Consider the following 57,671-nt stretch of genomic DNA (forward strand, 5'->3'; position numbering starts at 1 on the left):
TTTCTTCATGAAGCGCTCAACCAGATCGCAGGCGATATCGTCAACGCGCGGATCGTTGTTACCGAACTGCGGGTATTCACCTTCGATTTCGAAGTCAACGGCCAGGCCGTCTTCGTCACGAATTGGCTTAACTTTAGCGTACTTGATGGCAGACAGGGAGTCAGCCGCAACGGACAGACCGGCGATGCCGCAGGCCATGGTGCGGACAACGTCGCGATCGTGCAGCGCCATCAGAGAGGCTTCGTAGCTGTACTTATCGTGCATGTAGTGGATGATGTTCAGGGCGGTGACGTACTGCTTAGCCAGCCAGTCCATGAAGTGATCCATGCGGTCCATGACCTTGTTGAATTCCAGAACGGAATCGGTCATTGGCGACTCTTTCGGGCCAACCTGGATCTTCATCTTCTCGTCCATACCGCCGTTGATCGCGTACAGCATAGTTTTTGCCAGGTTAGCGCGAGCACCGAAGAACTGCATTTGCTTACCGACAATCATTGGGCTTACGCAGCAGGCAATGGCGTAGTCGTCATTGTTAAAGTCAGGACGCATCAGGTCATCGTTCTCATACTGAACGGATGAGGTGTCGATAGAGACCTTAGCAGCATACTTTTTAAATGCCAGAGGCAGCTTTTCAGACCACAGGATGGTCATGTTTGGCTCTGGAGACGGGCCCATGGTGTACAGGGTGTTCAGGAAACGGAAGCTGGATTTAGTGACCATGGTGCGACCGTCAAGGCCCATACCGGCCAGAGATTCGGTTGCCCAGATTGGGTCGCCAGAGAACAGCTCATCGTACTCAGGGGTACGTAGGAAGCGAACCATACGCAGCTTCATAACCAGATGGTCGATCAGTTCCTGTGCCTGAGATTCAGTCAGCAGGCCTTTCTTCATGTCGCGTTCGATGTAGATATCCAGGAAGGAGGATACGCGACCGAATGACATAGCAGCGCCGTTTTGAGACTTAACGGCAGCCAGATAGGCGAAGTAGGTCCACTGAACGGCTTCACGAGCGTTAGTCGCTGGGTGAGAGATATCGCAGCCGTATTTGGCAGCCATTTCTTTCATTTGACCCAGAGCGCGGTGCTGTTCAGCAATTTCTTCGCGCAGTTGAATGGTCATTTCCAGATCTTCGCCGTTTTCCAGCTTCTCTTGCAGAGAGTTGAACTGGGCATACTTGTCGGCCATCAGGAAGTCGATACCGTATACGGCAACGCGGCGATAGTCACCGATGATGCGACCGCGACCATAGGCATCAGGCAGACCGGTCAGTACACCAGACTTACGGCAGTTCAGGATGTCTTTGGTATAAACGTCAAACACGCCCTGGTTGTGAGTTTTGCGGTATTCGGTGAAGATTTTCTTTAGCTGAGGATCCAGCTCGCGACCGTAGACCTTACAAGAACCTTCAACCATCTTGATTCCGCCAAACGGAATGATGGCGCGCTTTAAAGGCGCATCAGTTTGCAGACCAACGATAGTTTCCAGATCTTTCTCGATGTAGCCTGCGTCGTGAGAGGTAATGGTAGAAGCAACATCGGTATCAAAGTCCAGAGGCGCGTGAGTGCGGTTCTCGATTTTGATGCCTTCCATCACTTTGGCCCAAAGCTTGTCTGTCGCTTCGGTAGCACCGGCCAGGAATGATTCGTCGCCTTCATACGGAGTGTAGTTCTTCTGGATGAAGTCGCGGAGGTCGACATTGTGCTGCCAGTCACCACCAGTAAAACCTTCCCAGGCACTGACAAACTCTTTTTTAAGCTCGGTCATTTTTCACCTACCTTTATATACTTAAGGAAATGGAGATATTTCATTCTGCAAAAAGCGTCTGTCAATGCTTCTCGCCGCGTAAATGCATAGCCCAGAAGGGCAAACCGACCATAAGCCCGCCGATGATGTTGCCTATCGTTACGGGGATCAGGTTACTTTCAATAAAATTACCAACTGTCAGGCTTGAAAACTGTTCCGGCGTGCTGCCGATGGCCTGCCAGAATTCCGGCGAGGCAGTTTCTTTAATCACAATCCCCATCGGGATCATGAACATGTTAGCGATGCTGTGCTCAAAGCCGCTGGCGACAAACATCGCAACCGGTAAAATCATGACAAACATTTTGTCCATCAGGCTGCGCCCGGCATAGCTCATCCATACGGCCAGACACACCATCAGGTTAGCCAAGGTACCAAGAGCAACGGCTTCAAGGAAGCTGTGGTGCAGCTTGTGATCTGCCGTCTGCAGCACGTTCAGGCCCCAAAGCCCTTTAGCCGCCATTATCTGGCCTGACATAAAAATAATAGCAACAAACAGCAGTGCGCCGACTAGGTTACCGAAGTAAACGTTAACCCAGTTACGAAACATTTGACCCCACGTAATGTGGTTGGTTGCTTTGGCAACGCTGATCATAATCGTGGAGGTGAAGAGGTCGGTGCCACAGGCGACGACTAGCATCAGGCCTAAAGAGAAACAGACACCGCCGAGAAATTTCGCCATGCCAAAGGGCACGTCAGCAGTACCAGTAGTGACTGTAATATAGAAAACAAATGCGATAGAGATAAATACGCCCGCCAAAATCGCCGAGCAAAAGGTAATTGCGGGGTGTTTGTTGGCTTTATATACGCCAGCATTTTCGGCAACCTGCGCCATAGCAGCAGGTGATAGCGCTGCAATAGGATTGTCTGTTTTCACTGAATAAATCTCGTGCGCCTAAATAAAGACTAAAATTGCCCGGTGATACTAACAAAGCAGTATACCGTAAAAATTGATACCGATCATTGTGGGACAAATGAATACAATGCAGAAAAGGACGATAATAGGAGTTTTTTGGGTTATCTATTTGATTATTAATAATAAAAAAATTTTTAAATTTTATTGCATAATTTTAATGTGGCGGAGAGAGAAATCAAGAAATGTTAATAATTAATATTAAATGTATTTTATTGCGGATTTTTTTAATTAATAAATAACTTTTTATTAACTAATGGCGAGTAATTTATCATCTCTACGTGCGCTATATGCCGCTTTTAAAATATACGCGATTGTAGATTATATTTAAAGCAGCGCGATAAGAGGAAAAAAGCGCGACGGCGGCGCTGAGGCCGCCGTCTGAGTCTGTGAAATTAGTGCATCGGTTCGTCGCCGTTGTCTATTGGTGACCAGTCCGCCTTTCCCTGCTCGCGAATTTGTTTCCAGGCCAGGAAAATAAACAGCAGCGTGCTGACGGCATAGCCGAACGTCACCGTAGGGGAGGCGTTTAGCGCCATTTGGTGCCCGTGAATAAAGCCGAAGAATGACAGCATCGTGGCTGCGGCAGAGTAGAGCGCCGCCCAGTTAAAGCGTCGGTCGATGACGAATGCGGCGATCGCGCCCAGCATCAGTCCGGCCAGCACGGCGCCGCCGCCGGTTGCCGCCATACCGTGATACAGCACGCCGTTGTTTGCCATGTTGTTAACAACGTCGGCAGGCAGTTGGACGGTATTTACGCCCGCCGCCGCCAGTGCGCCGTCAACCTGCGTTTTGGCCCATTCAGCGATGTTAGGCACCAGTGCCAGTACGATTGCAGGCGCATGGCGTTTCGGCGAAACCTGAAACGCCTGCGCGCCGATGACGAGGCCGATAAACAGCAGAATAGGGACAATGGCGACCAGCGGAATAATTGACAGCAGCAGCGCGGTCAGGCCCAGAAAGCAGACTAACGCCATGCAAACGCCAGTGCCCAGTGAATAGCCGATGCGTCCGCCCATGGCCTTCCAGCCGGGATGTCCGATATAGACGGCGGGCGGGAAGGGCGACCCGAGTAGTGCACCGACGATGGCGCCGATGCCGTCGGCCGCCAGCACCGCGCGCAGATTATAGCTGTCCCCGCCGACCGAGGCGGACTCCACGTTGTTGAGAATTTCGGTAAAGTTAAAAATTCCCAGCGGGATCGCGGTTACCAGCAGCGGCCAGACAAGCTCTGTCGGCACGGAGAACACATCGCCGGACAGTGACGGCAGGTGTAGGGAGAACATTTTCGCCGCGTCGGCGACGGCGGCTGGGTTCATCACGTCACTCATGCCCAGCAGCGTTGCGCCCCATCCCAGACCGCAGCCGACCAGCACCACCGCGAGTCCACCGGGAAGGCCGAACGGCAGCCGGATATTGCCGACCCAGTTAATCAGAATGATGGCGAAGCAGATCAGGCCTATCCAGGCGGAATCAAACATCTGATAGGCCGGGCGCATGGCGATAAACGCAATGGCAATACCGGCTAGCGTGCCGAGCATCGCTGCGCGGGGCGTATACTTGCGGATAGCGGGGCCGACCAGCACGCCGGCCAGCACGATAAGGCCGACGATCATCGCCCAGATGAGTCCTAGCTTCCAGGCCAGCATCCAGTCTTTATGGATAAGCAGCGTTGGCAACATGACCACGAACACCACAATAAACATGTGCGGCACGCTGGGGCCGTAAGGCAGGGCGGTGACGTCACTGCGGCCTTCGCGCTTTGCCAGACGCCAGGCCAAGTAAGCGTAAAACAGGTTTCCTAACGGCAGCGCGATGCCCAGCGCGGGCAGGATGCGGCCGTAGACGGTATCGGGCGGAATTTGGGCGACGTACAGGGCCAGACCTGAGAGCACCAGCACGTTAAGCAGCACGTTGGTGAACAGGCCGAAAAAGGCGTTCAGGTCGCCAGCGACCCAGAGTTTAGGACGAAAGGAAGGGGGCAGAGCGCTCATGGTTTCCTCCTTAAATTAAGCGATTATTCGCTGTAGTAGTGGCCGGTATAGGAGCGCCAGCCGCCAAGCTCGGTGATCTCTTTCTGGTTTTCTACCAGCCAGGGTTCAGCCAGTACGCCCAGCACTTCACGGCCGTCAGCGAGTTCAATTTTGCCGATGCACAGCCCGGCGGGTTCTTTTTGCAGGATATCGCCCAGACCGGCGGGCGGAACGGCCCATACCTCTAGCGCGATGCTTTTACCCTGACCCGGCGTGCGGATCATGCCGGGGTGACGATCGTTGATAGTCCAGCAGCGATAGCAGGCGGCGGTCGTCTCCTCGGAGACAAACTCGGCGCCAGCGGCCAGCATGTTTGGGTTAAGCTCTAGGCCACGCATCAGGGTACCGTTTACCGCCAGGAGGATTTTGTTGTCTGACATGTCGAATGTTCTCATCTGTTTGGAGTGGTTATATTCAAACGGCTCCGCTTTACGTCGTAAAACGGAGCCGACATGGCGTTATCGAACAAAGCGCGTGCCGCCAGAACCTGTCACCGCTCTCCCCATCGCTTCGGGGCTGGTAATCAGGCCGACGCCGTTAGGCTGTCCGTTCAGGTAGGTCATCATGGCTTCCACCTTGGGCGACATGCTGCCTGCGCCGAACTGCCCGCTGTTCAGCAGCGCCTTGGCCTCGTCGACGGTGAGTTCGTCAAGCCAGCGTTGTTGCGGCGTGCCAAAATGGATGGCAACCTGTTCCACGCCGGTTGGGATCAGCAGCATGTCGGCTTTGAGTTCGATAGCCAGCAGGGCCGATGCGCGGTCTTTATCGATAACCGCCTGGGCTGCCGTCAGGGTTCCGTCCTCTTGACGTACGACGGGAATACCGCCGCCGCCGCAGGCGATCACCAGCGTGTCATTAGCGAGCAGGCTTTGAATGACCGGCGTTTCGATAATTTCTATCGGCTTCGGTGAGGCGACAACGCGGCGCCAGCCGCGGCCTGAGTCTTCGGCGATAGTCCAGCCCTGCTCGCGAGCGAGCCGCTCGGCGACGTCTTGATCCATGTGGGCGCCGATAGGCTTGTCCGGCGAGGAGAACGCGGCGTCGTCAGGGGCGATCAGCGTCTGCGTCACCAGAGCGACGACGCGCGTGTTACCGATACGACGACGTTCCAGCTCGTTGCTTAGCGCGTTTTGAAACATAAAGCCGATGGCGCCCTGCGTATCGCCGACAGCGTATTCCAGCGGCACGGTGGGAACGTTGGCGCTGGCGATTTCGCTGCGCCGTAGGATAAAGCCAACCTGCGGGCCATTGCCGTGGGTCAGCACGACGCGCCAGCCTGCTTCAATCAGGTCGACGACGTGGCGAGCCGTTTCCTTGACCGCCTGATACTGCGCGTCGAGCGTCACCTCTTTAGGGCTACGGATGAGGGCGTTGCCGCCAACGGCGACGACGGCGATTTTTCCTGTACTCATTGATGTGACTCCAGCGTGTGAGCCAGCGCGCTGAGCGCGTTGACAAAGCAGGGCAGCGGCGCGGTAGTTATGCCCGCGCCGATCTGACCGACGCCAGCGCGCTTATGGGCTATGCCGGTGTTGATCACTGGTAGGATGTTGCGATCGACTACGCGTCTGGCGTCAATCCCCGCGCCGGAACCGGCAAAGTTAAGCGCCGGTAGGGTAAACGCCGGGTGCTGCGTCAGCGTAATTTCCTGCATGGTCATGCTGTGCGCAGTGGCGTCGTCCGGCGTGCCGCCGACAAACTTGACGATTGCCGGCGATGCTGACATGGCGAAACCGCCGATGCCCGCCGTTTCGGTAATTGCGGAATCGCCCAGGTCCGCCGCAGCGTCCTCAACGCCATAACCGGGGAAAAACAGACCGTCGACCGGGTTGGCGGGGGCCTGGAACCAGCGGTCGCCGGTGCCGGAAAGGCGAACGCCGAAGTTGACGCCGTTGCGGGCCATGACAGTGACCATTGTGCTGCAGGGTACGTTGGCGGCGGCGTCCAGCATCGATTTACAGGCCGCCATCGACAGATTGAGGAAAAAGTGGTCGTTAGCCGCCATAAACTCTAGCGCTTCAGGCCCTTTTTCCAGTCGGGCCAGGTGCGGCGCCAGACGCTTAAAAAACAGGCCGCTGGCCGCCGCGTTTCGGTTGTGGCATTCGTCGCCCATGTGCAGTGCCTGTGCGATCATTGGCTTGAGTTCAATGGAGCCAGTCGATTCGAGCGCTTTGGCGAGCGTCGGGGCCAGCACCTCTTTCATCCAGCGCAGGCGCGTCAGCACTTCTTCGCCGTTAGCGCCAAAGCGCAGCACTTTTCCCAGACCTTCGTTGAAGTTGCTAAAGGCTCGGTTGCCGTGGGCCGTATTTTCAACCACCCAGACCGGCATTGACGGGCTGATAATGCCGGACATTGGGCCAACGGCGTGGTAGTGGTGACACGGCTCCAGCGCAATGTCGCCGCGCTCGGCCATTTCCATCGCTGCGTCAACGTCTGGCGCCCAGCCTTCATACACGATAGCGCCGGCAATGGCGCCCTGCATCGGGCCGCACATGTTTTTCCAGTCAATAGGCGGGCCTGCGTGTAGGATCCGGCGTTCGCGGCTGAGCGCATCGATTTCCTGACAGGCGGTGCTGATGCCCACCAGCGTCGGCTGTGCCTCCAGATAGCGCTGGAGGGCGACGTCGTTGGCCGCCTCAATGCGCGGATCGTTAAGCAGCGTCGCCAGCGTCCAGTTTGCCTGCGCGTCGCCTTCCGAGGTCGGTTGCCACTCCAGATGAAGCGCTGTGCCGCCCGCTTGGTGAAGGTTGTCGGAAAAACCGTTTAGCCCGAGGCTAATGACCTGAAGAGGTTGTTTAAAAAGGGTTGTCATCGTTTATTTCCTTTGCTGGGCGACAAAGGCGGCAAGCCGGGCCGCCTGTACATTGCTTTGGGCGACCAGAACGCCGGCCTGGCGCAGCGCGTCGATTTGCTGCTGGCGGGGCTGTGGGTCGTTCTCAGTGCCGCAGACGTGGGCAATCAGCAGCAGCCGACGGCCTTGCCGCTGGGCCTGCTGTCTGGCTTCCGCCAGAATCGGCAGTAGCTCTTCCGTCGGGTTGAGGCTGGCGCCGTAGCCAAGCACGATGTCGAACAGTAAGCCCGCTGTGCTGGGGGCGGCGGCTTCCTGCAACAGACGAGCGTTGCGCAGCGTAGGGTCGATCATAGGGTGAGGGCGGCTCTGGGTGAACTGGTCGTCGCCCATGTCGACAAGGCTGTGGCCGTGGCCGCGCGCCGGGTCTTTCAGTTCACTTGCGCCTTTCACCGGCGCGTTTGACTCGCAGGCGAGTCCGCTTTCAATCAGCGCCAGCTGTGCTTCGTAGCAGAAAGTGCCACCCGCGAACACGCCGCGAATGTCGGTCTGCCCGACGGCCATATGGGCGATGTCCGCCATCGCCTGGTCGCAGAGCGCCTGAGGCGCTTGCTCGACGGTCGGAAGGCTGGCGCCGCGCAGCACTGCAACGGCGGTATCGGCGGCGTTCTGAAGATCCTGCGCCGGGATCACGCCATAGCGTTCGAGGCTGGCTGGCTCTGCGCCGAGAAAGTGGACCACGACGGGCTTGCCGCAGCGCCCGGCAAGGCTGAGTACGTTTTCGGTTACTGCCTGAGACGGCGGTTTGGAAATAAGGACAATCAGTTTCGTTTCTGGATCTTCCGCCAGCATTTTGATCGCCTGAAGCATGCTTTGACCGCCGATCTCTTCGTGTAGATCGCGTCCGCCCGTGCCCAGCGCCTGAGAGACGCCTTCGCCCAGATGGTGGATGCGGCAGCTGACCTCCTGTAAACCCGTGCCGGATGCGGCGACCAGACCGATAGCTCCGCGGCGCACGGCGTTAGCGAAGCCCAGCGGTAAGCCGTTGACGATAGCGGTGCCGCAGTCCGGCCCCATAACCAGCAGGTCGTGCGCCGTAGCGTAGCGCTTGATGTCGACTTCTTCGCATTCAGGTACGTTGTCGCTAAACAGCATGACGTGCAGGCCGAGCTTGAGTGCCTTAAGCGCTTCGGCGGCGGCGTAGCGGCCCGGCACAGAGATCAGCGCCAGATTTGATTCAGGCTGGCGTTCGACGCCCATCGCAATACTGCTCGGGCTGCGGCGAACGATGCCCTGCCGATCGCCTGCGCTGTTGGCGGACAGCAGCAGCTCGTCTGCCAGCGCTAGCGCCCTGTGGCCCGCCTCTTGATCGGCTATTAGCGCAATCAGCAGGTCGTTGGGCTTGGCGCTGACCTCAACCGCCATGCCGGCATCGCGCATGCGCTCTATGTTGGCGTCGGTCGCCATCGCCACTGACGCCTGTTTCACGCCCTCGAGCGCGTTGAGTTTGGCGGAAACCTGCATCAGGGAAACGGAGTCCTTGTACAGGTTTGGGTAGCTTTTACAGTGTAATATCATGGTGTGTGTTCCTTGGGGAAAACCAGACCAACGCCCCTGAACGAAGCGGTGCATTGGTTAATGAACGGGCTTTAGCGATGCAGTGCGGTGACGATCGCGTCCGAGCTGCTTACCCAGCCAACAATGGCGCCCTGCGCTTTGATCATCTCAAGCGCAACCCGGTGAAACTCCGGGAAGTAGGAGGCGCAGCAGTCTTCGGGTATCAGCACTTCGTAGCCGCGATCGTTGGCTTCGCGGGCGGTGCTTTGTACGCAGACTTCGGTAGTGACTCCGCAAATAATCAGCGAAGAGATGGCGCGGGTTTGCAGGATCAGATGCAGGTCGGTTGAGAAAAACGCGCCTTTGCCGGGTTTGTCGATAATCGGCTCTCCGGCGATGGGATATAGCTCGGGAATGATATCGTGCCCCGGTTCACCCTGAACCAGAATTCTTCCCATTGCGCCCGGTTCGCCGATAAAGGTTTTTCCGCCGCGCGTCAGTTTAGCGGGCAGGCAGTCAGACAGATCTGGGCGATGGCCTTCGCGAGTGTGAATGACTAACATCTCCGCACGGCGGGCGGCTTCAAGCAGGCGGCCGCATGGCTCGATAGCGCGACGCAACAGGGATACGTCGTTGCCCAATGCGGCACCAAATCCATTGGGTTCGACAAAGTCTCGCTGCATGTCGATAACGATGAGCGCCGTGTGGGCAGGATCAAATGAAAAGGCAAACGGCTGAGCGTTGATAGTGGTCATCGGCATCTTATGTCCCTCATTAAGAAACGGTGTTGTCAACCCAGTGTATGAAGCTCTTTTAGGGATTGCGCAAAAAGGTTTTTTGCCTATGCCTCAAAAAAACTGAGGGATGGCAGAGTGGCGTTCATGGCACAATGCGCAGTGCCCGTCAGTATGGGACTTTGCGGCCGCTTGCGGTTTGACCGCTCGTTTTTCCTCTTCGGCGAGCAGGCGTTGGCGGGTGTTGTTATTTGTGATCTCAGTCAGATTATAGGGGACGTCATGGTTTTTTATCGCTCTTCTCCTCACCGGATAGACGCGCTGAGTCGGTGCGATATGCTCTGTATGCTGTGGGTGCATGAGCGCCGGCTGACGGTGCATTCGGTGTTTCAGCACGCCTGTAATCTGGCAACGCCGGACGGCCCGTTAACGGCTTTTTTAACCCGAAGCGCGCCTTTGGCGCCCGCCAGCATGAGGCTGGATTGCGACGATTTGCGTCTTTGGCTAAAGGCGGGGCAAGCCGTGGCGGTGACGGGGGAGGGGCGCTGCATAGCGCCACAGTTGGACATTCGTTTTGCTGAGGCTCGCGTCTGTTCAACGCGCTTGGTAAGAGGGAACGACGAGGTTGACGGCGGCGCGCTGCTGTCAGCGCTGCGGCGCTTTTTACCCGCGTCTGCGCCGGAACACGGCCTGTGGCGTCAAATGACTGATTCAACGTTACGTATCGACTCGATACGCCGGGCGGTAGCCCAGCTGAAGGGGTGGCTGGAGCGCTCGGAGGGCGAACCGGCGAGCTTTCTGCCGCAGCTGGTGGGATTTGGCTCAGGCCTGACGCCGTCGGCGGATGATTTTCTGTTGGGCTGCCTTTGGGTCATGGATGGTTGGAGGATGACCCAAAGGCCTCAATTCGTAGAGGCGCTGCTGCCGCTGTTGACTCGGACCACCGACGTCAGTCGGGCGATGCTGACGTTCGGCTGTGAAGGGCATTACGGCGAAGCGCTGCTGGCGCTGTTCAAGGCCGCGCCGTTAGCACTGGATGCGGCGCTGAGCCGCGCGGTGAACTACGGCCACTCGTCAGGGCACGATATGCTCTACGGCGCAGCGTTTGCGCTCGGCTGCCTGCCCTTGCCGGCCCGGCGAGACGCCGTCTAATAGAACGGCTGCATGAATTCCCGTTGAATCTCTGGCTGCTGAAGCTGCCTAAGCCACCAGGAGAAGCAGGGGCGAGGCGGCGCGCTGTGCCAGGCCAGATAGAGCGGTGTGGGCTGCTTGCTCTCTTCTATCGTCATGAGGGTTAAGCGTCCGTCGTCAACGTAGTTCTGGCAGATGTGGCGGGGCAGAAAGCCGACGCCCAGGCCGTCGAGGTGCATGCGTATTTTACTGGCGTAGTCCGGCGCTATCAGCGCTTTTTGCCCCCGCAGCTGCCAGGCGATTTTAGGCTCCAGCCGCAGCGACGTGTCGCGAATGCTGATGGCGGGATAGCGGCGCACGTCGTCCGCTTTCAGCGGGCGGTGAAACGCGCAGAGCGGATGGTCTGGGCTGATGGCGAACACCCACTCAACAGTGCCGATTTTTTCGCTGCATACCTCTTCGTTTTGCATGATTTGATTGGGCGCTCCGATAGCGATATCGGCGCGTTTGTCGAACAGCGCATCCCACACACCGTCGTGGACGTCGATCTCTAAATGAATTTCTGTGTGCGGAAAGTGCTGTTCACTTTCTTTGAGCAATGAATAAATTGGCTTTAGGCTGACGATGTTGTTGAGCGACAGGCTAAGGCGAGTTTCCGCACCGGAAGAGATCCTCTGCGTTGCCTGATGCAGCTCTTCCAGCTCGGCGAGAATGAGCTGCCCCTTATTGATGAAGTAGTGCCCCGCCTCGGTTAACTTAAGCTGTTTACCGCAGCGTTCAAACAGGCGCAGGCCCAAGTCGCTTTCCAGCTTGTGCACCGTATAGCTTAACGCCGTCGGAACTTTGTGCAGTTCCTGCGCCGCCGCCGCAAAGCTGCCGCAGCGGGCGGTGGTGACGATAACGTTTAATGCCTGAGACGTAATAAGCATAGCTATACTCCCGAAATATTATGCGGGTTAACGGCGATCTCGCTTTCAATTAACCTGATAGTGCGCCCGCTTGGCGGCCTGTAGCTTTTCATAGGCGCTCAGCAACGCACCATGCGCTGATAAAGAGGAAAGTTCGGCATCGATATCGAACAGTCCGTAAAAGCGCGTTTCGCCTCGGATGGCTCGCCAGGCCGCATCCACCGTTTCCTCTCCATACATACGGATAAATGCGGGATTGTATAGCTCAGGCTCCCTCTCTTCCTCATCAACCAGCATTAAAAGAAGGGTAGTTAGGCAGCGATAGTAGTTGCTTTGCTCTGGCGTAAACAGTGAAGCGTTGAAGTCCTGTGTCCACTCTACCCAGCTCAGCGCCTGTTCCAGATCGCCGCCGGCCAGTGCCAACATGGCCTTGAGTTCGCCAATGCGGAGGCTGCTCCAGCCGTTGCCGGAACCCGTTGCCATGCCTAAAAGCTCGCGAATACGAATGGCGTCATCCAGCCCCTCATCGTCCAGCAGAGCGATAAGCGCCAGATACTCTTCCTGAGACCACTGACTGGAAGGCAGTGACAGGAGAGTCTGCCGAAGATGAATCGCCATATTGTTGTTGGCAAGAACAAGGTCTTCGGCAGGGTAGATGTCTGACATTCCGGGAGCGAGGATCCGGCAGGCGTCAACGCCGAGGTGGGCGTAGTCGGCAATGTAAACCTCTACGTCTTCGCGGCGGAAAATATCCATCATTGCCGCAAACTCTTCTTCCGTGGTGCCGCTGAAGTCCCAGTCCACAAAGTCATAGTCAGACTGCGCTTTGAACAGATCCCAAGAGATAAGTCCGCTGGAGTCAATAAAATGAGTTTCCAGATTGGCGTGGTCGGCCACTTCTTCGTTATCAAAAGTCGGGGCGTTGAAAACGTCTAGGTCTTTCAGGCTCCTTCCCTGTAGCAGTTCGGTGACCGTACGCTCAAGGGCAACGCCAAAGTCAGGGTGAGCGCCAAAAGAGGCGAAGCAGCTGCCGTTGTGTGGGTTAAACAGCACTACGCAAATAACCGGATACTGGCCGCCAAGAGAGGCATCGTAGGCAAAAATCGGGAATCCTTCCGCTTCAAGGGCACTGATGGCCTCTTTTACCGGCGGATAGCGATCGATGACTGCATCGGGGATGTTCGGCAGGCTTATCGCTTCGGCAATGATGCGGTTTTTGACATAGCGCTCGAAGATTTCTGACAGTGCCTGTACTCGGGCTTCATTGCGGTTGTTCCCCGCAGACATGCCGTTAGAGACGTAAAGATTGCCGATGATATTGACCGGAATATAGACCGTAGCGTCATCTGACTGGCGTGCAAAGGGAAGGGCGCAGATACCCCGTTCAGCGTTGCTGGACTGAAGGTCAACCAGCCCGCTGGCCGTCAGGCTTTGTTCTGGATCGTAGAAAGCAAGCAGGCGATCGTCGAGCAGGCCTTCTGGCAGTGATTCATCTTCAGGAATAGAGAACCACTTTTCGTTGGGATAGTGAATGAAATCCCCTTCAGCAACGGTCTGCCCCAGATAAAAGTCGGCAAAAAAGTAGTTAGTCGACAGGCGCTCGAAGTATTCACCCAGTGCGGAAGCCAGTGCGGCCTTGCGAGAAGCTCCTTTTCCGTTAGTAAAGCATAGGGGGCAGTCCTTATCCCGAATATGGACTGACCACACGTTAGGAATAGGGTTTAGCCAAGAAGCTTCTTCAATGTGAAAGCCCAGTTGAGTCAGCTTTTGCTGAAAGCGCTCAATGGAGGTTTCCAGCGCGGCGTCTTTGCCGGGGATAAAGGTTTGTGGAGTGCTCTGCATGGTCATCGTCTCGATAGTAGGCGGTAGCCGAGTTGGCCGTTTTGCTCGCGGCATAATACGGGGTTTTCGTTTAAAGCTCTACTGCATGAGAACACAGGGCATTTTGCGGGCGGTATCTCACAGAATAATCGAGGAATTATCGATAGGATGCGTTGTAGTTTTAATGTTCTTTCTTATTGGAGATGTGAATATGTCCGTATTTAAGAAATTGACTCTTGGCCTTGCGCTTTGCTGTGTGAGTTCCCTGACGGTAGCTAAACTGCCGACTATTACTGTCTTCGCCACGGGAGGAACTATTGCTGGCGGCGGCGCGTCTGAAACCCAGACTAACTACGTTTCTGCCCAAGTTGGGGTGGAGGGGTTGGTGAATGCTGTTCCGGCGTTAAAAGACATTGCCACTATAAAAGGAGAGCAGATTGTCAGTATCGGCTCTCAGGATATGAATGATGAAGTGTGGTTAAAGCTGGCGAAGTCCATTAATGAACAGTGCTCAAACAGCGATGGTTTTGTCATTACGCACGGTACTGACACAATGGAAGAAACGGCGTATTTTCTAAACTTGACGGTTAGCTGCAGTAAGCCAGTTGTTCTGGTCGGCGCCATGCGCCCGTCAACAGCGATGAGCGCAGACGGCCCATTCAACCTTTATAACGCCGTAGTTGTTGCATCCTCACCGGATTCTAAAGGGCGGGGTGTTCTGGTTGCCATGAACGATACGATTTTGGACGCCCGAGATGTGGCTAAGACGAATACTACCGGCGTACAAACCTTTATGGGGCCAAACTATGGTGCGTTAGGCTATATCCACAACGGTAAAGTTGACTATCAGCGTATGCCTACAAGACAGCATGCCCCTAAAGCGCGGTTCAATGTAGATAAGCTGACTGAGCTACCTAAAGTTGACATTGTCTACAGCTATGCGAATGCTTCTCCTGCGCCGGTAAAGGCGTTGGTTAACGAAGGTGCAAAAGGTATCGTTAGTGCAGGGGTAGGAAATGGCAATATGTATAAAGGCATTTTTGATGCTGTTGTGCAGGCTAAAGAGCAGGGCGTTGTGATTGTTCGCTCGTCCCGCGTTCCCAGCGGAGCGACAACCCGCGATGCTGAGGTAGATGACAACAAATATGGCTTTGTGGCTTCCGGCACGTTGAATCCACAAAAGGCAAGAGTGCTTTTACAGCTGGCGCTGACGAAGACCTCCGATCCCGCTGAAATTCAAGAGATGTTCAACAAGTATTAATGAAAGAGTGACACACGCGGCAGAGTTGGGATATCCGACTCTGCCGCTTTTCATTCTCGCTGCTGACCTTAAGTAAGGTGCAGGCTTCGAATCATCTCTCCCGCTTGAAATAGCAATGTGGGTAAATTCCACATTTACTCACTTCTTCTCACTTCTTCATTTAAAAAAGAAAACCGCCAAACAAAAAGAAAAGGCCAATATTTCCTGCATGAGAGAAGAGATAAGCATTGCAGCAAAACTAAGTGAATGATAAAACCGATAGTCTCGTTTTAATTTCTGCTTCTTTGAATACGCTTATCAGGACGGTGAACACAAATGGCACAAGTTTTCAATTTCAGTGCGGGGCCGGCGATGCTACCGGTTGAGGTATTACGTCAGGCGCAGCAGGAGCTGTGCGATTGGCAAGGGCTCGGCACTTCGGTTATGGAAATTAGTCACCGCAGCAAAGAATTTATGCAGGTTGCTGAAACTGCGGAACAGGATCTGCGCGATCTGATGAAAATTCCTGACGGCTATAAGGTTCTTTTCTGTCACGGCGGCGCTCGCGCTCAGTTTGCGGCAGTACCGCTTAACCTGCTGGGCAGCAGCGCACAGGCGGACTATATCGACGGCGGCTACTGGGCACATAGCGCTATACAGGAAGCGGAAAAATACTGTACGCCGAAGGTTATTGATGTAAAAACGCAGGCCAATGGGCTTACTGCTATTCGTCCGATGCGTGAATGGGCCCTGAGCGACTCATCGGCTTTTGTGCACTTTTGCCCCAATGAAACGATTGACGGTATCGCCATTGATGAGCAGCCCGATTTCGGCGACAGGATTGTGGTTGCCGATATGTCATCCAATATTCTGTCCCATCAGGTTGACGTTAGCCGCTATGGCTTAATCTATGCGGGCGCACAGAAAAATATTGGCCCAGCGGGGATCACCGTGGTCATCGTGCGGGAAGACCTGCTGGGGAAAGCTCGTAAAGAAACGCCGTCTATTTTGGACTACGCGGTTCTGGACAAAAACGACTCGATGTTTAATACGCCGCCTACCTTTGCCTGGTATCTGTCTGGTTTGGTGTTCAAATGGCTCAAGGCTCAGGGCGGCCTGACTGAGATGGCGCGTCGCAATGAAGAAAAGGCGCAGCATCTTTATCATGCCATCGACAGCAGTGATTTTTATCGTAACGGTGTGGCGCCTGCCAACCGCTCCAAGATGAACGTTCCCTTCCAACTGGCTGATGGCGAGCTGGATAAACTGTTCCTGGAAGAGTCTAAAGCGGCCGGTTTACACGCTCTGAAAGGGCACCGTGTACTTGGCGGCATGCGCGCGTCGCTGTATAACGCTATGCCTTTGGCTGGCGTGCAGGCGTTGACTGAGTTTATGAGCGATTTTGAACGTCGTCATGGCTAATTGCCCTATCAGAAAATCACGACAGACCACTTTCGGCACCGTCTCCTGCCGAGAGTGGGATTCATCATTTCTCACGTAATATGACGATAGTGCGTCAGGGAGCGACATCATGAAAACCATCGGCCTGATTGGCGGTATGAGCTGGGAATCGACTATCCCTTACTACCGTCATATTAATGAAACAGTAAAGCACCGTCTGGGCGGGCTTCATTCCGCAAAGGTCGTTCTTTACAGCGTAGACTTTGACGAAATTGAACGCCTCCAGCATCAGGGGGACTGGATAGCAGCAGGCGAGGTGCTGGCTGGCGCAGCTCGCCGCCTGAACAGTGCCGGAGCCGACTTCTTAGTGATCTGTACCAATACTATGCACAAAGTGTATGAACAGGTTGCTGACGCGGTGCCAATCCCGGTATTTCACATTGCTGACGCGACTGCGCGAGCCATTCAACAGGATGGCCGAAAAAAGGTTGGGCTGCTGGGGACGCGATTTACCATGGAACAGGCGTTTTACAAAGGGCGGCTGGCGGAAAAATACGGCGTTGACGCTATCGTTCCTGACGAGTCTGACCGAGAAATTGTGCACCGCATCATCTATCAGGAGCTGTGTCTAGGCAAGATTGAAGACGCTTCCCGTCGTGAGTTTCAGCGAGTGATACAGACACTGGTCGATCGGGGCGCTGAAGGCGTTATTCTCGGCTGTACTGAAATCGGTTTGCTGATAGAGCCGAACGATGTCTCTGTTCCCGTTTATGACACGACAGAAATTCACGCTGTGGGCGCAGCTGAACTTGCGCTGGGCGGCTCAGTCAGTGCTGAGTTGAAGAGCTGAATAGCAGAGCTAATTTTTTACCCGTTTACTTTGATAATAAAAGAGAAAATCTATTTATGCTGGAATCTTTAACCCTACAGCCGGTCGCCCGCTTTGATGGCGAAATCAATCTGCCGGGTTCAAAAAGCGTGTCTAACCGCGCTTTACTGCTTGCCGCGATGGCGCAGGGCACAACGCGATTAACTAACCTGTTGGACAGCGATGACGTTCGCCACATGCTGAACGCGCTGAAAACGCTGGGTGTTCACTTCCAACTTTCAGACTGTCGGACGATTTGCGACGTTGAAGGCCAGGGTGGGCGACTCAAGGCTGCTTCTGCCGTTGAGATCTTCCTTGGCAATGCGGGAACGGCAATGCGCCCACTGGCGGCTGCGCTAAGTCTAGGGGAGGGGGACATTATCCTTACCGGCGAGCCGAGAATGAAAGAGCGGCCGATTGGTCATCTGGTGGACGCTTTACGCCAGGGCGGCGCACAGATTGACTATCTGGAGCAGACTAACTACCCGCCTTTGCGGCTTCGCGGGGGCTTTGTGGGCGGCGATATCGCTGTTGATGGTTCGGTGTCCAGTCAGTTTTTGACGGCGTTGCTGATGGCGGCACCGCTGGCGGAGAAAGATACAACCATCTCGATTATTGGTGAGCTGGTATCCAAGCCGTACATTGACATTACGCTGCACATGATGCGCGACTTTGGTGTTGACGTGGTCAATGAAGACTACCGCCGCTTTCTGATTAAGGGGCAGCAGGGCTATCGCTCTCCCGGCCGCTATCTGGTTGAGGGCGACGCGTCGTCAGCCTCCTATTTTTTAGCCGCTGCGGCTATTAAAGGCGGAAAAGTCAGAGTTACGGGCATTGGTAAAAAGAGCGTGCAGGGCGACATCCGCTTTGCTGACGTGCTGGAAGCCATGGGGGCTCAGATTGAATGGGGCGACGACTTTATAGAATGTCGTCGCGGCACTCTGAAGGGCATCGATATGGATATGAACCATATTCCCGACGCGGCGATGACCATTGCAACAACGGCACTGTTCGCTGAAGGTGAGACCTGTATTCGCAACATCTATAACTGGCGAGTTAAAGAAACCGATCGGTTAAACGCGATGGCAACCGAGCTGCGCAAAGTTGGTGCTCAGGTGGAAGAAGGGGAAGACTATATTCGAGTCACTCCGCCAGAAGCCTTGAAGCACGCAGAGATTGAAACTTACAACGACCACCGTATTGCTATGTGTTTCTCGCTGGTGGCACTGTCCGATACGCCAGTGACGATTCTGGATCCAAAGTGTACTCACAAAACGTTCCCTGACTATTTTGTGCAGTTCGCTCGTTTGAGTCACGATCTCTAACCTACCACTCAGCTTCCTGCGCTGTTGCTGCATTTGTTGCAACAGCGCAGGAACGTCTCTCTTTCTTATTGATCTTGCTTGTGTTGCTTTAAAAGTCACGATTCATTCGGCATGCGTTCTATTCGCTAGCGACCTAGATGCGTATAATGGCCGCCGATCCGTTTCTGAGACACAGTTCTGAAACACAAGTTTTTATCTAAGGAGTACATTATGGTGGCAGTGGTGCCGGTTATTACCGTCGACGGCCCAAGCGGCGTTGGAAAAGGCACGCTTTGTCAGGCGCTAGCTCAAAAGCTGGGATGGCACCTGTTGGACTCCGGCGCGATTTATCGCGTTTTAGCGCTGGCCGCGCTGCATCACGATGTTGATCTGTCCTCCGAAGATGCGCTAGTGCCGCTGGCAACCCATCTGGACGTGCGCTTCGTTTATGAGCAGAGTGGCCTGCAGGTCATTCTGGAAGGTGAGGTTGTTACCAACGAAATTCGCAATGAGAGAGCAGGGGCAGCAGCTTCTCAGGTTGCCGCGTTTCCTCGCGTACGTGAAGCGTTGCTGCGCCGGCAGCGCGCCTTTCGAGAGGCTCCGGGGCTTATTGCTGACGGCCGGGATATGGGGACGATTGTCTTCCCCGATGCCCCTGTAAAATTTTTCCTTGATGCCAGTGCCGAAGAGCGCGCCAGACGGCGCATGCTTCAGTTGCGGGATAAGGGGGAATATGTTACATTCGACCGCCTTTTGTCCGAGATACAGGCTCGTGACGCACGGGATCGCAATCGAACCGTGGCGCCGCTAGTACCTGCGGCTGATGCGCTGATGCTGGATTCTACCCATATGAGTATTGAGGAAGTGATCCAACACGCATTAGAGCATATACAGAATGTGCTAAAATAATACTTGCCTATCGCTTGCCTAAACAGGTCAGGCGGTGGGTTTATGTGTAACTCTCTCGCAAGGAATGCGGCGGAGTATGTATAACAACCCCACTAAACCGGATGTCTGGTGGACGTTAATTAAATATCCTGAAGATTAACATTATGACTGAATCTTTTGCTCAACTCTTTGAAGAATCCCTGAATGAAATTGAAACCCGTCCGGGTTCCATTGTACGCGGCGTCGTTGTTGCTATTGATAAAGACGTTGTTCTGGTTGACGCGGGTCTGAAATCAGAATCTGCTATTCCAGTAGAACAGTTTAAAAACGCGCAGGGCGAACTGGAAATTCAAGTTGGCGATGAAGTTGACGTAGCGCTGGACGCTATCGAAGACGGCTTTGGCGAGACTCTGCTGTCTCGTGAAAAAGCCAAGCGCCACGAAGCCTGGATCACTCTGGAAAAAGCGTCTGAAGAAGCCGCTACCGTTATGGGTGTTATCAATGGCAAGGTCAAGGGCGGCTTTACCGTTGAGCTTAACGGTATTCGTGCGTTCCTGCCGGGTTCACTGGTTGACGTTCGTCCCGTTCGCGACACGCTGCATTTAGAAGGCAAAGAGCTAGAGTTCAAGGTTATCAAACTTGACCAAAAGCGTAACAACGTTGTTGTTTCTCGCCGCGCCGTTATCGAATCCGAAAACAGTGCAGAGCGCGATCAGCTGCTGGAAAACCTGCAAGAAGGTATGGAAGTCAAGGGTATCGTTAAGAACCTGACTGACTACGGTGCATTCGTAGACTTGGGCGGCGTTGACGGCCTGCTGCACATCACCGATATGGCCTGGAAGCGCGTTAAGCATCCGAGCGAAATCGTGAACGTTGGTGACGAAATCAACGTGAAAGTGCTGAAGTTCGATCGCGATCGCACTCGCGTTTCTCTGGGCCTGAAGCAGCTGGGCGAAGATCCATGGGTCGCTATCGCTAAGCGTTACCCAGAAGGCACCAAACTGACTGGCCGCGTGACCAACCTGACCGACTACGGCTGCTTCGTTGAAATCGAAGAAGGCGTTGAAGGCCTGGTACACGTTTCAGAAATGGATTGGACCAACAAGAACATCCATCCGTCCAAAGTGGTTAACGTTGGCGACGTGGTTGAAGTTATGGTTCTGGATATCGACGAAGAACGTCGTCGTATCTCTCTGGGCCTCAAGCAGTGCAAAATGAACCCGTGGCAGCAGTTCGCAGAAACCCATAACAAGGGCGAGCGCGTTGAAGGCAAAATCAAGTCAATCACTGACTTCGGTATCTTCATCGGTCTGGACGGCGGCATTGACGGTCTGGTTCACCTGTCTGATATCTCTTGGAACGTGGCTGGCGAAGAAGCCGTTCGCGATTACAAGAAGGGCGACGAAATCGCTGCCGTTGTTCTGCAGGTTGATGCAGAGCGCGAGCGTATCTCTTTAGGCATCAAGCAGCTGGCTGAAGATCCGTTTAACAACTACATGGCGAACGTTAAGAAAGGCGCCATTGTTAAGGGTAAAGTCACTGCAGTTGACGCAAAAGGTGCTACAGTTGAATTAGCAGACGGCGTTGAAGGCTATCTGCGCGCTTCTGATGCTAGCCGCGATCGCGTTGAAGATGCGACCACTGTGCTGAGCGTTGGCGACGAAGTTGAAGCCAAGTTTACCGGCGTTGACCGTAAGAACCGTGTAATCAGCCTGTCTGTTCGTGCTAAAGACGAAGCCGATGAGAAAGAAGCCGTTGCTACTGTTAACAACAACAGCAAGCAGGAAGAAGGCGGATTCTCTAACGCAATGGCTGAAGCATTTAAAGCGGCTAAAGGCGAATAATGGCGAGGGGCGGCTTGCCGCCCCTTCGGTAGTTGAGCGGATATATACCCTAAATAATTCGAATTGTAGGAAGGCTAACGCATCTGCAGCTTGAAGTATGACGGGTATAAGCTTGGAGGAACGATGACCAAGTCAGAACTGATAGAAAGACTCGCTGGTAAACAAACTCATTTACCAACAAAAGTGGTTGAGGATGCAGTGAAGGAAATGCTGGAGCATATGGCGGCTACGCTGTCAGGCGGCGAACGCATTGAGATCCGTGGGTTTGGCAGTTTTTCTCTTCACTACCGTGCTCCGCGCGTTGGGCGCAATCCGAAGACGGGTGAAAAAGTGGAATTGGAAAGTAAATACGTTCCCCACTTTAAGCCAGGCAAAGAGTTGCGCGATCGTGCGAATATTTACGGCAATTAGCCGTAACTGTTAGCCAAATAAATGTAAAAAAGCCCGAGGTGGGTAACTGCCTCGGGTTTTTTATTGCCGATAACATTTTCTCTTCCTTTTAATTTCCGCTGTTTGGTTTTGCGGGCTTCTTCACAACTCCTAAGTCTATTTTCTTAACAAAAGACGGTTTCTCTGGCGACTGGCCGCAAACAGACGGTTTGTGTCTGGTTTATAGCCATCTCTTCTTTTACAACAGCGCCATGTTCACCAAGATATTATGGAATTGCGCTTGTTCTTTAGGCTGTCGTTTGACGCGGTCGCAGTTGCGGCCGCTGTGGGTATCGTCCCCCTGCTGTTCATGGCTGAACTTCCCTCTCCAATGGTGTGGTGGAGTATGGTGTTTGTTGCCTGCGGAGCGGCGCTTTTTCGCTATCGACTTTGTCGATGGATAAGCCTTACGCTGGCTTTTTTCCTCTGGGGAACCCTGTGTGCTGGGCGCCTGTGTGACAGTATCGAACACTATGCCGGTCAGCGAGCTGTCGTTGAAGGCTATGTAGTGAGTGCGAGTTTGCATTTGGATAGACAAGCAGCAGGCAAAATCTTCTATGTCGATAGCGTAAATGGACGGCCGCTATCGTTAACGGAGCGCCTCTCTTTATCGCTGGCTTTTCCTATGGGCACTGAGTCTATTCGTGAACAAATGCAGGCAGGGCAGCGCTGGCGCCTTTCTGTAGACTTCAGGCCCGTTCACTCTCGGCTTAATGAAGGTGGCTACGACAGGCAGAGAGGGGCAATGGCAAACGGTCAGCCTCTGATTGGGCGCATAAAGTCGGCTGAACGCCTAGATGACTCGCCAAGTTTTAGGCAGCGGCTTATTTCTCGCGCTCTTGAAATAACCGCCGGGTTGGAATACCGCGATGTGTTAATGGCGCTGGCTTTCGGTGAGCGGGAGCTTATGTCTAAGGAGAACCGGCAGCGCTTTATGAAAACCGGAACGGCTCACCTGATGGCGATTTCCGGGCTACATGTGGTTTTCGCCGGTGCATTTGGCGCTATTGGGGCTCGCGGCGTTCAGCTTCTTCTTCCATGCCGCTTTATTGAGCCTCGCTTTCCCCTGCTGGTTGGGTGGTGTACCGCTGCCGTGTACGTTTGGCTGGCCGGCGCTAATCCTCCTGCGGCAAGAACCCTTTGCGCGATGAGCGTTTATCTGGCGCTGAGGCTAGGTGGGTTTCACTGGTCTTCATGGCAGATTTGGCTGCGCTGTATGGCTTTTTTGCTGGTGCTGGATCCTATGATGGCGATCTCCGACAGCTTTTGGCTTTCCTGCCTAGCCGTGGCTGGGCTGATTTTTTGGTTTCAGTGTTTTCCTTTGGCGGAGAAAGGGGGGCGATTTAGCTTTATCGGCGGTTGGCTCTCGGCGCAGATAGCCATGATGGTATTGCTTTTGCCACTTCAATTTTTACTGTTTCACGGCCTGAGCCTTAGTTCCCTGTTTGGGAATGCGGTAGCTATCCCTGTTGTATCGTGGTTGGCCGTTCCTTTGATTTTATGCGGGCTAATAACGCTGGGGGTTCCAGCTATCAGCAGCGTCTTTTGGTGGCTGGCGGATCGATCAATCTCTTTTATGATGGCGGCTCTTGGCTATCTGGAATTTGGCTGGATTGAGGTTTCTACCTACGGCGTAGTATTAAGCTTTTTAGGGTGGGGCGTTGCAGTTGCCTGGCGCTTTGGCCTGTGGCACAGCTGCCCGTATTCACTGAGCGTAACGCTCTTTTTATTTTTTCTACCCTGCTGGCAAAATCAAAGTGAGAGATGGCGTGTAGATATGCTGGATGTTGGTCACGGACTTGCCGTTGTTATTCGCCAGAGAAATGAAGCCGTGATATATGATACAGGGCAGCGTTGGGGGGAAACCTCTATGGCGGAGCGGGAAATTATTCCCTTTTTACGCTGGCATGGATTAAAGCTAGTGGGCATTATCCTTAGCCATCAGCATGCCGATCACTCTGGCGGGCTGGAGGAGCTTAGGCGTGAATATCCAGACGCTTGGTTAAAAAGCTCAGTGAACGGCCTAGGCGAGCCGTGTAAACAGAATGAACAGTGGCGGTGGGGAATTCTAGCATTTCAGTCGCTATGGCCGGTACGTCTTACTGACAGCGCCGGTAATGCGGAGTCGTGTGTGGTAAGAGTTGACGACGGGCGCTTCGGGATTTTGCTAACTGGCGACCTTGAACGAGAGCAGGAGCAACTTTTGATTGCCCAATATGGTAGCGTTTTGTCCAGTACCCTGCTTCAGGTTCCCCATCACGGTAGCAAAACGTCATCAACAGCGGCTCTCCTTTTGGCAGCTCAGCCGCAGGTAGCAATGGCTTCAGCGGCAAAGTTTAATCCGTGGCGGCTTCCCGCGAAAAGCGTGGTTACGCGCTATCGGCAGGCCGGTATCAACTGGTATTCTACTTCAGAGGAAGGGCAGCTGAGCGCACTGTTTTATCATGATAATTATCATCTTTTCACGCTGAGAGCACATATAATGCCCCGTTGGTATCACGCGTCATTTGGTTCTTTGCACCATAATGAGTAAAATAACGCGCTTATTCGCATAACGTTGGTATATGAATGATAAACGATAAAGACATTTCAACATGGCAGACCTTCCGTCGGCTGTGGCCCATGATAAAGACCTTCAAGACCGGACTTATCGTTGCCGCTGTCGCGCTGATCTTCAATGCGGGAACAGACGCACTTATGATCTCTCTGCTCAAGCCGCTGTTGGATGACGGATTCGGCAAGTCTGAAAGCAACATACTGGCATGGATGTCACTTGTCGTTCTGGGGCTGATGGTCATGCGCGGTGTGACCAGCTATATATCAACATACTGTTTATCGTGGGTTTCCGGCAAGGTCGTAATGACGGTTCGCCGCCGGCTGTTTAATCACATGATGAGTATGCCCGTCTCCTTCTTTGACCAGCAGTCAACCGGAACGTTGCTTTCACGTATTACCTACGATTCAGAACAGGTTGCCTCTTCGTCTTCGAGCGCACTGATCACCGTCGTGCGTGAAGGCGCCTATATTCTGGCGCTGTTTGGCATGATGTTTTACTACAGCTGGCAGTTGTCACTGATTTTGGTTATTTTGGCACCTGTGGTGTCCGTCGTTATTCGCTTTGTTTCCAAACGCTTTCGCGCCATCAGCAAGAATATGCAAAATACCATGGGGCAGGTAACCGCCAGCGCTGAGCAGATGCTGAAAGGGCATAAAGAAGTGCTGCTGTTTGGCGGCCAGGAAGTAGAAACCAATCGCTTCAATAAGGTCAGCAACCGCATGCGTCAGCAGGGAATGAAGATGACTGCTGCTTCAGCGATTTCCGACCCTATTATTCAGCTGATTGCCTCAACCGCGCTAGCTATGGTGCTGTTTGCTTCCAGCTTTCCTGAAATTATGGGAACCCTGTCAGCGGGAACCATTACCGTGGTCTTTTCATCCATGGTGGCGCTGATGAAGCCGCTGAAGTCATTAACCAACGTGAACGCGCAGTTTCAGCGCGGGATGGCAGCCTGCCAGACGCTGTTTGCGATTTTAGATACCGAAACGGAAAAAGACGAAGGCACGCTGAAGGTCGATCGTGTGAAAGGAGACGTTGAGCTTCGCGACGTTGTCTTTACTTACCCAACAAAAGAAGAGCCGGCGCTGAAAGGCATTAGCCTGACGATTCCTGCTGGAAAAACGGTTGCTCTGGTGGGGCGCTCTGGCTCCGGTAAGTCGACCATTGCCAATCTTTTAACGCGCTTTTACGATATTCAAAGCGGTGAAATCCTCATTGATGGTCACGAAGTGAGGGAATACACCCTGAGCTCCCTGCGAGAGCAGGTTGCCGTTGTCTCTCAGAACGTTCACCTGTTTAACGACACGATCGCCAATAACATTGCCTATGCGCGTACAGAAGAATACAGCCGCGAAGAGATAGAGAAAGCGGCGACAATGGCCTATGCAATGGACTTCATCAAAAAGATGGAGCTGGGGCTGGATACCATGATCGGCGAAAACGGCGTTTTGCTTTCCGGCGGTCAGCGCCAGCGCATTGCTATCGCCCGAGCGCTGCTGCGCGATAGTCCAATTCTGATTCTGGACGAAGCCACCTCGGCGCTGGATACTGAATCTGAACGAGCTATACAGGCTGCGCTGGACGAACTGCAAAAAAACCGCACCTCTTTGGTTATTGCCCACCGTCTGTCGACTATTGAAAAAGCCGACCAGATTTTGGTCATTGAAGACGGTCGCATAGTTGAACGCGGCAATCACGAAGAGCTGCTGCGTAACGGCGGTGTTTACGCCCAGCTGCATCGGATGCAGTTTAGTCAATGATTGAGCGCATCTGGTCAGGAAAGTCAAAGCTCTATCCTCTGCTGCTGCCGCTGTCCCTGCTGTATGGGCTGGTCAGCAGTTTGAGGCGCTGGGGCTATCGACTGGGATGGCTGCGTTCTTGGCGTTCTCCTGTGCCTGTGGTGGTGGTAGGTAACTTAACCGCCGGGGGCAACGGAAAAACGCCTATTGTTATCTGGCTGGTTGAACGCCTTAGCCAAAAAGGGCTACGAGTCGGCGTTGTCTCTCGTGGCTATGGCGGCAAGGCCGAGCGTTATCCGGTTGTGCTGAATAAGGCCACTACGCCCAACGAGGCGGGTGATGAACCGGTACTGATTTTCCAACGCACGGGGGCTCCCGTCGCCGTTTCTCCCGTTCGCCGTCAGGCCGTTGAGGCGCTGCTGTCGCAATATGAACTGGACATTATTGTTACCGATGACGGGCTACAGCACTACGCTTTACAGAGAGACGTCGAGCTGGTGGTCGTTGACGGCGTTCGCCGCTTCGGCAACGGCTGGTGGTTACCGGCCGGGCCCATGCGAGAGCGAGCCAAACGGCTTGAGAGTGTCGATGCAGCGATCGTTAACGGCGGTAGGGCGATGCCGGGAGAAATCCCGATGACGCTGCTGCCTTCTCTGGCCGTTAACCTCGTGACCGACGAAAGAGTGCCTGTCACCGAGCTAGGCTCTGTTGTCGCTATGGCCGGTATTGGCCACCCTCCACGCTTCTTCCAAACGTTAAATAGCCTTGGCGTCAAGCCTGACGCCGTGCACGGTTTTGCCGATCATCAGGATTACACACTGGATACCCTGTCTTCTCTAACGACAGGGGCTCAGTCATTACTTATGACAGAAAAGGACGCGGTGAAGTGCCGTGGGTTTGCAAAAGACAGCTGGTGGTATTTACCCGTTGATGCTCACTTTTCTTCAGAAGACGAAGAGCGTCTGTTATCCATACTGACAGCGGCGATTTCGCGCTGATATTAAGGGTCACAAAAACCTTGATATAGCGCGGGGAAGCGGCGCTTTTGCATGAAATCTTGGTGTGAAATGTGCTATTGTCAGCAGCAGTGTCAATCTTTGCGATTACTAGAGGTTATTCATGGATCATCGACTGTTGGACATCATCGCCTGTCCGGTTTGTGGCGGTAAGCTGGCCTTTAACAAAGAGCGTCAACAGCTTATTTGCAACCTAGACAGTTTGGCTTATCCCGTGCGCGATGGTATTCCAGTGCTGTTGGAAAACGAAGCTCACAAACTGACTCAAGATGAGAAAGCGTCATGAGTTTTATTGCCATTGTTCCTGCACGCTACGCGTCAACCAGACTACCGGGTAAGCCACTGGCGGATATCGCCGGTAAGCCGATGGTAGTTCACGTCATGGAGCGGGCGCTGGAGTCCGGCGCATCCAGAGTGATTGTCGCGACGGATAATGAAGAAGTTAAACTGGCGGTGGAAGCTGCCGGCGGCGAAGTGTGTTTAACCAGCCCGGACCATAATTCTGGCACAGAGCGCTTGGCTGAAGTCATTGACCGCTACGGCTTTAATGATGACGAAGTGATTGTCAACGTTCAGGGGGACGAGCCTATGATCCCTCCGGTTATCATTCGTCAGGTTGCTGACAACTTAGCCTCCTCTGATGCCGGTATGGCGACACTGGCTGTCCCCATTGATGATGTTGAAGAGGCCTTTAACCCTAACGCGGTGAAGGTCGTTATTGACAGCAAAGGCTATGCAATTTATTTCTCCCGAGCGACTATTCCCTGGGACAGAAATCGATTTAGCGTTTCAACGAAAGAGATTGGTGACTTTTACCTGCGCCATATTGGTATTTACGCCTATCGCGCCGGGTTTGTTCGCCGCTACGTCAACTGGCAGCCAAGCCCCCTTGAGCAGATTGAAATGCTGGAACAGCTTCGGGTGCTCTGGTACGGCGAAAAGATCCACGTGGACAAGGCTAAAGAGGTGCCGACCGTGGGGGTTGATACGCCGGAAGACCTGTTCAGGGTCAGAGAGGCTCTGGGCCATCGTTTTTAAATCTGGCACTGCCCGCCGGTACGTTACCGGCGGAGCGTCTGCTGCTACTCTTTGATTTTTAGCCACCAGCTTCCCAGCGTTTCGTACCAGGCGCGCTCGCTGTGCGATAGGTAGAGTGCTGATGGAAACGCTTTTTCCCAAGGGTTTAGCGGTCCATAGGTGGCCATTTGGTTAGCAGGAACCGGGATAGGGTTCAGCCCCGCGTTCTGAAAGATTTTTACGGCTCTGGGCAGGTGATTGGCGGAGGTCACGAGCAGGAAGGGGTTACCGTTAACCAGTTCAGCCACTGCCTGCGACTCTTCAATCGTGTCTTTAGCCCGATCCAGCGCGATGACATTCTGTTTGTCTACGCCAAGGCTTTCAGCCACCATGGCGGCCACTGTCGCACTGGCGACCGGATTAGATTCGGCATAGGCTCCCGTAAACACTAGCTTGCTGCCGGGGATAAGGCGGTGAAGGCGAACGCCCTCTGCGACTCTCGGCAGGCTATTGGGGAAGAGATTGGAGCTGGGAGCCCACTCTGAATTGTAGGTATAGCCGCCGCCGAGTACCACGATGTATTCGATATGGGGCTCACCCTGCGCCTTCGGAGAGTAAGTCGGAAAACGTGTTTCAAGGGGCATGAGTAGTCTATCAGCGACGGGCTGGAGACTAATCAGCAACAGCGTTAACCAGCTTACGGTCATCAGTACTTTGGCGCTTTTTTGCCAGCGGGTGAACCACAGTAGCAGAAGCGCGATAGCCATCGCTGTCAGAAGAAAGGGCAGTGGCAGCAGTAGACCGCCGACGATTTTTTTTAGAGTGAAAAGCATAGATTTTCCAGGCTGATGGTCAGACGGCGTTCAGTGAGAATATCAGGCGTTCATTTTATAGTAAGTTACAGCAATAATAGAAGAATGTGTTGTTGCTTTTAGCCCATTGTTGATAGCGGAGAGAGTCAGTTCGCCGTGAAAGATCGCAATTTTGACGATATTGCCGAAAAGTTTTCGCACAATATTTATGGCACAACGAAAGGCAAAATTCGCCAGGCCGTCCTGTGGCAGGATCTGGAAAAAACGCTGGCCTCTATGCCCGACGGCCCCTTACATATCTTAGATGCTGGCGGCGGTGGGGGCATTATGGCGTGTGAAATGGCAAAACGCGGTCACAGAGTGACCTTTTGTGACATCTCCGAAACGATGCTTGAGAAGGCTCGGCAGTCAGCCATAGAAAACGGTGTGGAGGATAAGATAAAATTTATTCACTGCGCCGTACAGAATGTTGCTGAACGTTTAGATGCGCCAGTAGATCTGGTATTATTCCACGCCGTACTAGAATGGATAGACGATCAGCGCGGTGCGCTCTATGCCGTAGAGCAGTGCCTGAGGCCCGGAGGGGTCTTATCCCTGATGTTTTATAACCATGATGCGCTGCTGTTCCGGAACGTTACGCTGGGTAATTTTGACTATATTGAAGCCGGGATGCGGAAAAAGAAGCGTCGTTCGCTTTCTCCTGATAATCCACTGGTGCCGCAGCAGGTTGAAGGGTGGTTGAGTGACATGGACATGTCGGTGATTGAGAAAAGCGGCGTTCGGATATTTCACGACTACATGCAGGATAAGCAGCACCAGCAGCAGTATTTTGATGCGCTGCTGGCGCTAGAGTTACGCTATTGTCGGCAGGAGCCGTTTGTGAGTTTGGGACGTTATATCCATCTGGTGGCGCAAAAGCCAAACGCATCGAACGTAAGGGATAGAAGCTATGAGTGAATTTTCCCAGACAGTGCCAGAACTGGTTGCCTGGGCGCGTAAAAACGACTTTTCTCTGTCGCTGCCGACGGAGCGTTTGGCGTTTCTGCTGGCGGTCGCCACGCTGAATCACGACCGGCTGGATGGTGAAATGAACGAAGGCGAACTGATTGACGCCTTTCGTCACGTCAGTAAAGCCTTTGAGCAGACCAACGAAACCATAGCGGTTCGCGCCAATAACGCTATTAACGACATGGTTAAACAGCGGCTATTTAACCGCTTTACCAGCGAGCTGGCCGACGGCTACGCTATCTATCGCCTCACGCCTTTAGGTATGGGGATCACTGATTACTACATTCGCCAGCGTGAGTTTTCTACCCTCAGGCTGTCGATGCAGCTTTCCATTGTTGCCCAAGAGCTTAAGCTGGCCGCTGAAGCAGCGGAAGAGGGCGGCGATGACTTCCACTGGCATCGAAACGTGTTTGCGCCGCTGAAGTATTCCGTTGCGGAAATTTTCGACAGCATCGATCTGACCCAGCGCATCATGGACGAACAGCAAACTAGCGTGAAAGAAGAGATTGCGGCCCTGTTGAGTAAGGACTGGCGCGCGGCGATTTCCAGCTGTGAAGGGCTGCTGATGGAAACCTCAGGCACGCTAAGAGAGCTACAGGACACGCTAGAGGCCGCCGGAGACAAGCTTCAGGCCAATCTTCTGCGCATTCAGGATGCCACCATGAGTTCAGCAGAACTGCAGTTTGTCGACAAACTGGTGCTGGATCTTCAGGCTAAGCTCGATCGCATTATTAGCTGGGGCCAGCAGGCGATCGATCTGTGGATCGGCTACGATAGGCACATCCATAAGTTTATTCGTACCGCCATCGACATGGATAAAAACCGCGTATTTGCCCAGCGCCTGCGCCAGACTCTACAAACCTACTTCGATAACCCTTGGGCGCTTAGCTATGCCAACGCGGAACGTCTTTATGACATGCGTGACGAAGAGCTGGCGCTGAGAAACGACGAAGTTACCGGCGAACTTCCGCCGGAAATGGAGTATGAAGAATTTACCGAAATGCGTGAGCAGATTGCCTCGCATATTGAAGCGTCCCTTGAGGTGTTTAAACGCGAAGAGCGGCCTCTCGATCTTGGCGCAGTTATGCGCAGCTACCTGACACAGTTTCCTCAGGCGCGCCACTTTGACGTCGCCAGACTGCTGGTTGATCAGGCCGTCAGGCTGGGCGTAGCGGACGCCGATTTTTCCGGATTGCCTGCCGAATGGCAGCCCATTAACGATTACGGAGCCAAGGTGCAGGCCCATGTCATCGACAAATATTGAACAAGTCATGCCGGCTAAGCTGGCTCAGGCAATTGCCAACCCTTTATTTCCGGCGCTGGACAGCCAATTGCGCGCCGGTCGCCACATTGGAATCGACGAACTCGATAACCATGCCTACCTGATGGACTATCAGGACGAGCTGGAGCGCTTTTACCTGCGCTATAACGTCGAGCTGATACGCGCGCCGGAAGGTTTTTTCTATCTGCGGCCTCGCTCTACAACGCTGATCGCCCGTTCGGTGCTCTCTGAGCTGGATATGATGGTGGGCAAGATCCTTTGCTACCTTTATCTCAGCCCGGAAAGGCTGGCACAGGAAGGGATATTTAGCGGGCAGGAGCTGTATGAAGAGCTGATTGCGCTGTCTGATGAGAGCAAACTGCTGAAGTTTGTTAACCAGCGCTCTACCGGCTCGGACGTTGATCGCCAAAAGCTGCAGGAAAAGGTAAGAACCTCTCTGAATCGACTGCGTCGTTTAGGCATGGTGACGTTTATCGGCAGCGATAGCAGTAAATTTCGCATTAACGAATCGGTGTTCCGCTTTGGTGCCGATGTAAGAAGCTCTGACGATCCGCGTGAGGCTCAGTTGCGCATGATTCGCGACGGTGAGGCCATGCCTTTAGAGAATACCCTGTCACTTTCTGACGCCGATGACGAGCAGGGAACGGATAGCGCAGCGGAGAGCGCGGAGGATGAACTGGAATGAATGAGCGCGGATTAATTGAACGCGGATTCGTTGAGCGCGGAAAGTTTCGCTCGTTAACATTAGTTAACTGGAACGGCTTTTTCGCCCGAACCTTTGACCTTGATGAACTGGTAACTACGCTGTCTGGCGGGAACGGTGCCGGTAAGTCAACGACCATGGCGGCCTTTGTCACGGCGTTAATTCCTGACCTGACGCTCCTGCACTTTCGTAATACCACCGAAGCAGGGGCTACCAGCGGTTCGCGAGATAAGGGGCTGTTCGGTAAGCTCAAGGCAGGGGTCTGCTACTCTACGCTGGACGTGGTGAATTCACGCCATCAGCGCGTGCTGTGCGGCGTGCGCCTACAGCAGGTGGCGGGGCGCGATAAAAAGGTCGACATTAAGCCGTTTATGATTTTCGGTCTACCAGCGTCGATTCAACCCACACAGCTGGTTACCGAAAGTGTCGGTGAGCGGCAGGCGCGAGTTCTGCCGCTGAACGAGCTGAAAGAGCGCGCTGAAGCGATGGAAGGCGTCCAGTTCAAGCAGTTTAATTCAATTGCTGACTACCATGCGGTTATGTTTGATTTGGGCGTTATTCCTAAACGCCTGCGCTCTTCTTCTGACCGCAGCAAGTTTTATCGCCTGATTGAAGCCTCGCTGTACGGCGGTATTTCCAGCGCGATTACTCGCTCACTGCGTGACTATCTGTTGCCGGAAAACGGCGGTGTGCGTAAAGCGTTTCAGGATATGGAATCGGCCCTGCGTGAAAACCGCATGACGCTAGAGGCGATTCGAGTAACTCAGTCCGATCGCGATCTGTTTAAACATCTGATTTCAGAAGCCACCTCTTACGTTGCTGCGGACTATATGCGGCATGCTAACGAGCGCCGCGTTCATCTGGATGACGCGATGTTAATGCGTCGAGAGCTGTTCAGCGGTCGGGCACAGCTTGTCACCGAGCAGTACCGTCACGTAGAAATGGCGCGGGAGCTGGCGGAGCAGTCCGGCGCGCAGTCCGACCTTGAGATGGACTATCAGGGTGCCAGCGACCATTTAAACCTGGTTCAGACGGCTATGCGTCAGCAGGAAAAAATCGAACGCTACAGCGGCGATTTAGACGAACTGACTTACCGTCTGGAAGAACAAAATGAAGTGGTGGCCGAAGCCAACGAACAGTTGGAAGAGCGTCAGGCCGCCGCAGAAGCCTCAGAGATTGAGGTTGATGAACTAAAAAGCCAGCTGGCGGACTACCAGCAGGCGCTGGACGTACAGCAAACCCGCGCTATTCAATATCAACAGGCGCTGGCAGCGCTGGAGCGCGCCAGAGAGCTGTGCCGCATTCCAGAATTGACTATTGAAAATGTCGATGAATGGCTGGAAACCTTTTCTGCTCGCGAGCAGGAAGCCACATCGGCACTGCTCCAGCTTGAACAAAAGCTGAGCGTAGCCGATGCCGCACACGGCCAGTTTGAAGAGGCCTATCGATTGGTATGCCGAATTGCCGGTGAAGTCGGGCGCGATGAGGCTTGGAATACTGCCAAAGCCCTACTGCGGGACTGGCCGTCTCAGCAGCATCAGGCCGAACGCGTCAATGCACTGCGCATTCAGCTGTCCGAACTGGAACAGCGCCTGCGCGAACAGCAGGAAGCGGAACGGCTGCTGCAAGAGTTTTGCAAAAAGTCCGGGCAGGACTATGCAATAGAGGATTTAGACGTACTGCGCGACGAGCAGGAAGTGCTGCTAGAAAGCCTGTCTCAAACAGCGGTCGGCTTTGGCGAACAGCGAATGTCGCTGCGTCAGGAACTGGAGCAGGCCAGTCAGCGAATTAAGATTCTGTCAGATAAGGCACCGGCGTGGATAGCCGCGCAGGATGCGTTAACCACGCTGTCTGAACAGTGCGGCGAAACCCTAGAAAGCAGCACTCTGGTGACTGAGCAAATGCAGTGCCTGCTTGAGCGCGAGCGTGAAACAACGGTTGAACGCGACAAGATTGCCGCTCAAAAGATGCTTGTCGAACAGCAGATTGAGCGCTTGAGTCAGCCTAGCGGTGCAGAGGACGGGCGTCTTCTGGCGCTGGCGGAGCGCTTTGGCGGCGTTCTGCTGTCAGAAATTTATGACGACGTCGTGCTGGAGGATGCTCCATACTTCTCGGCGCTTTACGGCCCGGCTCGCCATGCGATTGTCGTACCTAATCTTGCCCTTATCAGAGAACATCTCGAGTCTCTGGAAGACTGTCCAGAAGATCTCTATCTTATTGAGGGGGATCCACAGTCGTTTGACGACAGCGTGCTGGAAGCGGAAGAAGTGCCAAATGCGGTCGTGGTGAAAGTTTCTGACCGGCAGTGGCGCTACTCGCGTTTCCCTGAAGTACCGCTGTTTGGGCGCGCTGCTCGGGAAAACCGCCTTGAAAGCCTGAGTGCCGAGCGCGAAGCGCTGGCGGAACGCTACGCGACGCTCTCTTTTGATGTACAAAAGACCCAGCGACTGCACCAGAGCTTCAGTCGCTTTGTCGGTGCGCATTTAGGGGTAGCCTTTGACAGCGATCCTGAAGTAGAAATACGCCAGCTGACGACGCGCCGCGGTGAGATTGAGCGGACACTGAACGGCCATGAAGGCCAAGAGCGTCAGCACAAGCAGCAGCTCGATCGCGTTAAAGAAAGCATTGCTCAGCTTAACCGACTGATGCCGCAGCTCCACCTGATGGCGGATGACACCCTGCTGGATCGGGTGGAAACAATCCGTGAGGACTTAGCCGAAGCGCAGGAGGCCGCACAGTACGTGCAGCAGTATGGCGCCGATCTCGCTCGGCTAGAGCCGATAGCGGCCGTTCTGCAAAGCGATCCTACTCAGCACGACAGCCTACAGCAAAGCTACGAGCAGGCGAAAAACGTTCAACAGCAGGCAAAACAGCAGGCGTTTGCGTTGACCGAAGTCGCCCAGCGTCGAGCTCACTTTAGCTATAGCGATTCGGCGGGCATGCTGACGGAAAACTCTGATCTCAACGACAAGCTGCGTCAGCGCTTGGAGCAGGCAGAGTCTGAACGGAGCCGAGCGCGGGAGCAGCTTAAGCAGTCTCAGGCGCAGTGTGCTCAGTTTAATCAGGTCTTGGCATCGCTGAAAAGCGCCTACGAGGCCAAACAGGACATGCTTAAAGAGCTCAATCAGGAGCTCAAAGAGATTGGCGTTCAGGCCGATCCAAATGCAGAGGCCCGGGCTAAGCAGCGCCGCGACGAGCTGTATGCCGCGCTGAGCCAGAATCGCCACAGCTGTAGCCATTTAGAAAAGCAGATCACATTCTGTGAAGCGGAAATGGACAGCCTGCAGAAGAAACTGCGTAAGGTCGAGCGCGACTATCATCAGTTCCGCGAGCTGGTGGTGACTGCGAAAGCCGGCTGGTGTCTGGTCATGCGTTTAGTGAAAGACAACGATGTTGAACGTCGTCTACATCGCCGTGAACTTGCCTACATGGATGCTGATGCACTGCGCTCTATGTCGGATAAAGCGTTGGGTGCCCTGCGTTTAGCGGTGGCTGACAACGAACATTTGCGAGATATTCTGCGCGCGTCAGAAGACGCTAAGCGCCCAGAGAAGAAGATCCAGTTTTATATTGCTGTTTATCAGCACCTGCGGGAGCGAATTCGTCAGGACATTATTCGCACAGACGATCCCGTTGAGGCCATTGAGCAAATGGAGATTGAGCTGGCTCGCCTGACAGAAGAGCTGACAGCGCGCGAGCAGAAGCTGGCGATTAGCTCCAAGAGTGTAGCGAACATTATTCGCAAAACCATTCAGCGCGAGCAGAACCGGATCCGCATGCTGAACCAAGGGCTACAGGCCGTTGCCTTTGGGCAGGTGAAAAGCGTTCGCTTGAACGTCAACGTGCGCGAGTCCCACGCGATGCTGCTGGAAGTGCTGTCTGAACAGCAAGAACAGCATCAGGATCTGTTTAGCAGCAATCGACTGACTTTCTCCGAAGCGCTAGCCAAGCTCTATCAGCGACTGAATCCGCATATCGATATGGGGCAGCGCGCGCCACAGACTATTGGCGAAGAGCTTTTGGACTACCGAAACTACCTTGAGATGGAAGTGGAAGTGTTCCGCGGTTCCGACGGCTGGCTGAGGGCAGAAAGCGGAGCGCTGTCTACCGGTGAAGCGATTGGTACCGGTATGTCCATTCTGGTGATGGTGGTACAAAGCTGGGAAGAGGAGTCCAAGAGGCTGCGCGGTAAAGACATTATCCCATGTCGCCTGCTGTTCCTTGATGAGGCCGCCGACTGGATGCCAACTCCATTGCAACGCTTTTTGAACTGTGCGAACGTCTGGAAATGCAGCTGGTGATCGCCGCGCCGGAAAATATCAGTCCGGAAAAAGGCACCACCTACAAGCTGGTTCGTAAAGTGTTCCAAAACCAAGAGCATGTCCACGTCGTTGGCCTTAAAGGCTTTGGCTCCGTTGATAAAGACAGAGCGCAAAAGGCTAACGAAGAGGGCGATGAAGGCGATACGGAAAGCGATAAAGAAAGTGACAGTTCAGAAGAGTTGTTACACTAAAGATTGTTGATGAGATTGTGTATTGTAGGCGCATTGCGCTAATCTGTAAGTAGAGAGCCGCCAGTGTGGGCGGCTCGGTTTTTCGCATGCCAACAAGTACAGGATGTTTTGGTAAGGGTATTGCTGGATAAAAGTAGTTCAATTTATCAAGCCATTTTTTAGATTTTAGGCATCGATAATAGTGTTGAGACTGTTTTAGTAGAGGACAAAGGATGTTGTTGGTAAAACGAAAAATTCTCCAAAGTCTGACGATGAAGTGCACGCTAGCCACAGTGGCTATTTTTCCTATCGTGGGCTGCGCACAGACCGAAACCGTCACCGAAGCGCCCGCTGTCGACGTAAGTGCGACGACGAGTGTGGTCGTTCCCGCTCAGGAAGGGGCTGCTCTGGCTGCTCCGTCACAAGAGCTCGTTAATCAGCGTCGTGAAGAATTACAAAAAACGCTGCCTGCGGGTGTCTCTCTGAAGTACCTTGCTGAACTTAGCGTCGTCTACGCCTCTGCTGATGAGATGAAGCCTCTGTGGCAGGATGAAAGTGCGCAGAAGGCTTTTCAGGCTCAACTGGCTGAAGTGGCGCTTTCCGGCGTTAACAGTCAGTTTGGCCAATGGGTCACTCAGCTGACGAACCCTGAGCTTACCGGTATGGCGCGAGATGCCGTGCTTTCTGATGCAATGTTGGGCTACCTCCACTTTGTTAACGGCGTCTATGCTAACGGTAACCGATGGCTGTATCGCGCGGATACTTACAAAATGGCAGCGCCAGCCAAGGCGGAAATTGAGCAGTGGCAGCAGGCTGCTAAAGATGGGCGCCTTGGGGACTTTGTTCAAAACTTAGCCCCTAAGAATCCACTCTATCAGAAAATGCGCGCTGCAATGATCCCGCTGATTGCAGATAGTCAGCCTTGGCCTCAGCTGGCTATGGCCAAGCAGAGCCTTCGCCCCGGTAACAGCAGTAAAGACGTGCCTGCGTTAAGAGAGATTTTGACGCGCAGCGGGCTGTTGGAAAAAGCGGCTGATGCGGTAGAAGGCCAGGATGCGGCTAAGAGTCAGGTGTCCTTGGCTTATGATAAAGGTCTGGTAGAAGCCGTTAAAAAGTTTCAGCAGATGTATGGTCTGGAAGCCGATGGCGCCATCGGCAACAGCACGCGTGAAGCGTTAAATATGGCTCCGCAGACGCGAGCCGCCATTTTGGCATTGAATATTCAGCGCCTGCGCCTGCTGCCTGCCGCTTGGGATCACGGCGTTTTCGTCAATATTCCTGACTACTCACTGGTTTATTACGTTAACGGTGAGCGCATTCTGGAATCTAAAGTGATCGTTGGCTCCGTACGCCGTAAGACGCCGCTAATGAGTAGCGCCATGAACAACGTGGTGGTTAACCCGCCGTGGAACGTTCCGGCTAAGCTTATTCGTGAAGACTTGGTGCCTAAGGCCAAGCGCGATGCAGAATATCTGAAGCGTCAGGGCTATACCGTTTACTCAGGATACGGCAAGAATGCGGAAGTGGTTGACCCCAGCACGATTGACTGGTCTGAAGGCAGCGGAAAGTATCGTCTACAGCAGGCGCCCGGTCGCGGTAACGCGCTAGGTCGCTTTAAGTTCAATATGCCTAACGATGAAGCTATCTATCTCCACGATACCCCTAACCATCGCCTGTTTGATAAGAACATGCGGGCGTTAAGCTCCGGCTGTATCCGTGTCAATAAAGCGGCAGAGCTGGCGAATATGCTGTTAAATGACGCAGGGTGGGACGATGGACGTATCCAGAACACGCTCAAGCGTGGCAGTACAACCTTTGCTGAAATTCGTGAAAAGATCCCAGTGCAGCTTTACTACCTGACGTCTTGGGTATCTACCGAAGGTCAGCCTGAGTTCCGCTCTGACATCTACGGCTATGATCGTCTGGCTTTGGCCGGGGTGAAAGAACTGCCCCAGATAGAAAAATTGTTGCGTTAATGCGGTAATTTCCCCATTTCTGTTGTCATAACAGAAGCCATAGTGAAAGATCGAAACGCGCGCTTACATTTTAAGCGCGCGTTAAACAGTTCAGTTCTGGACAATTCTCTCTGGCAAGCTATCCTGTTAAAGATTCATCTTTTTGTTTCCTATAGGAATTCTCTTAGAAAAGGAGAGGGCCTGAAGCAGAGAGCGTGTTGCGTTAATAAACCGTTTTACTGAGTATAGATATACACTATGGATAAAATTGATCTTCACCGCCGAAAGTGGTTAGTCATTGGCGGCGCTGCGTTAGGCCTAGCGCTCCTTCCTGAGGTTGCATTAGCCGCACCGGCAAAGACCAAAACAAAAACCAAGAACAGCCAGCCAAGAACTCGGACGCTGCTGGTAAAAAATATCAATACCAATGAAACGATATCGTCGACCTATTTCAACGGTAAAAGCTACGATAAAAAAGAGCTTTCCCGCCTGAACCATATTTTTCGCGATCGCCGTACCGATCAGGTGATTACGATAGACCCTAAGCTCTACGACAAGCTGTACTACCTGCAAAAGCAGTTTGGCAATCGCCAGATTGAGCTTATTTGCGGCTACAGAAGCACCGCTAGCAATAGCGAAATGCGAGCAAGCAAGCGCGGCGTTGCCAAGAATAGCTATCACACGCTAGGGCAGGCTGCGGATATCCGTATTCCCGGCGTAGCGCTAAAGTCGCTAAGAGATGCGGCGTTGAAAATGAAGTCGGGAGGCGTTGGCTACTACCCCTCCAGTAACTTTGTTCACGTCGATACGGGGCCAGTGCGAAACTGGTAATATCCTCGATAGCAGAAGTATGCGGGCGCCTAACGGCGCCTTTTTTATTCGCTGCGTCGTTGCTCTAAGGGACGGCCTGTGGAATGATAGCGTCACTTGCGCATCGGCCTGAGAGCAGAGGAGAACGCTTTGAAATATCAAATTATTCCGGTTACGCCGTTTCAACAAAACTGTACGTTACTGTGGTGTGAAGAGACCAAAGAAGCGGCGATTGTCGATCCCGGTGGCGAGGCTGAACTGTTAAGCCAGCACATTGACGCGTTAGGCGTCACTTTAAAGCAGGTGCTTTTAACGCACGGCCACTCAGATCACGTCGGCGGTGCGGAAAAAGTGGCTAAACGCTACGGGGTGCCTATTATCGGACCTCATAAAGAGGACTTGTTTCTACTAGAGATTCTGCCGGATCAAACGACGCGTTTCGGCCTAGAGCACTGCGATCCTTTTGTGCCAGATCGCTGGCTGGAGGATGGGGATACGGTAACCGTCGGCAAGCACACGCTTAAAGTGATGTATACACCGGGGCATACTCCAGGGCACGTCGTGTTCTTCTCTGATGCAGATCGCCTAGCGCTGGTGGGCGATGTGCTGTTCTACGGCAGCATTGGCCGCACTGACTTCCCTCGGGGAGATTATCAGACGCTGATGACGTCTATCAGAGAAAAGCTGTGGCCGATGGGGGACGACGTGCGGTTTATTCCGGGGCACGGCCCGATGTCGAGTATCGGCCACGAGCGCCTGACTAACCCGTTTGTTGGCGTGAATGCGCGGGGATAGCTATCTATAGCTATTTGGTAGAGTATATAAAGACGAAAGGGCGCCGAAAGGCGCCCTTTGCATATATGTAATAAAATTACAGAACGGAAACGATGGCTTCACACAGCGGAGCCATGTTGTCCAGCGTCATACCGGCAACGTTAATTCGCCCAGAGTTGACGGCGTAGATAGCGTACTCATTTCTCAAACGCAGCACCTGCTCTTGCGACAGCCCGCTGAACGAGAACATGCCGTTTTGGCGGATGATGAAGCTGAAGTCCTGCTCGGCGCCTTTTTCCTGTAGCGTATTAACGAACAGCTGACGCATGCGATGAATGCGCTGGCGCATGTCGGTCAACTCCTGATGCCAAGCGTCGCGCAGTTCAGGCGTGCTTAGTACCGTCGCAACGATAGAAGCACCGTGAGCCGGTGGGTTTGAGTAGTTGGCGCGAATGGTAGATTTTACCTGACTAAAGGCGCGGTCTGCCGTTTCGCTGTCTGCGGCAACCAGCGTGAAGGCGCCGACGCGCTCGTTGTACAGGCCGAAGTTCTTGGAATAAGAGCTGGCAACGATAAGCTCAGCATGGTTAGCGGCAAAAATACGCAGCCCCTGTGCGTCCTCTTCCAAACCGTTAGCGAAACCCTGATAGGCAAAGTCAAACAGCGGCAGCCATCCGCGCTCGGCGGATAGATTAGCAAGCTGTTGCCATTGCTCTGGCGTTGGGTCGATACCGGTGGGGTTATGGCAACAGCCGTGGAACAGAACCACATCACCAGCCTGAGCGCCGTTTAGGCTAGCCAACAGGCCGTCAAAGTCCAGTGCGTGCTCTTGGGCGTTGTAATACTGATATTCCGGCGTTTCAAGCCCGGCGGCTTGGAAAATGCTCTTATGGTTAGGCCAGGTAGGACTGCTGATCCAGACGCGCTTGGTGCTGGTATTGTTTGCCAGGAAGTCCGCAGCGATGCGCAACGCGCCAGTTCCACCGGGAGCCTGCGCTGTACGAGCGCGCTTATCGGCAATAATAGGGCTGTTAGCGCCAAACAGCAGTTCCTGTGTGCAGGAAGCGAACAGCGGCTGGCCAACAATCGGGAAGTAGTTCTTTGTTTTTTCTGTTTCTAACAGCAGCTGTTCCGCTTTTTTAACGCAGTTCAGTACGGGCGTGTGGCCGGTTTCATCTTTATAGACGCCGATGCCCAGATTGATTTTATTTGGCCGGGTTTCGGCATTATAGAGCTCGCCCAAACCGAGGATAGGATCGGCAGGCGCAGCTTTTACATTCTCAAACATAGTCGGTAGTTTCCATAAAGTAAGAAGCAAACGGGTTAGGTCAGATTACAGCGGATCTTAGCCTTTTGACAAATGGTTAAGAGCAAAAAGTAAATAAAACTATAGTTGAGCAAAGGGTATTGATAAAGCTAATGCTGAACGATAAAAGCGGAAAATAAACGAATAGGGAAGGCTAATGCAGAAAGTAAAAAGGCACTCCGAAGAGTGCCCTTTGAGTTCAATTCGCGTAAGCGATATTAGAACTGGTAAACAAGACCTACAGCTACTACGTCGTCAGTAAGGATACCGGCGCTCTTAGTGAAGGTATTCTCATCCAGCATGTTGATTTTGTAGTCAACCTTAGCAGAGATGTTCTTGTTGAAGTAGTAGGTTGCGCCAACGTCAATGTAGTTCATGATTTCTTCATTGTCGTAGGTTTTGCCGTTAGCAAGACGCAGATCCAGGTCTTTACCCTTAGAGTACAACCATGCCAGAGATGGCTGCAGACCGAAGTCGAACTGGTACTGAGCAACTAATTCAACGTTCTGAGTTTTGTTAGCTACTACAGTTTTCTTGTCTCCACCAGTGTAAGTTACTTTACCGTAAGGAGTCATGTTATAGGTCTGAGCATAGATTGCTGCTAAATAGATGTTGTTAGCATCGTATTTAATACCAGCAGTTACTGCGTCAGCTCTGTCGCCTGCAGCATAGCCATAGTAGTACTGACCATCAAGAGTTTGACCATCAGTACGGTCAGATGAAGAATAAGCTGCACCTAAAGACAGGCCATTGCCTAAATTATAGGTTGAGGACAGACCCCAGCCGTCGCCGTTACGGTCAGTACCGTTACGGTCAGAGCTGTCATTGCGACCCTGATACTGAACAGCGAAGTTCAGACCGTCAACCAGACCGAAGAAGTTCTTGTTACGGTAGGTAGCCAGACCACCAGCACGCTGAGACATGAATACGTCAGTGCGTTGGAAAGTTTCGCCGCCGAATTCAGGCAGAACGTCAGTCCAGCCGCCAACGTCGTACAGAACGCCGTAGTTACGACCGTAGTCGAAAGAACCAGCATCGCCCACTTTCAGACCAGCGTAAGCTAAACGAGTCTTAGAGCCGTTGGTTGAAGAGTTTTCAGAAGAGCTTGCATTCAGCTCAGCCTGATAGAAGCCGTAACCAGTGATTTGGTCGTTAACCTGAGTTTCGCCGCGCAGACCGAAACGAACGTAGGTCTTGTCGCCGTCAGTGCTCTTATCATCGGAGAACAGGTGTGAACCCTGAATTTTACCGGTGATGTCAATTTTGTTGCCGTCTTTGTTATAGACTTCAGCGGCGTTTACTGCGCCAGCTGCTAACAGAGCCGGAACGACCACTGCTAAAATTTTACGTTTCATCATTAACTTCCCTCATTGGAGTTGTTTTATTGCATCTGCCACTGCTTCCGACTAAAGCCGGTTACGTTAGATGCCATTTATTTAGCCACCCGCAGTCTTTCACTCGCGAAGCAGTTAATCTAGCCTTTAAATGCTACTAATATCGTAAACAAGTTACAAGAGGAAAAAAGGTATTTCAGGATGTGGAACTGAGGGAACTTTGTGATAGAGGTCTAATTTTAACAAAATGAAACGGCCGCCAGAGACGGCCTGTGTTGATATCGTTTAAAAAATAATCTTCTGTAAAGAAGCGTCAGAATGAGACATTGCGCGGAGTTCTCGGGAACGGAATGACGTCGCGAACGTTTTGTACGCCGGTTACGTAGGCAACTAAACGCTCAAAGCCGAGGCCAAATCCTGCGTGCGGAACGGTGCCGTAGCGGCGCAGATCGCGGTACCAGGAATAGTCCTCTTTGTTCATTCCTAACGCTTCTAAACGGCTGTCAAACTGCTCTAAACGCTCTTCACGCTGTGAGCCACCGATAATTTCGCCAATTCCCGGGGCTAAAACGTCCATTGCTGCAACGGTTTTGCCGTCTTCGTTTAGGCGCATATAAAACGCCTTAATGTCTTTCGGGTAGTTTTTCACGACGACCGGCGCTTTAAAGTGCTTCTCTGCCAAATAGCGCTCGTGTTCGGATGAGAGGTCAATGCCCCAGCTGACCGGGTTTTCAAACGTCTGTCCGCAGTTTTGCAGAATGGTGATGGCGTCAGTATAGTCGACCTGAGCAAAGTCAGAGGAGACAAACTTCTCCAGACGCGATACCGCTTCCGCATCCACGCGCTCGGCAAAGAAGGCCATGTCGTCAGGGCGCTCTTCCAGTACTGCTTTAAATACGTATTTCAGCATGGCTTCCGCCAGTGCGGCGATGTCGTTCAGATCGGCAAACGCCACTTCCGGTTCAACCATCCAGAATTCAGCCAGATGGCGGCTGGTATGGGAATTTTCCGCACGGAAGGTGGGGCCAAAGGTATAGATTTTAGACAGCGCACAGGCGTAGGTTTCACCGTTAAGCTGGCCGGATACCGTCAGGAACGACTCTTGACCGAAGAAGTCCTGATCAAAGTCGACCTTACCCTTATCGGTACGGGGCAGGTTTTCCAGATCCAGCGTGGAAACGCGGAACATCTCTCCGGCACCTTCGGTGTCTGCAGCAGTAATAATAGGAGTAGAAACCCAAAAAAATCCCTGCTCGTCGAAGAAGCGGTGCAGTGCCTGCGCCAGAGTGTGGCGAACGCGCGCAACGGCGCCGATAATGTTAGTACGCGGACGCAGGTGAGCGACCTCGCGCAGGTACTCGATGGTGTGGCGCTTGGCCGCCATCGGATACGTATCGGGATCTTCCACCCAGCCGCTGACTTCTACATGGCTTGCTGTCAGTTCAAAAGACTGACCTTCGCCAGGAGAGGCGACCACTTTACCCGTTACGATAACGGAGCAGCCCGTTGTCAGGCGAAGCACTTCGTCCTGATAATTGGGCAGAGAATTATTAACGACCGCCTGTAACGGATTAAAGCAGGAACCGTCATAAACGGTTAGAAAGGAAATACCGGCTTTAGAATCACGCCGGGTACGCACCCAGCCGCGTACGGTGACTTCGCTGTCAACCGCTACGCGCCCTTGCAGTACATCGACTACAGGCACTACGCTCATAACTTTCTCTCTTATGGTGTCAATCTGAACTGTATGTAATGACCGACATACCAACCCATAGGGTGGTCGACGGCGTATCTTTTATCATTTATCTGCCGAAGACGTCGGCGACAGAAACGCGGTAACTCAGGCCTCAATGAAAAGCCAAGCCATCATAGTGGAGAATATAGGGTTATAAACCGAATATTTAGCCTGAAGTTAGCGTCTTACTAAAGGTACTAAAAAAAACCGCCTTTTTGTAGAGGAAAGGCGGCTTTTATTTTTAGAGAGGAATCGATTTTTCTTAACGCAGCGATTTTGCTAGCGGCAAATTAAACGCTTTATGCAACGCTTGGACAAACGCAGGGTCTTGGCAGATGGTTTTGCCCGGGCTGTCAGAGAGCTTGGCGACAGGCTTCCCGTTGCACTTCACCAGCTTGATCACAATATTGAGCGGCTCAACGCCGGGGATATCACAGGTTAATCGCGTGCCGATGCCAAACACCAGCTTAACGCGCTGATAGAAACGCTGATAGAGCGCCAGCGCCTTATCCAGATCCAGACTGTCGGAAAACACCAGTGTTTTACTCAGCGGATTAATGCCAAGGCTTTCATAGTGGGCGATAGCCTTTTCACCCCACTCAAAGGGATCGCCCGAGTCGTGACGTAGCCCTTCGTACTGGCTGGCAAAGGGCAGGCCAAAGTCCCGAAGAAAAGCGTCCATCGTGATGCAGTCTGTCAGGGCGATACCCAACTGGTCGGGATATTCATCAAGCCAGCCCTGTAGCGCGGCGCGCTGGCTATTTGCCAACACCGGGCTTATTTGTTGAAACGCCTGAAACCATTCGTGAGCCTGAGTGCCTACAGGCGGTAGGCTGTGGCGCCGCGCTAGGTCGTAGTTGCTGGTTCCTATCATATAGGGAGAGAACGCGCTCTGTAGTTCACCGACAATAGCTTCCTGAACGGCTTTGCTGTAGCGCCTGCGGGTGCCGAAATCGGCAATGCGAAATCCAGACAGATCCACCTGAGCGTATTTGGCGTGAAACTTCGCCAGATTTTTCTGCAGATGAGTGACCGCTGCATCGACGCCGATCTCCGGCGTTCTGTGGTGGTGGATCGTTTCACTAATGACCGCCAGCAAAGGCACTTCCCACAAAATAGCCTCACACCAGAGGCCGCGAATGCGAATTTCCAGTTTCCCCTGACGGTTTGTCACCTGAACCTGAGAAGGGTTGAAGCGAAACGACTTTAGCCAGTCGAGATAGTCCTGCTGGAAAAAGGGAAGAGAAGCGAGATAGCGATACTCTTCTTCTGTCAGGGAAAGATTTGCCATCAGCGCAATTTGCTGCTGGATGTCATCTGCATACTCACCCAGCAGGTCATCGCTGCGACAGCGAAACTCGGCTTCAACGGTGGTGTGACGATAATGATGAAAGACAGCCTGCTGCATGTGCAGCTTGTAGGCGTCGGTATCCAATAGCGAAGTAAGGATGGGGCTGGCCTGCTGTTTCATGTTGCGATTTATGCTTTCTTACGTTGGGTGACGCACTGAAAAGGTTCAAAGAGTATACCTTTAAAAACGATGTAATAAAGGTAGAAAATGCAGGAAGGCGGGAAGATAACCGTCTTGATAAGTGAAAAAGCAGGCCTGCACTAGGTGAAATAAAGGCAATGATTATTTTTATCGTCTTCGTTTACCAAGGTTTTGCAACTATTGGGTAAGAAGCATAGACTCAGAGCATCATTAGGTTGAACACAATAGGGTTTTTATGACGCAGAAGCCTCAGGCGAAGTATCGCCACGACTACAGTAAACCGGACTTCACCATTACCGATGTGACTCTGGATGTTGAACTGGCGCCCGCCGTGACGCGGGTGAACGCAGTGAGTCAGATTGTACGACAGGGGGCGGCACAGGCGCCGCTGGTGCTTGACGGTGAGAACCTGACGCTGGTTTCTATTCATATTGACGGCAGCCCTTGGCATGATTACGAGCAGCGCGAAGGCGAGCTGGTGCTCAACAACGTTCCCGATCGGTTTACGCTACACGTTGTGAACGACATTCACCCTGCGGAAAATAGCGCGCTGGAAGGTCTGTACGTTTCCGGTGAAGCCCTTTGCACACAGTGCGAAGCCGAAGGCTTTCGCCATATAACCTATTATCTCGACCGGCCTGACGTGCTGGCTCGTTTTACTACACGGATTACGGCGAACAAGAAAGCCTATCCTTATCTGCTGTCTAACGGAAACCGCATCGCTCAGGGCGAACTGGAAGACGGCCGTCACTGGGTTGAGTGGCAGGATCCGTTTCCAAAGCCCTGTTATCTGTTTGCGCTGGTGGCTGGCGACTTTGACGTATTAAAGGACAGCTTTACCACCCGTTCTGGGCGTGAAGTTGCGCTGGAGCTGTTTGTCGATCGCGGCAATCTGGATCGCGCAGACTGGGCGATGATCTCGTTGAAAAACGCCATGCGCTGGGATGAAACTCGTTTCGGACTAGAGTACGATCTGGATATCTACATGATCGTCGCCGTCGACTTCTTCAATATGGGGGCGATGGAGAATAAAGGGCTGAACGTCTTTAACTCCAAGTATGTGCTGGCTAAGGCAGAAACGGCGACGGACAAAGACTATCTCAACATTGAGTCCGTTATTGGTCACGAATACTTCCACAACTGGACCGGCAATCGCGTGACCTGCCGCGACTGGTTCCAGCTTAGCCTGAAAGAAGGGCTGACGGTATTCCGCGATCAGGAGTTCAGCTCCGATCTGGGTTCCCGAGCGGTGAACCGGATTGACTCTGTGCGGGTTATGCGCAGCGCGCAGTTTGCCGAAGATGCAAGCCCGATGGCTCATCCGATCCGCCCTGAAAAAGTGATCGAGATGAACAACTTCTACACGCTGACGGTGTATGAAAAGGGAGCGGAAGTGATCCGCATGATGCATACACTGCTGGGAGAAGAAAACTTTCAGGCGGGTATGCGGCGCTATTTTGATCTGCACGACGGATCGGCGGCGACCTGTGACGACTTCGTTGAAGCGATGGAAACTGCATCCGGTATCGATCTTACACAGTTTCGCCGCTGGTACAGTCAGTCCGGTACGCCGCGCCTGACGGTGCGTGACAGCTATGACGAGGCAACGAAACAGTACCGCCTAACCGTCAGCCAGATGACTCCGCCAACGCAGGATCAGGCAGACAAGCTGCCGTTACATATTCCACTGGACGTCGAACTTTACGATCCAGAAGGGCGGGTTATTCCTCTGTTGATCGGCGACAAGCGCGTTTCTTCCGTGCTGAACGTGACGCAGGAAAGCGAGACGTTCACGTTTGACAGCGTGCCTCAGCGCCCGATTATTTCTTTACTGCGCGATTTCTCTGCGCCGGTGAAGCTTGATTATCCTTACACAGACGCACAGCTGGCTTTTCTGATGCAGCACGCGACCAGCGAATTCTCACGCTGGGATGCGGCACAAACGCTATTGATAAAGCACATTCAGCAAAACGTTCAGCGAGTGCAGCGCGGTGAGGCGTTCACTTTGCCCGATGAGGTTGTCGATGCTTTCCGCGGCGTGCTGCTTAGTGAAACGCTGGATCCAGCCCTTGCGGCGCAGATCCTGACCCTGCCATCGGAAAATGAGATAGCGGAGTCGTTCGACGTTATCGATCCCGATGCGATCCACCATGTGCGCGATGAAACGATCGCCCGTTTTGCACAGGATATGGAGGCGGAGTGGCTGGCGGTTTATCTGGCAAACGAAACGGGTGAGTACCGTATTGAACACGGAGATATCGCTAAGCGGGCGTTGAGAAACGTGTGCCTCAGCTATCTGGCGTTTGTTGACGATCGCGAGTTTGCGGACGGCCTGGCGCGTCGTCAGTATGAGCAGGCAAACAGCATGACGGACTCGCTGGCGGCGCTGTCTGCGGCGATCTCGGCTGGGTTACCGAGCAGCGCAGCCATGATGGATGCGTTTGATGAGCGCTGGCATCAGGACGGACTGGTTATGGATAAGTGGTTTATTCTACAGGCCTCTAGCCCTGAAGAGGGGGTACTCCAGCGCGTGAAGGCGTTGATGAACCATCGCTCTTTTAGCATGAATAACCCTAACCGCATTCGCTCCCTGATTGGTGCTTTTGCGTCGGCGAACCCGTCGGCGTTCCACGCGAAAGACGGATCCGGCTATGACTTTTTAACTGACGTTTTAGTGGATCTTAACAGCCGTAACCCACAGGTTGCCGCGCGGCTTATTGAGCCGATGATCCGACTGGGACGCTATGATGCTAAGCGTCAGGACTTGATGCGCCAGGCCCTAGAACGCCTTAAGAGTATTGAAAACCTGTCAGGCGATCTGTTTGAGAAGATAGAAAAAGCCTTGGGAACAGCTTCATAAGGCGCTGATTCAATCAGGATCCATGAGGATAAGGCCGGCGTTTACGTCGGCCTTATTATTTAACACACGTTATTTTAAGGAGTAATGATTTATTTTTATCGAAGAATACTGAATAATGTGGCTCCGGTTAACCACCGGATTAAGGAGAACGTATGTTTTACCCTGTTATCAGGAAAGCGCTATTCCAGCTCGATCCTGAGCACGCCCACGAATTCACGTTTCGCCATCTGCGCCGTATTAGCGGCACGCCTCTTCAACACTTCATTCATCAAAACGTTCCCGATCGACCCGTAACCTGTATGGGGCTGACATTTAAAAATCCGCTAGGCTTAGCCGCCGGTCTTGATAAAGACGGAGAGTGTATTGACGCATTAGGCGCTATGGGATTTGGGGCGATCGAAGTGGGGACTGTCACGCCAAAACCCCAGCCGGGAAACGACAGGCCAAGGCTATTTAGGATCGTCTCCGCTGAGGGGCTGATCAACCGAATGGGCTTCAATAATCTTGGCGTAGACAACCTGGTTGAAAATATAAAGAAGACACGCTTTCAAGGTATTATTGGGGTCAATATAGGGAAGAATAAGCTGACACCGGTAGAGCAGGGAAAGGACGACTATTTGATTTGTATGGATAAAGTCTATTCTCATGCAGGGTACATTGCTATCAATATATCTTCTCCCAACACGCCAGGATTGAGAACATTACAATATGGCGATGCGCTAGACGATCTATTAAAAGCGATCAAGCTGAAGCAAAATGAATTAAACATTAAGCATAATAAATATGTTCCGATCGCTGTGAAGATCGCGCCGGATCTTTCTGAAGAGGAACTGATCCAAATAGCGGACAGTTTAGTCAGACATAATATTGACGGCGTTATTGCAACAAATACGACGTTGGATCGTGGATCTATTATTGGACTCAAGAACAGCGAGCAGTCTGGCGGATTAAGCGGTAGGCCTCTTCGGGATAAAAGCACTGCGGTTATTACGCGTTTAGCTTCTGAGCTTAACGGTCAATTGCCTATTATTGGCGTAGGGGGTATTGATTCCGTGGATACCGCTAAAGAGAAATTAGCCGCAGGGGCGACACTACTTCAAATCTATTCTGGATTTATTTTTAAAGGACCGGGATTAGTAAAAGAAATTGTGACCGGCCTTTAAATTATTTCTTATTAATAAGCAATCGGGGGTTTATTTTTTCCTCCGGTTGCTCTATATTTAAAATGTTTACCCTCGAATGAAATTATCGTGAGATATAAACGGCATTTTTTCACTGAATGTTTATTTACTATTTTATTATTTAACGTGAAAAAATGAATGGCGTTTGTCGTAAAGTTTAAGGAAAAGGCAATGAGGATTAAGCCAGACGATAGCTGGCGCTGGTATTTTGACAGTGAACACGATCGACTTATGTTGGATTTGTCCAACGATATGGTCTTTCGCTCGCGTTTCGCTGGCAAAACGTTGACGCCTGATGCGTTTACCGAATCCGCATTCTGCGTTGATGACGCAGCGCTGTTTTTTGAACTGGAAGAGCGCTGCCGCAGCCTGTCTCTCACCCATGAGCAGCGCGCGGAGTTAACCCTGAATGCGTTAGCTGCACATCGCTTTCTAAAGCCGCTGATGCCAAAAAGCTGGTATTTCGAACAGCAGGCGTTTGAGGTCAATCCGGTTCGCTGTGACATCATCGCTGTCTCTATGATTGAAAGTGGTCAGCACGCGCTGCTGGTTGTGGTGGACGTAGGCGAAAACGCCAGTCTGTGTCTGGTCGCTCAACCGTCAATGACGATAGCGGGCAAGTGCCTACAGCTGGGGGATGCCATTAAGGTGATGCACGACAGGATGATAAGCGTGCGGTTTGAAGAGGCCTATGTGCCTTTTGCTCAAGTAGGTTAAGCTCGAAGCAGTTAACCTGACTAATATGTAGGCGCCCGCGTTCGCGGGCGTTTCAACGTTATCTCTTTCCCTTTCTATTCTTTTCTCGCTCGCTCATTCGTTCGGTTTTCATGCCAGCTCAACGTTGGTTTTTGGCACACAGCTGCAGGCCAGAACGGAGCCGTCGCGCTTAATAGCTCCTTTTCTTAACGGGCTAACTTCTCCCGCGTTTAGGGTAATACGGCAGCAGCCGCAGATACCGGCCCGGCAGGAGTAGGGGATCTGGATACCGTTTTGTTCCAGCTGTTCGAGCAGCACCTGCTGGTTATTGCCGATAAACGTATGTTCTCCGTAGCTGATGACAACGTCTTTTGGGGCGTCATGAGGCTGTTCAACGGCTGAGGCTGCATCTGAGGCGCGATAAACGCGGGGAGGATGCGTTGCCAATACTTCAACGCTGTCGCCTAGGCGAATCACGCCGTGGTTGCGGGCAATCATATTTTGGCCAAAGTCCACATCGCCGTTTTCCGCCGTTCTGAACTGACGGAGCGTGTGCAGGGGCTCCTCTTGTGGGTGTTTACGGCCGCTCTGAGTATTGACCGTGGTTAAAATGCACCGACTACAGGGTTTGACAAGATCGAAAATGACTTCGCCGATGCGGATCGTCTGCCACTGGTCTTCGGCAAAGGGCGCGGCGTCACGCACAATAAGATTAGGTCTGAACTGCTCAATGGTTAAGCTGGCCGGGCAGCGGGACTGTAGAGACTGAAAGGAGGCCTCGTTAATGAGCAGATAGGGGAAACCGTCGGCGAATCCCAGAGGAACTTCGGGGCGGTTTTTTACCCGACGGGTTAATTCTGGACCAACCCAGCGCAGCTGGACATCACGTTTTAAGTAGCCGCTGAGCCATTGGTTGATGCCTTCGGGTGCAATATGGGCTGTAAAGTGGTTTCCCCAAACCTCCGTCGGCAGGCTGTCGGAAGAGAAATCGCTGAAAGAAACGGTTCTGCTTTGCCCATCCGGTGCGGTAAGGGACACGCCGTTAATCAGTAGAGCAGGCGTAAAGCAGACCAGTGCCGGGTACTGCCTAGCGGTAATAAAAGTGCCTGAAGGATCGGTGATCATAAAGATGCGATCGAAAGCCAGCCCGCCGTCCAGAACCTGAGCGTGGGAGAGCTCAAGGCCTCTCATTGACTTAACGGGATGCACATACAGGCGAGATAGAGTAACCACGCATAAACTCCGTATCGATAGGGCGTCTCAGGCTGCTGTTGAAGGGGGCCTGACACGCAGAAGCGTAACCTCACACATTTCGGCCTGAACTGAATGGCTTAAACCGAAGAGCGGATGAAATAATAAATAGCAGGTAACTTTATGACAAAGAGGGCGGATTGGCTATAATGCATCCCTTATTTTTATTTGTGGTGCATGGTTATGATCTCTTTGTTTGCCAGTACGGCTCGCGGCCTGGAAGAACTGTTAAAAACCGAACTGGAAGCGTTGGGAGCAGACGCCTGTAAAGTTGTTCAGGGCGGTGTACATTTTGCTGGCGATAAACGCCTGATGTATCGCTCGCTGCTCTGGAGTCGCCTAGCCTCACGCATACTGATGCCGATGGGGGAGTTCCGCGTTTATAGCGACATGGACCTCTATCTTGGCATTAACGCGGTGGACTGGCCGTCGCTGTTCAGTGTGAAAGAGACTTTTGCCGTTCATTTCACCGGCACCAACGATGAGATTCGCAATAGTCAGTACGGCGCGCTGAAGGTTAAGGACGCCGTTGTTGACAGCTTTATGCGAAAGATAAAACAGCGCCCAGACGTGGCGAAACAGCAGCCCGATATCCGCATCAACGTTTTCTTACAAAAAGAGAAGGCCAGTGTAGCTCTTGATTTGAGCGGGAGTTCCCTGCATCAGCGAGGCTATCGGGATGCCGCCGGGCAGGCTCCGCTAAAGGAAAATCTGGCTGCGGCTATTGTGATGCGTTCTGGCTGGCAGGCCGATACGCCGATGGTTGATCCCATGTGTGGTTCAGGAACACTGCTGATTGAAGCGGCAATGATGGCGGCGGACGTTGCGCCAGGGTTACACCGCAACGCCTGGGGCTTTGAAGCCTGGAGCGGCCACGACGATGAGCTGTGGCAAGAATTGCTAAAAGAGGCTCAGGTGCGTGCTAGCCGGGGCGTCAATAAAACCACATCACGTTTTTACGGTTACGACGTCGATCGGCGCGTAGTTGAGATTGCCAAGCTGAATGCCCGCCGAGCCAGCGTTGGCAGTCTTATTCACTTTGCCTCTCAGGACATTACCCAGCTCGTTAATCCGCTGCCGAGCGGCCCGGTTGGCACTGTTCTAAGCAACCCTCCTTACGGAGAGCGCTTAGAGAGCGAGCCTGCGCTTATCGCGCTGCATACGGCACTGGGGCAAATCATGAAGCGCAGCTTTGGCGGCTGGAACCTTTCACTGTTTAGCGCTTCACCGGAACTGCTAAGCTGCCTGCAGCTTCGTTCCGATCGGCAGTTTAAGGCCAAGAACGGCCCGCTGGAGTGCGTACAGAAAAACTATCGGCTGGCGGAGAGCGCAGGGCGCGAGAAGAGTGACGGCAATGGCGCGCAAAATCACAAAGTCGAGACGCCCTCACCGCTGGCGGAAGACTTTGCCAACCGCCTGCGGAAAAACGTAAAGCGTCTTGAAAAATGGGTCAAGCAGGAAGGCCTAGAGTGTTACCGGCTGTATGACGCCGATCTGCCTGAATACAACCTGGCACTAGATCGCTATGGCGATCGCTACGTGCTGCAAGAGTACGCGCCGCCGAAGACTGTCGCGCCAGAAAAGGCGCGTCAGCGCCTGTTTGACGCTATCAATGCAACTTTGTCAGTGCTACAGCTTCCGGCCGGTGCGCTAGTGTTAAAAGTGCGGGAAAGGCAAAAGGGCAAAAGCCAGTATGAGAAGCTGGCGCAGAAAAACGACTTTTTCCAGGTTAAAGAATACGGCGCCAAGCTGTGGGTTAACCTAACGGACTACCTCGATACCGGGCTGTTTCTCGACCACCGGATTGCACGCCGCACACTGGGGCAAATGAGTAAAGGGAAAGATTTTCTTAACCTCTTTGCCTACACCGGGTCTGCCAGCGTTCATGCCGGGCTTGGTGGTGCACGAACTACCACTACCGTAGATATGTCCAGAACCTACCTTGAATGGGCGGGGCGCAATATGAGCGCCAACGGCCTCACGGGGCGTGCTCATCGCCTGATTCAGGCTGACTGCTTGGGCTGGATGGAAGAAACTGACGAACAGTTCGACCTTATTTTTATCGATCCGCCGACGTTCTCTAACTCTAAGCGGATGGAGGCCACCTTTGACGTGCAGCGAGACCACTTGGCTCTGATGCGCAATCTCAAGCGCATGCTGCGCCCCGGGGGCACACTGATGTTCTCTAACAACAAGCGCGGCTTTAAAATGGATCTTGACGGCATCGCCAAGCTGGGGCTTAAAGCGAAAGAGATTTCAGACAAAACCCTGTCTCCTGACTTTGCCCGTAATAAACATATTCACAACTGCTGGCTGTTGACGCACGTCAGCGAGGATCGTTAATTCATGTCTCTTATCAGTTTATCCAACGCGTGGCTGTCGTTTAGCGACGCGCCGCTGTTGGACAATACCGAGCTGCATATTGAACCCGGTGAACGCGTGTGCCTGGTTGGGCGTAACGGCGCAGGTAAATCAACGCTGCTAAAAATTCTCAACCGAGAAGTGCCGTTAGACGACGGTCAGCTGGTGTTTGAACAGGATTTGGTGGTTTCCCGCCTGCAGCAGGATCCTCCCCGTAACGTTGAGGGAACCGTATTCGATTTTGTCGCCGAAGGTGTGGAAAAGCAGGCAGAACAGCTTAAAGCCTACCATCATCTTTCTACGCTGATAGAGAGCGATCCCAGCGAGCAGAATTTAAATCGGCTGGCCGCGCTACAGGAAACCCTTGAGCATCAGGGTACGTGGCTTATCGACAGCCGGATCCGTTCTGTTCTGGAAAAGCTGGAACTGATAGCGGAAGCGCCGCTTTCTTCTCTCTCCGGCGGCTGGCTGCGTAAAGCGGCTCTGGCGCGCGCGCTGGTTTGTTCTCCCGATGTGCTACTGCTGGATGAACCGACCAACCACTTGGATATTGACACTATCGCCTGGCTGGAGTCTTTTCTGAAAGAGTTCAGCGGCAGCATTATTTTTATCTCTCACGACCGCGCTTTTATTCGCGCGATGGCAACGCGAATCGTCGATCTTGATCGCGGTAAGCTGGTGTCTTGGCCCGGCAACTACGACGGTTATCTATTGGGTAAAGAAGAGGCGCTGCGCGTAGAGGCACAGCAAAACGCTGAATTCGATCGCAGACTGGCTCAAGAAGAAGTGTGGATCCGTCAGGGAATTAAGGCTCGGCGCACTCGTAATGAAGGGCGAGTTAGGGCTCTGAAGGCCATGCGTAACGAGCACGCAGAGCGCCGTAACGTGGTTGGCTCTGCCAGAATGCAGGTGGAAGAGTCTCTGCGTTCGGGGAAAATCGTCTTCGAGATGGAGAACGTGAGCTTTAGCCGCGGCGACAAAACGCTGGTGAAAAACTTTACCGCTCAGGTACAGCGTGGCGACCGAATTGCTCTGGTTGGCCCTAACGGATGCGGAAAAACTACTCTTTTAACGCTGATGTTACAGCAAATCCAGCCGGATAGCGGTACTGTGCGCTGCGGAACCAAGCTGGAAGTGGCCTATTTTGACCAGCACCGTGCCCAGCTCGATCCGGATAAAACCGTTATGGACAACCTGGCCGACGGTAAGCAAGAGGTGATGGTGAATGGTCGCAGCCGTCATGTGCTAGGCTATTTACAGGACTTTCTGTTTCATCCCAAGCGGGCGATGACGCCGGTAAGGGCGCTGTCCGGCGGAGAGCGAAACCGTCTTCTGCTGGCGCGGCTGTTTTTAAAACCCAGTAACCTGTTGATTCTTGACGAACCAACAAACGACTTGGATATTGAAACGCTGGAGCTGCTAGAAGAACTGTTGAGTGACTACGGCGGAACCGTACTTCTGGTTAGCCACGATCGTCAGTTTGTTGACAACACCGTTACGGACTGCTGGATTTTTGAAGGTGACGGCGTCATTAAACCCTACACTGGAGGGTATACCGATGCCCACTGGCAGCAGGCCAACAGCGTTGATATAAAAGCGCCAGCGGCGGTTTCGGCACCGGTCAAGGCGGCGCCAGAAAAAGCAGAAGAACGCAAGAAAGGCGGCAGCAAAATGAGCTATAACCTACAGCGAGAGCTTGAAGGGCTGCCGGCAAAAATTGAACAGCTTGAGGCTGACGTCGCATCTTTACAGGAGCAGGTCGGCAATCCCGAGTTTTTTAATCAGCCTCACGACGTAACGCAAAAGGTGCTTACCGCGCTGGCAGACGCTGAGCAAAAGTTTGAAGAGGCCTTTTTGCGTTGGGAAGAGCTGGAATCAATGAAAAACGGCTGATGTTCAGACGTTCACAAAATCGGAGTCGCACAGCGGGAATGGAATTTATGGTCGAAGAGCGTCTTTACCAAAGCCGGAGAGGAGGGTGCCTATGTGTTTAGGCGCTTCTTGTTCTCACGCCTTAAGCGCTTCGGCTATTCCTGCTGCCGTGCCTGAAAAGGTAGAGGATCTCGCGGCAGTAGAAAAGGACGTTATGCTGTGCCCACAGTGCGATCTCGTGGTCGAACTGCCTACGCTGTCTGAAGGGAAAAAAGCCGTTTGCCCGCGCTGCCACACGACGTTAACCGCGCGCTGGGTTGAGCCTTCGCTACAGCCGATTTGCTTTGCCATCAGTGCGCTCATCATGATGGTGTTTGCCAATCTGTTTCCCTTCGTCAATATGCGGGTGTCGGGTATTTATAGCCAGATTTACCTGATTGAAATTCCTAAGGTGATGGTGGGAGATAACTACACCAGTTTAGCGACGCTGTTTGTTATCTTTGTTCAGCTGATCCCTGCGTTCTGTATGACGGCAATCGTCATGCTTTGCCTGAAAGTTAAGCTGCCCTATCGCCTGAAAGTTGTAATGGGGCGGGCGATTTATCTGGCGAAAGTCTGGTGCATGGTGGAAATTTTTCTGGTGGGTGTGCTGGTCAGCTTCGTTAAGTTGATGGCCTACGGCGATGTAGGTATTGGCGCCAGCTTTATTCCCTACTGCCTGTTTTGCCTGCTACAGGTTCGCGCCTTTCAGTGTATGGATCGCCACTGGTTTTGGCAGAATATTCAACCGGCTCCCGCACTGCCCCATGAGCCTAAAATTGGTACCTCAGGCCTGTCGCAGGGATTGAGATCGTGCCCGTGCTGTCTGGCGATCCTCCCGGCGGATGAGTACCGTTGCCCACGCTGCTTTACCACTGGCTACGCGCGAAGAAAGAACAGTTTACAGTGGACGCTAGCGCTGCTGTTGACCTCCGTTATGCTGTATATCCCGGCCAATATTCTGCCGATTATGATCACGGAAGTTTTGGGCGATCCGCAGGCATCCAATATTATGTCCGGTGTGATCCTGCTGTGGAAAGACGGCTCATACCCAGTAGCGATGGTGATATTTATTGCCAGTATTATGGTGCCCACGCTGAAAATTTTAGCGATAGGCTGGCTTTGCTATGACGCATCAGGGCGAGGGAAAAAGATTGGGCGCCACGAGCGCCAGAAGATGCACCTTGTTTATGAAGTCGTCGAGTTCGTCGGCCGCTGGTCGATGATCGATGTGTTTGTGATCGGCGTGCTGTCGGCGCTGGTGCGCATCGGGCGGCTGATGAGCGTCTATCCCGATATTGGCGCTATTTTATTTGCAATGGTGGTGATCTTAACCATGATCGCCGCCATGATGTTCGATCCGCGACTGCTGTGGGATCGCACCAGACCCGAATTAACTAATGAGTGAGGAAGCCTTCACGTGCAGGAAAGTCATCAGGACAAAACGGCAAAAATAGAGACGATAAAGCGCTGGTCGCCGGTGTGGATCATTCCCATCGTTACGGTGCTTATCGGCGCATGGATCCTTTTTTATCACTTTAGCAATCAGGGGCCAGAGGTCACGCTGGTCACGTCAAATGCTGAAGGTATTGAAGCGGGTAAAACGTCGATTAAGACACGCAACGTTGACATCGGCATCGTTGAAACCGTCAATTTGAGTGAAGACCTCAAACAGGTGGTTATTACTGCTCGCCTTCACACGGGCATGGAAAACATGCTG

General features: G+C 53.1%; 44 protein-coding genes (2 of these 44 cut by a window edge). 28 read left to right on the top strand and 16 right to left on the bottom strand.

Annotation, left to right across the window (positions count from 1 at the left end):
* The 8 genes from pflB to DQM29_RS06860 form a co-directional block, all read right to left on the bottom strand.
* Positions 1-1,764 carry the 5' portion of a formate C-acetyltransferase gene (gene pflB, locus DQM29_RS06825; RefSeq protein ID WP_111739989.1) on the bottom strand. Its footprint begins 519 nt before the window's first position, so 1,764 of the gene's 2,283 nt are visible here — the first part of the coding sequence; it begins with the start codon at positions 1,762-1,764; its stop codon lies beyond the left edge, outside the window.
* Positions 1,765-1,825: 61 nt separating this feature from the next.
* Positions 1,826-2,677, bottom strand: coding sequence for a formate transporter FocA (gene focA / locus DQM29_RS06830; protein ID WP_111739990.1), 852 nt, complete (start codon positions 2,675-2,677; stop codon positions 1,826-1,828).
* A gap of 431 nt (positions 2,678-3,108) precedes the next feature.
* Entirely contained in the window at positions 3,109-4,707 is a 1,599-nt protein-coding gene (locus DQM29_RS06835) for a regulator (RefSeq protein ID WP_111739991.1), read from the bottom strand.
* Between the two features lie 23 nt (positions 4,708-4,730).
* Entirely contained in the window at positions 4,731-5,126 is a 396-nt protein-coding gene (locus tag DQM29_RS06840; protein WP_111739992.1) for an allophanate hydrolase-related protein, read from the bottom strand.
* A 78-nt stretch (positions 5,127-5,204) separates the two neighbouring features.
* Complete coding sequence (locus DQM29_RS06845) at positions 5,205-6,158, bottom strand: carbamate kinase (RefSeq protein WP_111739993.1); 954 nt, start codon at positions 6,156-6,158, stop codon at positions 5,205-5,207.
* Positions 6,155-7,558, bottom strand: a complete 1,404-nt coding sequence (locus tag DQM29_RS06850; protein WP_111739994.1) for a YlbE family protein — start codon at positions 7,556-7,558, stop codon at positions 6,155-6,157. Before DQM29_RS06850 ends, DQM29_RS06845 begins: the two co-directional genes overlap by 4 nt.
* 3 nt (positions 7,559-7,561) lie before the next feature.
* Positions 7,562-9,112, bottom strand: a complete 1,551-nt coding sequence (gene fdrA / locus DQM29_RS06855; protein ID WP_172622631.1) for an acyl-CoA synthetase FdrA — start codon at positions 9,110-9,112, stop codon at positions 7,562-7,564.
* Between the two features lie 71 nt (positions 9,113-9,183).
* Positions 9,184-9,852, bottom strand: a complete 669-nt coding sequence (locus DQM29_RS06860; protein WP_197708853.1) for a cysteine hydrolase family protein — start codon at positions 9,850-9,852, stop codon at positions 9,184-9,186.
* 120 nt (positions 9,853-9,972) lie between these two features.
* Between DQM29_RS06860 and DQM29_RS06865 the strand changes: the two genes are divergently transcribed.
* Positions 9,973-10,977: an oxamate carbamoyltransferase subunit AllH family protein gene (locus tag DQM29_RS06865; protein WP_145960341.1), complete on the top strand. Its 1,005-nt coding sequence runs from the start codon at positions 9,973-9,975 to the stop codon at positions 10,975-10,977.
* Here the strand turns inward: DQM29_RS06865 and DQM29_RS06870 are convergent.
* Together DQM29_RS06870 and ycaO are read right to left on the bottom strand one after the other, a co-directional pair.
* Positions 10,974-11,885, bottom strand: coding sequence for a LysR substrate-binding domain-containing protein (locus tag DQM29_RS06870; protein ID WP_111739996.1), 912 nt, complete (start codon positions 11,883-11,885; stop codon positions 10,974-10,976). The genes DQM29_RS06865 and DQM29_RS06870 overlap by 4 nt on opposite strands.
* 45 nt (positions 11,886-11,930) lie before the next feature.
* Positions 11,931-13,706, bottom strand: a complete 1,776-nt coding sequence (gene ycaO / locus DQM29_RS06875) for a 30S ribosomal protein S12 methylthiotransferase accessory factor YcaO (protein ID WP_111739997.1) — start codon at positions 13,704-13,706, stop codon at positions 11,931-11,933.
* A 190-nt stretch (positions 13,707-13,896) separates the two neighbouring features.
* Here ycaO and ansB point away from each other — a divergent pair, with 190 nt between their 5' ends.
* From ansB to kdsB, 12 genes are all read left to right on the top strand, one after another.
* Positions 13,897-14,946: an L-asparaginase 2 gene (ansB, locus tag DQM29_RS06880; protein ID WP_111742024.1), complete on the top strand. Its 1,050-nt coding sequence runs from the start codon at positions 13,897-13,899 to the stop codon at positions 14,944-14,946.
* Between the two features lie 315 nt (positions 14,947-15,261).
* The gene (serC, locus tag DQM29_RS06885; protein WP_111739998.1) at positions 15,262-16,347 is read left to right on the top strand and encodes a 3-phosphoserine/phosphohydroxythreonine transaminase; all 1,086 of its coding nucleotides are present in this window, start codon (positions 15,262-15,264) and stop codon (positions 16,345-16,347) included.
* A gap of 109 nt (positions 16,348-16,456) precedes the next feature.
* Positions 16,457-17,176, top strand: coding sequence for an aspartate/glutamate racemase family protein (locus tag DQM29_RS06890; RefSeq protein WP_111739999.1), 720 nt, complete (start codon positions 16,457-16,459; stop codon positions 17,174-17,176).
* Positions 17,177-17,235: 59 nt separating this feature from the next.
* A complete protein-coding gene (aroA, locus tag DQM29_RS06895; protein ID WP_172622641.1) occupies positions 17,236-18,519 on the top strand; it encodes a 3-phosphoshikimate 1-carboxyvinyltransferase in 1,284 nt (427 codons plus the stop codon).
* A 210-nt stretch (positions 18,520-18,729) separates the two neighbouring features.
* Entirely contained in the window at positions 18,730-19,407 is a 678-nt protein-coding gene (gene cmk / locus DQM29_RS06900) for a (d)CMP kinase (protein ID WP_111740001.1), read from the top strand.
* Positions 19,408-19,550: 143 nt separating this feature from the next.
* On the top strand, positions 19,551-21,230 hold the full coding sequence (rpsA, locus tag DQM29_RS06905) for a 30S ribosomal protein S1 (RefSeq protein WP_111740002.1): 1,680 nt from the start codon (positions 19,551-19,553) through the stop codon (positions 21,228-21,230).
* A 123-nt stretch (positions 21,231-21,353) separates the two neighbouring features.
* Positions 21,354-21,641 carry an integration host factor subunit beta gene (gene ihfB / locus DQM29_RS06910; protein WP_111740003.1) on the top strand — a complete coding sequence of 96 codons (288 nt, stop codon included), beginning with the start codon at positions 21,354-21,356 and terminating at the stop codon, positions 21,639-21,641.
* Positions 21,642-21,888: 247 nt separating this feature from the next.
* The gene (locus DQM29_RS06915; RefSeq protein WP_111740004.1) at positions 21,889-24,192 is read left to right on the top strand and encodes a DNA internalization-related competence protein ComEC/Rec2; all 2,304 of its coding nucleotides are present in this window, start codon (positions 21,889-21,891) and stop codon (positions 24,190-24,192) included.
* Positions 24,193-24,227: 35 nt separating this feature from the next.
* Positions 24,228-25,976, top strand: coding sequence for a lipid A ABC transporter ATP-binding protein/permease MsbA (gene msbA, locus DQM29_RS06920; protein WP_111740005.1), 1,749 nt, complete (start codon positions 24,228-24,230; stop codon positions 25,974-25,976).
* Positions 25,973-26,953: a tetraacyldisaccharide 4'-kinase gene (lpxK, locus tag DQM29_RS06925; protein ID WP_111740006.1), complete on the top strand. Its 981-nt coding sequence runs from the start codon at positions 25,973-25,975 to the stop codon at positions 26,951-26,953. Before msbA ends, lpxK begins: the two co-directional genes overlap by 4 nt.
* 121 nt (positions 26,954-27,074) lie before the next feature.
* Positions 27,075-27,257 (top strand): Trm112 family protein, encoded by a 183-nt coding sequence (locus DQM29_RS06930; RefSeq protein WP_111740007.1) that lies wholly within the window; start codon positions 27,075-27,077, stop codon positions 27,255-27,257.
* Positions 27,254-28,009 carry a 3-deoxy-manno-octulosonate cytidylyltransferase gene (gene kdsB, locus DQM29_RS06935; RefSeq protein WP_111740008.1) on the top strand — a complete coding sequence of 252 codons (756 nt, stop codon included), beginning with the start codon at positions 27,254-27,256 and terminating at the stop codon, positions 28,007-28,009. The genes DQM29_RS06930 and kdsB overlap by 4 nt, the downstream gene beginning before the upstream one ends.
* Before the next feature lie 44 nt (positions 28,010-28,053).
* On the opposite strand, the gene elyC is transcribed toward kdsB, so the two are convergent.
* Positions 28,054-28,821 carry an envelope biogenesis factor ElyC gene (elyC, locus tag DQM29_RS06940; RefSeq protein WP_111740009.1) on the bottom strand — a complete coding sequence of 256 codons (768 nt, stop codon included), beginning with the start codon at positions 28,819-28,821 and terminating at the stop codon, positions 28,054-28,056.
* Between the two features lie 135 nt (positions 28,822-28,956).
* Here elyC and cmoM point away from each other — a divergent pair, with 135 nt between their 5' ends.
* From cmoM to DQM29_RS06975, 8 genes are all read left to right on the top strand, one after another.
* Positions 28,957-29,757 carry a tRNA uridine 5-oxyacetic acid(34) methyltransferase CmoM gene (gene cmoM, locus DQM29_RS06945; protein WP_111740010.1) on the top strand — a complete coding sequence of 267 codons (801 nt, stop codon included), beginning with the start codon at positions 28,957-28,959 and terminating at the stop codon, positions 29,755-29,757.
* On the top strand, positions 29,750-31,072 hold the full coding sequence (gene mukF / locus DQM29_RS06950) for a chromosome partition protein MukF (RefSeq protein WP_111740011.1): 1,323 nt from the start codon (positions 29,750-29,752) through the stop codon (positions 31,070-31,072). Before cmoM ends, mukF begins: the two co-directional genes overlap by 8 nt.
* Positions 31,053-31,775, top strand: coding sequence for a chromosome partition protein MukE (mukE, locus tag DQM29_RS06955; protein ID WP_111740012.1), 723 nt, complete (start codon positions 31,053-31,055; stop codon positions 31,773-31,775). The genes mukF and mukE overlap by 20 nt, the downstream gene beginning before the upstream one ends.
* Entirely contained in the window at positions 31,772-36,094 is a 4,323-nt protein-coding gene (mukB, locus tag DQM29_RS06960) for a chromosome partition protein MukB (RefSeq protein ID WP_415270861.1), read from the top strand. Before mukE ends, mukB begins: the two co-directional genes overlap by 4 nt.
* Positions 36,082-36,306, top strand: coding sequence for a hypothetical protein (locus DQM29_RS18710; protein WP_415270862.1), 225 nt, complete (start codon positions 36,082-36,084; stop codon positions 36,304-36,306). The genes mukB and DQM29_RS18710 overlap by 13 nt, the downstream gene beginning before the upstream one ends.
* Positions 36,307-36,518: 212 nt before the next feature.
* The gene (ldtD, locus tag DQM29_RS06965) at positions 36,519-38,261 is read left to right on the top strand and encodes a L,D-transpeptidase (RefSeq protein WP_170126503.1); all 1,743 of its coding nucleotides are present in this window, start codon (positions 36,519-36,521) and stop codon (positions 38,259-38,261) included.
* A 237-nt stretch (positions 38,262-38,498) separates the two neighbouring features.
* The gene (gene mepK, locus DQM29_RS06970; RefSeq protein ID WP_111740014.1) at positions 38,499-39,071 is read left to right on the top strand and encodes a peptidoglycan L,D-endopeptidase MepK; all 573 of its coding nucleotides are present in this window, start codon (positions 38,499-38,501) and stop codon (positions 39,069-39,071) included.
* A 129-nt stretch (positions 39,072-39,200) separates the two neighbouring features.
* Positions 39,201-39,845: an MBL fold metallo-hydrolase gene (locus DQM29_RS06975; RefSeq protein WP_111740015.1), complete on the top strand. Its 645-nt coding sequence runs from the start codon at positions 39,201-39,203 to the stop codon at positions 39,843-39,845.
* Positions 39,846-39,921: 76 nt separating this feature from the next.
* Here the strand turns inward: DQM29_RS06975 and DQM29_RS06980 are convergent, their stop codons facing one another.
* From DQM29_RS06980 to pncB, 4 genes are all read right to left on the bottom strand, one after another.
* Positions 39,922-41,112, bottom strand: a complete 1,191-nt coding sequence (locus DQM29_RS06980) for an amino acid aminotransferase (RefSeq protein WP_111740016.1) — start codon at positions 41,110-41,112, stop codon at positions 39,922-39,924.
* A gap of 236 nt (positions 41,113-41,348) precedes the next feature.
* Positions 41,349-42,488, bottom strand: coding sequence for a porin OmpC (gene ompC / locus DQM29_RS06985; protein WP_269472286.1), 1,140 nt, complete (start codon positions 42,486-42,488; stop codon positions 41,349-41,351).
* A gap of 289 nt (positions 42,489-42,777) precedes the next feature.
* Positions 42,778-44,178: an asparagine--tRNA ligase gene (gene asnS, locus DQM29_RS06990; RefSeq protein ID WP_111740018.1), complete on the bottom strand. Its 1,401-nt coding sequence runs from the start codon at positions 44,176-44,178 to the stop codon at positions 42,778-42,780.
* A gap of 283 nt (positions 44,179-44,461) precedes the next feature.
* Positions 44,462-45,670, bottom strand: a complete 1,209-nt coding sequence (gene pncB / locus DQM29_RS06995; RefSeq protein WP_111740019.1) for a nicotinate phosphoribosyltransferase — start codon at positions 45,668-45,670, stop codon at positions 44,462-44,464.
* A gap of 256 nt (positions 45,671-45,926) precedes the next feature.
* On the opposite strand from pncB, the gene pepN reads away from it, so the two are divergent.
* The 3 genes from pepN to DQM29_RS07010 all read left to right on the top strand — a co-directional run bounded on the left by pepN (position 45,927) and on the right by DQM29_RS07010 (position 50,449).
* Positions 45,927-48,551: an aminopeptidase N gene (gene pepN / locus DQM29_RS07000; protein WP_111740020.1), complete on the top strand. Its 2,625-nt coding sequence runs from the start codon at positions 45,927-45,929 to the stop codon at positions 48,549-48,551.
* Positions 48,552-48,703: 152 nt separating this feature from the next.
* Positions 48,704-49,714, top strand: a complete 1,011-nt coding sequence (pyrD, locus tag DQM29_RS07005; protein WP_111740021.1) for a quinone-dependent dihydroorotate dehydrogenase — start codon at positions 48,704-48,706, stop codon at positions 49,712-49,714.
* 189 nt (positions 49,715-49,903) lie between these two features.
* Positions 49,904-50,449, top strand: a complete 546-nt coding sequence (locus DQM29_RS07010; RefSeq protein WP_111740022.1) for a cell division protein ZapC — start codon at positions 49,904-49,906, stop codon at positions 50,447-50,449.
* Positions 50,450-50,557: 108 nt separating this feature from the next.
* Here DQM29_RS07010 and DQM29_RS07015 read toward each other — a convergent pair whose 3' ends face one another.
* Positions 50,558-51,661: a YcbX family protein gene (locus DQM29_RS07015; protein WP_111740023.1), complete on the bottom strand. Its 1,104-nt coding sequence runs from the start codon at positions 51,659-51,661 to the stop codon at positions 50,558-50,560.
* Between the two features lie 201 nt (positions 51,662-51,862).
* Here DQM29_RS07015 and rlmKL point away from each other — a divergent pair, with 201 nt between their 5' ends.
* The 4 genes from rlmKL to pqiB form a co-directional block, all read left to right on the top strand.
* Positions 51,863-54,022 (top strand): bifunctional 23S rRNA (guanine(2069)-N(7))-methyltransferase RlmK/23S rRNA (guanine(2445)-N(2))-methyltransferase RlmL, encoded by a 2,160-nt coding sequence (gene rlmKL / locus DQM29_RS07020; protein ID WP_111740024.1) that lies wholly within the window; start codon positions 51,863-51,865, stop codon positions 54,020-54,022.
* A gap of 3 nt (positions 54,023-54,025) precedes the next feature.
* The gene (locus DQM29_RS07025) at positions 54,026-55,933 is read left to right on the top strand and encodes an ABC transporter ATP-binding protein (RefSeq protein ID WP_111740025.1); all 1,908 of its coding nucleotides are present in this window, start codon (positions 54,026-54,028) and stop codon (positions 55,931-55,933) included.
* Positions 55,934-56,126: 193 nt separating this feature from the next.
* Positions 56,127-57,359, top strand: a complete 1,233-nt coding sequence (gene pqiA, locus DQM29_RS07030; RefSeq protein ID WP_111742025.1) for a membrane integrity-associated transporter subunit PqiA — start codon at positions 56,127-56,129, stop codon at positions 57,357-57,359.
* Between the two features lie 12 nt (positions 57,360-57,371).
* Positions 57,372-57,671: the 5' end (the start) of an intermembrane transport protein PqiB gene (gene pqiB, locus DQM29_RS07035; RefSeq protein WP_111740026.1), read on the top strand. Its footprint extends 1,329 nt past the window's final position; 300 of the gene's 1,629 nt are visible here — the first part of the coding sequence; its start codon is at positions 57,372-57,374; its stop codon lies beyond the right edge, outside the window.

This window comes from Leminorella richardii, from assembly GCF_900478135.1.
In the GTDB taxonomy this organism is placed as follows: Bacteria; Pseudomonadota; Gammaproteobacteria; order Enterobacterales; family Enterobacteriaceae; genus Leminorella; species Leminorella richardii.

What these genes read in the sequence shown, in the direction of transcription:
- DQM29_RS06835 (WP_111739991.1), bottom strand. Translation starts at nt 4,707, where the DNA reads ATGAGCGCTCTGCCCCCTTCCTTTCGTCCTAAACTCTGGGTCGCTGGC.
- DQM29_RS06840 (WP_111739992.1), bottom strand. Translation starts at nt 5,126, where the DNA reads ATGTCAGACAACAAAATCCTCCTGGCGGTAAACGGTACCCTGATGCGT.
- DQM29_RS06845 (WP_111739993.1), bottom strand. Translation starts at nt 6,158, where the DNA reads ATGAGTACAGGAAAAATCGCCGTCGTCGCCGTTGGCGGCAACGCCCTC.
- DQM29_RS06850 (WP_111739994.1), bottom strand. Translation starts at nt 7,558, where the DNA reads ATGACAACCCTTTTTAAACAACCTCTTCAGGTCATTAGCCTCGGGCTA.
- fdrA (WP_172622631.1), bottom strand. Translation starts at nt 9,112, where the DNA reads ATGATATTACACTGTAAAAGCTACCCAAACCTGTACAAGGACTCCGTT.
- DQM29_RS06860 (WP_197708853.1), bottom strand. Translation starts at nt 9,852, where the DNA reads ATGCCGATGACCACTATCAACGCTCAGCCGTTTGCCTTTTCATTTGAT.
- DQM29_RS06865 (WP_145960341.1), top strand. Translation starts at nt 9,973, where the DNA reads ATGGCACAATGCGCAGTGCCCGTCAGTATGGGACTTTGCGGCCGCTTG.
- DQM29_RS06870 (WP_111739996.1), bottom strand. Translation starts at nt 11,885, where the DNA reads ATGCTTATTACGTCTCAGGCATTAAACGTTATCGTCACCACCGCCCGC.
- ycaO (WP_111739997.1), bottom strand. Translation starts at nt 13,706, where the DNA reads ATGCAGAGCACTCCACAAACCTTTATCCCCGGCAAAGACGCCGCGCTG.
- ansB (WP_111742024.1), top strand. Translation starts at nt 13,897, where the DNA reads ATGTCCGTATTTAAGAAATTGACTCTTGGCCTTGCGCTTTGCTGTGTG.
- serC (WP_111739998.1), top strand. Translation starts at nt 15,262, where the DNA reads ATGGCACAAGTTTTCAATTTCAGTGCGGGGCCGGCGATGCTACCGGTT.
- DQM29_RS06890 (WP_111739999.1), top strand. Translation starts at nt 16,457, where the DNA reads ATGAAAACCATCGGCCTGATTGGCGGTATGAGCTGGGAATCGACTATC.
- cmk (WP_111740001.1), top strand. Translation starts at nt 18,730, where the DNA reads ATGGTGGCAGTGGTGCCGGTTATTACCGTCGACGGCCCAAGCGGCGTT.
- rpsA (WP_111740002.1), top strand. Translation starts at nt 19,551, where the DNA reads ATGACTGAATCTTTTGCTCAACTCTTTGAAGAATCCCTGAATGAAATT.
- ihfB (WP_111740003.1), top strand. Translation starts at nt 21,354, where the DNA reads ATGACCAAGTCAGAACTGATAGAAAGACTCGCTGGTAAACAAACTCAT.
- DQM29_RS06915 (WP_111740004.1), top strand. Translation starts at nt 21,889, where the DNA reads ATGGAATTGCGCTTGTTCTTTAGGCTGTCGTTTGACGCGGTCGCAGTT.
- msbA (WP_111740005.1), top strand. Translation starts at nt 24,228, where the DNA reads ATGATAAACGATAAAGACATTTCAACATGGCAGACCTTCCGTCGGCTG.
- lpxK (WP_111740006.1), top strand. Translation starts at nt 25,973, where the DNA reads ATGATTGAGCGCATCTGGTCAGGAAAGTCAAAGCTCTATCCTCTGCTG.
- DQM29_RS06930 (WP_111740007.1), top strand. Translation starts at nt 27,075, where the DNA reads ATGGATCATCGACTGTTGGACATCATCGCCTGTCCGGTTTGTGGCGGT.
- kdsB (WP_111740008.1), top strand. Translation starts at nt 27,254, where the DNA reads ATGAGTTTTATTGCCATTGTTCCTGCACGCTACGCGTCAACCAGACTA.
- elyC (WP_111740009.1), bottom strand. Translation starts at nt 28,821, where the DNA reads ATGCTTTTCACTCTAAAAAAAATCGTCGGCGGTCTACTGCTGCCACTG.
- mukF (WP_111740011.1), top strand. Translation starts at nt 29,750, where the DNA reads ATGAGTGAATTTTCCCAGACAGTGCCAGAACTGGTTGCCTGGGCGCGT.
- mukE (WP_111740012.1), top strand. Translation starts at nt 31,053, where the DNA reads ATGTCATCGACAAATATTGAACAAGTCATGCCGGCTAAGCTGGCTCAG.
- mukB (WP_415270861.1), top strand. Translation starts at nt 31,772, where the DNA reads ATGAATGAGCGCGGATTAATTGAACGCGGATTCGTTGAGCGCGGAAAG.
- DQM29_RS18710 (WP_415270862.1), top strand. Translation starts at nt 36,082, where the DNA reads ATGCAGCTGGTGATCGCCGCGCCGGAAAATATCAGTCCGGAAAAAGGC.
- ldtD (WP_170126503.1), top strand. Translation starts at nt 36,519, where the DNA reads ATGTTGTTGGTAAAACGAAAAATTCTCCAAAGTCTGACGATGAAGTGC.
- mepK (WP_111740014.1), top strand. Translation starts at nt 38,499, where the DNA reads ATGGATAAAATTGATCTTCACCGCCGAAAGTGGTTAGTCATTGGCGGC.
- DQM29_RS06980 (WP_111740016.1), bottom strand. Translation starts at nt 41,112, where the DNA reads ATGTTTGAGAATGTAAAAGCTGCGCCTGCCGATCCTATCCTCGGTTTG.
- ompC (WP_269472286.1), bottom strand. Translation starts at nt 42,488, where the DNA reads ATGATGAAACGTAAAATTTTAGCAGTGGTCGTTCCGGCTCTGTTAGCA.
- asnS (WP_111740018.1), bottom strand. Translation starts at nt 44,178, where the DNA reads ATGAGCGTAGTGCCTGTAGTCGATGTACTGCAAGGGCGCGTAGCGGTT.
- pncB (WP_111740019.1), bottom strand. Translation starts at nt 45,670, where the DNA reads ATGAAACAGCAGGCCAGCCCCATCCTTACTTCGCTATTGGATACCGAC.
- pepN (WP_111740020.1), top strand. Translation starts at nt 45,927, where the DNA reads ATGACGCAGAAGCCTCAGGCGAAGTATCGCCACGACTACAGTAAACCG.
- pyrD (WP_111740021.1), top strand. Translation starts at nt 48,704, where the DNA reads ATGTTTTACCCTGTTATCAGGAAAGCGCTATTCCAGCTCGATCCTGAG.
- DQM29_RS07010 (WP_111740022.1), top strand. Translation starts at nt 49,904, where the DNA reads ATGAGGATTAAGCCAGACGATAGCTGGCGCTGGTATTTTGACAGTGAA.
- rlmKL (WP_111740024.1), top strand. Translation starts at nt 51,863, where the DNA reads ATGATCTCTTTGTTTGCCAGTACGGCTCGCGGCCTGGAAGAACTGTTA.
- DQM29_RS07025 (WP_111740025.1), top strand. Translation starts at nt 54,026, where the DNA reads ATGTCTCTTATCAGTTTATCCAACGCGTGGCTGTCGTTTAGCGACGCG.
- pqiA (WP_111742025.1), top strand. Translation starts at nt 56,127, where the DNA reads ATGCTGTGCCCACAGTGCGATCTCGTGGTCGAACTGCCTACGCTGTCT.